Genomic DNA, 57671 nt, shown 5'->3' with positions numbered 1-57671 from the left:
TCACTGGTTTATGTTTCAAATTTGTTGGTATTTCCATCCTTCTCTACTCCTTTTTAGTAATTTAGTGATTTAGTAAATTACTAGATAATTAAAACTAGTATAAAATAATTAAGATAGAAATGCAAAAAAACAGCCCAAGCAAATCATTGCTTAAACTGTTTCTTTTCCTAGTATTTTTGCTTTCTGCCCTATTTATTGTGCAGAGATCGCAATACCGATCGCTTTTTCACCTAAGTGACTACCGATCACTGGACCAAAGTGGCCGATCTCGATTTCTGCCTGTGGGTATTGTTTTTGAAGTTTTGCTTTTTCTTCTTCGGCAACTACTAAATTATTTGCATGGATCACATATAATTTTACTGGTGGTTTAATTTCTTCATTTCGTTTGCCAATGATTTGCTCTGCACGGGCAAAAGCTTTTTTACTTGAACGGATCTTCTCGAATAAGATGATCTTACCTTCTGAAAAAGTCAGGATCGGTTTGATTTTCAATAGTCCCCCGATCAGCGCAGCCCCATTAGTCAAGCGACCACCGCGGACTAAGTTGTTCAAGTCATCAACGATCAAATAGGCGTATGTATTGTCTCTAATTCGATCGATGTGAGCTAAAATGGCTTCAAGTGAATAACCTTTATCATTCAAGTCTAAAGCAGATTCGACCATATGCCCCATTGGCATACTGGTGATTTTCGAATCATAAGGAATAATCGTCATCTCTTTGACGCCGTCTTTCATCGCAAATAATGTATTGACGAATCCAGAAATCCCACTTGATAAGTGTATGCTTAAGATCGTATCATAGCCTTTGGTTTTCAGTTCTTCATATAGTGCCAAAACTTCACCTACAGCAGGTTGGGAAGTTGTTGGAAAATCTTTACTGTTTTTCAATAGTCCGTAATATTCGTCTGCTTCGATGTCAATGCCTTCGTTATAAATTTTTCCATCCAAGATCACAGGAATAGGAATCACATATAAATCAGGATGGTTTTTGATACGTGTTGGCAGGAAAGCTGTACTGTCAGTTACGATTGCTAATTTCATTTATTTAAGTTCCTCGTTTCAAAGAATTTTACCAGTCCTTAATACTATATCATAAGTAAGAAAAGATTTGAACCTTTGTCCAGATTATAGAAAAAGCAACCCATGTTTTTTATTAAAATCTAAGGTTTTTATCACTTTCATTATTTATTAGAACGAATAAAAGCCAGGACTAGAAAAATTTTTCTCAAGTCCTGACTTATTATCCGAAATGAGCTTGCACTCTTAGTTAGCTATAGAACCACTGGTGCTTGCCAAAGCATCCCCTTATCGTCTGAAATTCTTGACCATCTGCATGGCGTTTCTACCAAACTGGGCAAAGGCAAACGTCAAGCCACCGACACCGCCAATCACCACACAATAAATGACTGCATGCGTTTTTGATGTCATGGATAGGGAAAGACTCAAAACGAAGAAAAGAATGCAGCACAGAAGCAACATGGCCATTGTCGAACGAAACGTCTTCAAGAAGAAATGACTGATCTTTGCGAATGGCGAGATGCGGTATTCTTTTGATAAATAAAGATATCCACGAACAAACACAAAAGCAAAAGCCACTGTATTAGATAAACTCATTCCGTATCCGCCAAATAAAGCTAACCCAATCGCTTGGAATACGACTTTTAAAATAATGGCTTCTGTTGTCAGTTTGATCGCAACCAAATGATGATTCAATGATTGGAGCATCGTCGATAAAATCGTAAACAACGAGAAGAACAAGGAAGCTAGAAGCGCCATTTGGAAGTACCCGACACTCTCTGGATCATAGCCAAAAAACAAGGTGTATAATGGTCCTGCTAATAAGGACATCCCTGCTAACGAAGGCAAAAGGATCAATAAAGCAATCGAGAAGCTGTCCCCGACTGTTTTTTCAATCTGTAGTCGGTCTTTTTTTCCTAATGTACTCAGGATCGGCAGACTACTGATTGCGACCGTTCCGACCATTGAAATCAAGATCAGTGTCAATTTGTTCGGATTGACTGATGCACGACTAAACAAAAATTCGAGTTGCTGGTCTGCAATTTCTGGTCTGAACAAATGTAAGAATGGTTTCATCGTCACCTGATCGATCATTTGTACAATCGTGATCACCGAACCAACATAGATGAACGGTAAGGTTTCTCGAATGATCGAAACAGACGCAGAACGATTGTCTTTTTGGAAATAGCGACTTGAGATCCAGAAATCTTTTAAACGGAAATAATCGTTTTGCCGTCCAATAACAAACATATGACCAATAGCTGCTAGTCCACCGAAAAAAGAAGCAACAGTACTGATCAATACCGCTTGCACAATCGTGCCATCTGTCAACACACGCAAATAATACGTACCAGCTAAGATCACGATTACACGGACTACCTGTTCAATAATCAAGGAAGTACCGTAAGGGCGAAGATGATTTTTTCCTTGGAAGTAACCTCGCATCGCACTTAATACTGGGATCGCTACTAAGGAAGGACAGAGACTACGAATCGCCAAAATACCGTTATCGACATTCGAGATCGGACTGATTTTCGCCAAAGCGGGAGCAAACAAATACATCAATAAGGCAGATATGATCCCGATAACGAACATGATATTGATCGTACTGCGAAAAATGACCCGACAAGCTTGTTCATCCCCTTTTTTCGTCGCCACCGCCACTTTTTTTGCTATCGCATTTGGAAACCCGACTGTACCTAACATCAGGAAAAGGCCATATGGTAAATAGCCCACATTATAAAGGGTAGTTGCTAACATGCCATCTTGATTGTTCCCCATCATACTTAACCAAGGAATCAAATAAACGACACCTAAAACTTTACAAAGTAGATTGGCAAAGGTAAGCCAAAATGTCCCTTGCATCAATTTCTTATTCATATGTCAACCTCATCTATCTCTATTAGAATAAACATCTTCCCTATTATAACAAAAAAAACTTGGAGGACAACTCGTTGAGGAAAACAAAAAAATAAGCTTCCCAATTTTTTGGAGAAGCTTAAGAAATTCTATAACATTGATAATAAAAACACAGAAGCAAGTCCTGTAATGACAGACAAAGCCATTGAGCGGGTTTTATAAGCAACACCTGCTACAAATAGCATCGCAACGATTTTGATGTTCCACGCAATATCTAAATGTTCATGCGTGATAAAAACATCTTTGAAGGCCAACGCTGCAAACAAAGCAACTGGTACATATTTCATCCATTCGCTAAACCATTTAGGCACTTTTCGATGTGTAAAGTAAAGCATAGGAAAAACTCGTGGAATGTATGCAACGACAAATAAGCTGATCACCAATAACAACAAGTACCACTCAGTCATGATGTTGCACCTCCTGTTCTGGGAAATGGAACAATGGCTCATTCAAAGGTTGGGTCTCTTTGCTGGATTTCTTTTCTTTTTCCTTCTTGAAGGCTCTTTCTAATACAAAACCCGCCGAAGAAGCAATCAACGTTGCAACGATCAAACCGAAAGTGTTTTTAAAAAGTACCATGAATAAGACACTGAGTATCCCAGAAAAAATCCCTGTGAAGATGAGTAAAGCATTTTTCATTTGCATGATAAACATAAAAATAAACATAGCAGTTAAGGCAAAATGCACCAAATCCGTATCCACTCGGATCACTGATCCAAAAATATTTCCGACCATGTTACTGAACGCCCACGCCCCCATTGAAAACCAATTGACATATAAAGCTTTTCGCTTGTCCCAAGTGGGATCAGTGGAATACTTCAAATAATTGACTGCATAGTTTTCGTCATTCAATGATTGAGAGAACACAGCTAAAAAGAATCGCTTTTCTTTCTTCATAAAGCCTGAAAGACTCGACCCTAGCAAAATATACCGTAGTTCTAAGAAAAAGACCATCAAAAGTGTAGTTGAAAATGGCGCTTGTATGGCTAACATAGAGGCAACTAAGAATTGTGCGCCACCAGAAAATACTAAAATAGATAATAGACCAGCTAAGAGTGGATCAAAGCCAACTTGCTGCAGTAAGACTCCGCAAGCTAACCCAACTGGGATATAACTAAGGCAAAGTGGCAACGAAGCATGTAGCGAATCCTGCCAAGGCGCCCGTTTCTGTTTATTCATTAACGATATCTCCTTCAATTTACAACAAATAAATAGCGGACTAATTGTAACATAAATAAATAAAAATGTAGCCGTTTTATCGTTAAACAACATGATATTTTTCTCATTTTTAAAGCACAACTATTAAAAAAAATAAAAATCATCGAAAAATATAAGAGAAAATTCATTTTCCTCCTACTTTACCGATGATTTTACACAATAAATAAACAAGTTGTTTTTTAACATCAAGCTTTTTTATAAGCAAAAAAATAACGCTAGTTTCTAAATTATTTCTCGACGTTCTCTATCGTATTTTCTTGTGTTTTATTTCTTTGCGAATAATTTGGATCATATTTATCTGTTTCAATGTAAATATAGATTTTTTTATCCTTTAATTGTTCACGGATCGTCCGCTCAATATCATTGATGATCATGTGTACTTGGTATTCTTTGTTTTCATCTAAATCAATTTTTGCCGCAACTAAAATCTCTGTCGGACTTAAATGCACAGTTTTGATATCAATGACGCGATTCACTTCATTTCGCTCAAAAGCAAATTTGATCTTTTTCAAATCTGTCGTAGTCACGCTCTCGCCAATAATCAAACTATAAAATTCTTTTGCTAGAAAGATAGCAGCACCCATCAATAAAAAGCCGATCAATAGTCCACTGATGGCATCAAAAGCAGCGATCCCTGTCAAGATGGTCAACCCGGTGCCGACTAAGGCAAGAACGAGACCAATTACAGCACAGAGATCTTCGGTGAAGATCACGAGTATCTCACTGTGGCGACTTTCACGTAAAAAACGCATAGTTGAAAGGTTTTCACTGTTCAATTCGCGGATTTCTTTCATCGCGATTCGTAATGAACTACCTTCTACAGCTAGACCAAATAATAGAATCAGGATGACAATCCAAGGATTACCAACTTCGTGGGCGGGATGGGTAAGTTTTTCAAAAGCTTCCATCACACCTAGCGCGCCCCCGCCAAAAAACAACATCATGGCAACAATCGTACTGAAAAAATACTTTGCTCGTCCTTCGCCAAATTGGTGTAATTCGCTTTGACCACGATTCGCACGTTTGTCACCGACTAGTAGTAATACTTGATTGCTACAGTCAACGATACTATGGATACTTTCATTCAACATAGCGGCACTGCCACTGATGGCATAACCGACAAATTTACTAAACGCAACTAAGAGATTAGCACCTAACGCTGACAATACAGAAAACATTCCGCTCTTCTTCAAATTCTCCATTGCTTTTTCTTCCCTTCATTCTTAACAACATCAAAGAGTATCTAAATTAAAGATGACGGTTTGATTATTTTTTAAAATCGTTTCTTTTGCGCCTACTTTTGTATTTTTACCATCCACACTGAACATCCAATATTTTTTCTCTTCGGTATTTTGCCTCTGACCATTGATTGAGGTAATAAATCCTTTGTCTTCTTCCACACTAAAGTTTTGTTCCAGCACGTCCAGTAAATTTTCTCCTGTATGGAACGTCACTTTTTTTACTAAGGTATCAAGCCCATCTTCTTGCAAGGTGATAGTTGCTGTTTCATTCGTCACCAAGGATGACGGTTTTGGATCAGCTTTTTTTGTCTCTTGATTTGTACAACCGGTAAAGAAAAGCAACATCGAACAGACAATGAGTAAACTGGTTCCTCTCCTTTTCATTTTCCCCCTCCTAAGTATAAAAAAAGCCAAGGAGAAAACCGATTCCTTGGCTCTTTTTTCATCGATCATCTAAATGGATCATTCTGAAGCATATAACGCACGATTGCTCTTTTTCATCAATTTTTGCGGACCATCAAAGGTACTAAAAATTCATAATTGATAAAGAAATCGATCACTGAACGATGATAGTCACCAGAAGAAATCGCTAGATCTGTCTGTGTTGTGTCTTTCAGAGAAATTTGGAGCGACTGACCTTTATCCAGCAACACCTTATACGTCGTGTCATCCAATTTCTCCAGATCATACTGCGGATTTTTCATTGTGACAATAAAAATATCATCTAATACTTCTTGCGTGGCTGGAAACTTACTTGCTATATCTAATCTTAGTGGCTTCGTGTTGTCTAACAAGGTTTGATCCACCGTAAAACCTAATTTACGTGCATAAGAAAATAATTGATTCAACTTATGATTGAAAATCGTGATCTGACTAGCCGAAAATACACGTTCAACAGACCAATGACGAATCAATGCTAACACTCGGTCATCATCGATCTCAATCGTCATTTGTTCCGGGGAGACTCGCATCAAATTGATGGATTCTACTTGGTATCGTTGGTCGATCGTTGGTAACACAAAGGAAAACAACAATTCTTTTTGTGGGGTCAAACTATAATTGATTGAAAAATATCTTGTTTCCCATACATCATATGCTTGTTTGGATAACTCCAAGCCAATATCATTCAATGGTTTTAATATCTCGTAGGCAAAGTATTCGATCAAACTTGTCTTAGCAATTGCAGAAATCGGTGTATCTTCTAACACATAGCGATGATAGGCGACCAATAACTCAGTGAAATCCGCTTCGATCAAATATTTACGTAATCGTAAATCGGCCAACTCTTCTTCTGCAGCTGCAATCAAGTCAACGATATCTTCGTAATCATTTTGTTTACCGGAAAGATATGCTTGGTTTTCATTGACCGCTTGCTCGATCGTTGAACGTTCATAATCTGTTTGATTCGTCGAGTCTGGGACGACTTTTTCTTTTTCATGGATTTTGGCTTCTTCGCGAATTTCTTCTACTTCATTCGCCAACTCTTTGTCGATGCTGGATGCTTCTTCTACTGGGTCAGTCGTTCCATGATTTTCAGCTGTTACTTCTTGTAGGTCTAAATCTTCTTGTTTTGTCATCACTCGTCTCCTCCCTCTTCTACTATTTCAGGGTTTTCACTGCCAAGGTACGACATCAAGAAACGATGGATCGACTGTCTGAAACCTTCCATGTCACTAAAATACTTTTTGATTTGACGTTGTTCTTTTTCAACGATTGCAGCGCGTAGCTGGTCCGCTTTTTCTTCATGTAATAAGGTTTGCTTTTGTTTTTGGATTTTTTCTGGTTCTTCGATATAAGGTAACCAACCTAATTTTTCATTTTCAAGTGCTTGTTTCTTTTGTTCTAACGCTTGGATTTCTTCGTCTATTTTTTTACGATTCAAGAAACCCTTCGTATCATCTAAGTCAGTGATTTGCCGATCGATCTCTTTTATGGCCTCTTCTAAACGCTCGATCTCTGTTTTTGCAGTGATCACTTTTGCCTCTAACTCATTAATTTTTTTATCAAAATCATGGGTTTGTTGCGTCGCATAGTTCTCCCATTCTTCATCGATTTGCGGTAATACAAAGATTTCAGGTAAGCTAGCATCGATCCCAATCGTTGCTCGTTCATGAAAATAAGTGCCGATCTGGTAATAACTCATCGTCGGAGAGATAGTCTCTGTATGTTTCATAAAGGGAAATTCTTGCAAGAAACGGTCATGGATCTTCCGCATCAATAGCTGATCGATCTCATGATTTTCATTTGAGCTTTTTTTAAGCTCATCGTTCAAGCGTCCATTGTATAACTGATAGATTGCGGGAATATTCTCCTCGCGGACAGCTTGTTCAAAAGCTTGCAGATCTTCTAATAATTGTGAAAGATTCATACTTGCTTTTTCTTTGATATCGTAAAACGAAGATGCTTCCTCTTGTTCGTTTTCATCATAATGTTCGTTCGTCTGTGGGTCTATCATCTTACTGGCCTCCTCTTGCTTTTGAACGCATCAATTTTCCATCAATTATTCTATGTAATCCAATAGTATCATTTTCTAAGAAAAAAGTGTTACTAAGTATGCGCTGACTTAGAACAAAAATTACTTTTACTCGTAATAATTGAAAGTTAGAAAACATAAAAGAGCGGGTCAGCGATTCCCCGCTCTTAGCTTTATTTTTTGGGTAAATCTCTTGTTGTAAAATGGATGCGTTGGTTTTCATCTCGTGTAAGTAATGTTTCTTCATTTAAGTAAGAGAATTTTAATTCATTTAGTTCACTATCTTCTAGCATATGCTCATATCCTGTAAAAATTGAGCGTATATACTGTTTGTACGCGTTTTTCTTTTTTTGTCTTTTTTTCATAGGACACCTTCCTTATCAAACCTATCATACCAATGAATGCCTTCTGAGACAAGCATGTTTCTTTTGTTTTTTCTTTGAAATTTCTTTATATACTTAATTGATAGTTGACGAAACCTTCAAAAAATGAAAAAATGCGAGAGTAGCTAAGGAGGGAAACAAGTGAAAAAAATTGGTTTTGACTCAGAAAAGTATATCGAAGAGCAATCTACGTATATCCTTGAACGCGTTCATCATTATGATAAGTTGTATCTGGAATTTGGTGGGAAATTAGTCGATGATAAGCATGCCAAACGTGTCTTACCAGGATTTGAAGAAGATGCTAAAATCAAATTATTGCAAAAGTTACGTGACCAAGCGGAGATTTTGATTTGTGTGTATGCTGGTGATATCGAGCGGAATAAGATTCGTGGTGATTATGGGATCACGTATGATATGGACATCTTGCGCTTGATTGATGAATTACGAGGATATGGATTATCGATCAATAGTGTAGTGATCACCCGGTATAACGGACAGCCAGCAACTAAAGTATTTATCAATAAATTGGAGCGTCGGAATATCAAAGTCTATAAACACGCTGAAATCGAGGATTATCCGATCAATGTCGAAAAAATCGTTTCAGAGGATGGTTTCGGCAAGAATGAATACATCGAAACAACGAAACCAATCGTTGTCGTGACAGCTCCTGGTCCAGGTAGTGGGAAATTAGCTACCTGCTTGAACCAACTGTATCACGAAAGCCAAAAAGGCAATGCAGCAGGTTACTCTAAATTTGAGACTTTCCCTGTTTGGAATGTTCCATTGAAACATCCATTGAACATTGCCTATGAAGCAGCAACAGTCGATTTGAAAGATGTCAATATGATCGATTCTTTTCATTTTGATGCCTATAATAAGATGGCAGTCAACTATAATCGTGATGTGGAGACTTTCCCAGTCATTAAACGGATCATCGAAAAAATCACTGGCAAGGAATCGGTCTACCAGTCTCCTACTGATATGGGAGTCAACCGCGTAGGCTTCGGTATCACGGATGATGAAGTTGTACAGGAAGCATCGAAACAAGAGATCATCAGACGCTATTTCCAAACGGCTTGTGACTTTAAAAAAGGTTTGACAGATGAAGATGCCGTCAGTCGCATCAAATTGATCATGGAAGAAGTCGGTTTACGTCCCGAAGATCGTAAAGTCGTGACCCCTGCTCATGAGTATGCAAAAGCTAGTCAACCGGCTAGTACTGAACCGATGGCAGTGATTGCGATCGAACTTCCTGATCAAGTGATCCTTACAGGTCGGACAAGTCAACTAATGGATGCTTCGGCTGCTGTTGTATTGAATGCGATCAAATATCTCGCCCACATCTCTGATGATATTCCGTTGTTATCGCCTCTTGTCTTGGAAACGATCCAAGGACTTAAAAGCAAGGCATTGCACTCTTCGATCGATACACTCAATCTTAATGAAGTATTGATTGCTTTATCAATCAGTGCAGTGACTAATCCAATCGCACAAGTTGCTTATGAAAAATTAGCAGAACTTGAAGGTGCGCAAGCACATTCAACTGTGATGATCAATAAGAATGATGAACAAAACCTGAAACAATTAGGTATCGACATCACTAGTGCGCCTGTTTACCCTTCAGAAAATTTGTATTACCAATAAATAATTTTTCGATGATGGCTAAAAGAGAAAAACAGAAGCAGTCTCGATAAATAAGGTGGTATCCATAAAAATTGCTCAAATTTTTGTGGATACCCTTTGTTTCTTGCAAGCTACTTCTGCTACTGATTTTTACTGTTTTATAAAGAAAAGCTTAATGCAAAGTTGTTCCTTATCTAATAGGTTCTGGTTATAGTTATCTACCAAATATATATACACGTATCTGTCATTACTGTTAGATAAATCAATGATTTTTGCCTTTTTTTTAGCTACTGTTTTTCATTAAAAGACACCTAGCATTCTGCTCTCTTGCATGTATACGCTTTAGTCTAAAAATCTCATGAAATTTCTCTCAAAAGATTCGTATTCTTTAAAAATAACATGTAGAATTAAACGGAATTTGGTAAGGAGTGATTTTTTTGAGTCAGTTTATTGGAATAATAGGTTTACTTTTAATTTTTGGGTTGGCGATTTTGATCAGTAGCGATCGAAAAGCCATCAAACGCAAACCATTGATCATCATGCTCGTTTTGCAATTTGCGTTTGGGTTTGTTTTACTACGTACGACTTTTGGTACAGCGGTTGTTGCGATGCTAGCCAAATTATTTGATCACTTATTGGCATTTGCCGGTGAAGGTGTCAATTTCGTCTTTGGGGGTGTAGCAAACGTTGGAAGTGCTCCATTCTTCTTAAATGTGTTGATGCCAATCGTCTTTATTTCTGCAATTATTGGAATTTTGCGTTACATCAAGATTCTTCCTTTATTTATGAAAGCAGTCGGTTTAGGATTGAGTAAAATCAACGGAATGGGAAAATTAGAATCTTATAATGGTGTTGCTTCAGCGATTTTAGGTCAATCAGAAGTTTTTATCTCCATCAAAAAGGAACTGCCTTTCTTAACCGAAAAGCGTCTGTTCTCGATGAGTGTTTCCGCAATGTCCACGGTTTCGATGTCCATCGTTGGTTCCTATATGGCATTGATTGATTCAAAATACGTGATCACTGCTTTAGTGTTGAATCTTTTTGGTGGATATATTCTTGCTTCGATCGTTAATCCTTATGAGTTAGACGAAAAAGAAGATGAATTAGTGATTGAAGAAGACAAAGAACAAACATTTTTCCAAATGTTAGGCGAATATATTTTAGATGGTTTCCATGTCGCAATCACAGTGGCTGCAATGTTGATCGGTTTTGTTGCTTTGATTGCTATGATCAATGCCTTGTTCAGCGGGATTTTTGGGATTACATTCCAACAGATTTTAGGATATATTTTTGCGCCATTTGCATTTATTAGTGGGATTCCATGGAAAGAAGCGGTTGATGCCGGTAGTATCATGGCAACAAAACTAGTGACAAATGAGTTTGTAGCAATGACTGAATTATCGACTGGGACTTTTGAATTTACAGAACGGACTACAGCTATCTTATCAGTCTTCTTAGTATCATTTGCAAACTTCTCTTCGATTGGGATCATTTCAGGGGCAATGAAAGGGTTGAATGAAGAAAAAGGTAATCTTGTGGCAAAACATGGATTGAAAATTTTGTTCACCGCTTCATTAGTCAGCTTTTTAAGCGCAATTGTTACTGGAATACTGGTATAAAGCTATTTTTCATCTAGAGTTTTAAGTAGATTGAACTTAGCTGGTTTGAACAGATCACCTGTTTAAATTGGTTAAGTTTTTTTATTTTAAATGACAGATTTCCACTTTTCGGTATATATTAGTTATGTACATGTATTTGATCATATAACTATAGAAAGGAATATTTCCTATGAATAAATGTTACGTATTTATTGGTCCTTCTGGTTCAGGAAAGACGACACTAGCTCATGCAATTTTTTCTCTACAGCAAAAGATCATTACGTATACGACTCGCCCCCCACGAAAAAATGAAAAAAATCACTTTGATTACCATTTTGTTTCTCAAGAGACCTTCGAAGAAATGATCGCCCATCAGGAATTTGCTGAATGGGATCGGTACGCCGATCACTATTATGGCTCAAGCAAACAAGAGATCTCAACGAAGCTTGCACAGGGTGACTGCTACACTGTCCTTACAGCACCAGGTTTTTGGCACTTGTATGAACAATTTGGTCGTTGTATCGTTCCTGTCTTCATCACAGTAGCAAAAGAAAAGTTGAATGAACGATTTGTACTTCGCGGAGACTCACCAGATAAAATCAGTCAACGGCTCGCTCTCTTTGAAAAAGATCAAAAAGAACTAGAAAAATTAACAGTTATTCCTACCTTAATCTCATTCGAAAATAATCAGACGTTAGAAATCGAAACAAAAAATTTAAAGCAAGCCATCCATGCAGCGGATCATCGCTGAACAGTTGGCTTGCTTTGGATTTTGAGCGATTTACAATAATTTTTGATAGGCTTTTCTTTCTCCGTGTGGGAATGGAAATTCAATCATGCCACAATAATGAAAACCTGCCGAGTATATCGTTTTTTCCATTGGTTGATTGGTGGGAAACGTATCGATCCGAACGTCCTTGATTCCTTGACATGTGGCAACGGTCAATAAATGTTCTAATAATTGTTTTCCAAGTCTTTTTCCTCTTACGTTTTGATCAAGAGCAACTCGATGGATGGAAAGATAAGGCTCTCTCCCCTCCCAATTTCCTGCAATTGCTGTATAGACCGGATCAATGCCCGCAACAAGCGCCGCAGTGCCAACGATGTTTTCTTCGTCAATCAAGGCGAAGCTTTCCTGCCTGTCAATGTCTTCGATGATTCGTTCTTTTGATGGTTTTTGATCTCCTTGCCATTGAGGCAATCCTTGCTCAGCAAGATATGCTGCGGCTTGATCAATGATTTGTAGCACTCTCGGCAAATCATCTAATGTAGTTTTTCTAAGGTACATATCTCTGCTCCTTTTATTGATCTGTGATTAATTTGTATAGCTTGTCTATTCTTGAACCACTACGTAACCAGTCTGTCGGATGATCTAAAAGCTGACTAACTAATTCAAGATGATGTAATAATGTCCATTTCTTCAAAACTCCCAGACCTGGGAATTTTTGTTGGCGATACAAGCTGACAAGCTCAAGTAATCCTTCCGTGATATAAATTTGTTGATGGTTCCTCATCAACCAACCATACATTTTATTGGCTGCTTCCATAAATTTCAATGCTTGATCTTTTGCGGAATCATTGGTATTTGAAACGAAGTGTTTGATTCGCATATTCCCATAAGCATCGACGTATGTAATATGCAAGGCCAACGCTCGACTGGGAAATCCTTTATCAAAGTAACGACTGCCTTCAATCGTAAAATCGGAAAACCCATGATAGCCATCCATTTGATAGAAAAGATGATCATCGCTAAAGAAATCATCATTTTTTTCTGCATAATTCTCCACATGTCGTCTAGTTTGAAAATGATCACGGATAATGATTTTATTCTCAGGCAGTTGCATACGCAAGCGACTAGAATCAGGAATGAAAAAAGTCGCATTAGTTTTGATCAAAGCTTGCCAAATCGCATTTTCTCTAGGTTGATGTTGTCCATCAAAAATAATGAATGGCGGTGGTGATTCAATCATTCTTTCATAATTGCTCGGCGTAATGATCTCTGCCTCTACTAACGAGCTACCTTCACTGGTCACCCATGTGTGGATCGGTTGATCGAACAGTTTGAACTGACCCACTTGAGGATTCTTTATGATAATCAGCGGATGATTCTTTTTTTGAAACAACTCGACAACATTTTTTAGCGTTGCCGAATCACGTACTGGCTCGATGATTGGCTGAATTTTAGTGGATAAAAGTCCGCGAATCAAACTTTCCTTTAATGCAAGTAGATCGAATTGTTTTCCACGTAAATAAGGATAATACATATATTATTCACTCCAATGGTTCTGTTGGCAGACGTCGAATATGACGTTGCTGGCGCAACCAGTCCTGTTCTTGTCGCAAGGCACGATTTTCTTCTTGTAGATCATGGATTGCTTGACTTTCGATTTCTTCGATAAAGCGTTCATAGTAGCGTTCTTTTGAGAAGGGATCTTGTGTTTCTGAGCGTTTTTTTAATTCTTTGTACAGCTGATCTGAAGGGAAATATTTCACTCCCCTTTCCATTTGTTTGGCTTTTCTGACTTCTCTAAACAAAGAAGCCATAAAACGATTAGTCAATGCCTCTTCTGCTACACCTAACTCACGGCGCATTGCTTTTTTTGCAATAATAAAAGTTCCAGGAACAGGCATTTCCTCTGCTATTGCATACGAACGATAAACTAATACACCAATTTCTGGTGGGATCTCACTTTTAACTTCTTCATATAAATATTTTGGTAAAACAAAATAATTATAGTGGCCAACAAAGGACAATTTAGCAGTTGAGCGAAAATCAGCTTTTGTGACTTTCAATTCATAACAGCGCCATTCTCTTGTTCCGTCAATTTTCATCAAACAACTTAAAGTATCCACGATTCCATGATCCTCAGGCATTGTTACTTCCTCGACCACGATCCCTCCCTGTTCGATACAATAATGATACAACGATGATTCCAGCTCAATCGTTAAAGGTGTTTTCATACACTTCACCTCCGAACATATTTTCGCTTTTTATTCTACCTGAAAAGCCAACATAATCCAACTACCATTTAATTTTTTTGTATGCTACTTGTCTAACAATAAAAAGCAACATAGAAAAGACGAAAAATGCAGCTAAAACATCACATTTTTCGTCTTTTCAATTGCACTCGTTTTTTATTGATTGATCGACTTAATAGTAAATTCTTCTACCTGTTTGCAATTCCGTATTAAAAAATCACACGATTCATTTGTTCTATTGATCTCTTACGCTTTCTCGATTCCTGGCGGAAGATAAAATAAACCATGTTTTTCAAATAATTCACCAATCTGAAAGAGTAAGTCTTCTCTTCCTCTGGCAGCCATAAACTGAATTCCTAGTGGCAATCCTTGTTCACTGACATGTGTAGGTAGACTGATTGCAGGTTGCCCAGTTAAGTTCGCTAGTTGTGTATAAGGAGTGATCGTCAAGCTCTCTTCAAACATCGCTGACACGACTGCCAACCCTTCATCTGCCGATAAATGAGAGACATCAGCCATCTGCTGACGGATCAAGTCACTTTGTAAGTCAGCTGTGATTTTAGGCGCAGTATCCGCAGTGGTTGGCGAAAGGAACAAATCAAAGGACTCAAATAAGCTTTCCATCGTGACAGCTGCATGATCCCATACATGCAAGGAATGCACATAGTCTGCTGCAGTAAGTTTTTTACCGTATTGCCATAATGTCCATGAGATTGGTTCTAGTTCGTTGCTTTCTATCCTCCGCTGCAACCCATTTTCGATCGACTCGATCATTGCTGCCGTTTCAGCACCATTCATTTGATAATACGAGTTGATCAATGTACGTCCATCTAAAGGATAAGGAATCTCAACGATTTCATGTCCTGATTGTTCTAGAAAATGCAGTGCTTTTTGAACAGCAATTTGAGCATCTACACTTACCTTCGACCCGATTGGTGAATCAACACAGACAGCGATTTTCAACCGTTCCTTCACTGGATGCTGTTGCCAAAAGGCTGGTGTCACTTGATAAGGTGCCCCACTATTGATTCCTTGTAATGCTTGGAACAACACTTTTGTATCTCTCATGGAAATCGTTAGTCCGAAATCAATTGCCGCTCCTTGCCAGCCTCGCCAAGCATTTGGACCAACAGGCATTGTTCCTCTTGATGGCTTCAAACCGATCAAGCCAGAAAATGAGGCTGGAATACGGATCGAACCTCCCCCGTCACTGGCACCTGCCATAGGAACGATCCCAGCCGCAACAGCCGCCGCAGCTCCGCCACTTGACCCTCCTGGAGAGTATGCCAAGTTCCATGGATTTCGTGCTGGGCCATATAATTGTGGATCGGTAATATTCTTAAAGCCAAACTCAGGTGCATTCGTTTGACCAAATGGAACTAGGCCAGCTTTTTCTACCGCCTGAACATAATTTGAATTTTTGGATGCTCGGTGTTCTTCGAAAATCCTTGAACCAGAAGTTGCCAACCAGCCTTTTTTTTCTTGTCCTAGCATTTTTAAAGGAAATGGTATTCCTGCTAGTAGCGAATCACTCTCCAGTTGTGGTCGTTTTACATATGATTGGAAATCAAGTGCTTCAAGTGTGACAAATGCGTTGATTTCTGGATTGAACTTTTCGATTTTCCGCTTTGTTTCTGTAAAAAGTTCTTCCAAGCTGAATTGCTTTGTTCTTAAACCATTCGCAAGATATGTTGCATCTTTCATGCTCTCCCTCCTCAGTTACGGTTATTTTCTCATATGACAGAAAAAGCAACAATGTTTACGCTTAGTCTCTCATTCTAATAGAAAAACACTTGAAGCATTCAGCTGCTTCAAGTGTTCTACTCTAATGTTAAGAACGAAAGAGGCATTAAGACATCGAGCGTAATTTCCCTCTAAATTCGTCGATTGAATGGTAACCTTTTTCCGCCATGATCGTCTCTAATTCCTTACTGATACGATCAAAAATAGCTACTTCCTCTTTGTGAAGTTCCGTGCCGATCTGTAACATACTTGCGCCGCATAATAAATGTTCAAAAGCATCTTGTCCATTGCGGATACCGCCAGTACCAATGATTTTGATCTCTGGTTTCAAGCGGGTATAAAACGCCCGGACATTCGCTAACGCAGTAGGTTTGATATATTCGCCTCCAAGTCCACCAAAACCATCTTTTGGTTTGATGACGACTGTTTCACTCTCAGTATCGATATAAAGACCATTTCCTACACTGTTGATCGAGTTCACATAGGCGATCGGGTACTGATTCAAGATTTCTGCCATTTGATCAAAGTGGGCGAAATCAAAATAAGGAGGAAGTTTGATCCCCAAAGGTTTTGAGAACACTTGAAAGACTTCTTTCAATAAAGCTGCTGTTGCCTCGAAATCGTAAGCTAGCTGCGGTTTTCCTGGAACGTTCGGGCATGAAAGATTCAGCTCAGTGATCCCTTGGTAATCACTTTGTTCGATCAACTTCAACATTTCCAGATTTTCCTCTGCACTCATCCCGGCAATCGAGAAAAACAATGGTTGTTCTTGTCCATGCTCTTTCTCGTAGGCCAATGCATAATCCAGATAATAGGAAAAACCTAAGTTTGGTAAGCCCATCGAATTGATACTCCCCAATGGCACATCATAATAACGAGGTTCAGGGTTTCCTGCTCGCTCATTGATGGTACAGCTTTTTGTAATGAACGCCCCCGCATTCGAATGTGCAAGTTCATCTAATTCCGCTGTAGTCATGCAATGGACACCAGAAGCGTTCATCAAGGGATTTTCAAAAGAATGATTTAAGAAAGTAGTCGTTAAGCTCAAGTTATTCTCTCCTTTTAATAAAGCGTTTTTTCTAGTGTATCATTTAAGCGAACAAAATCAACAAAAATTTATCGAATGTTCGATCAATCATCGATTTCTGAAGACAATACTTCTCCTGTTTGACTATTGATTTTTACATTTGTCGTTTGGTTGCCATTTTTCACTTTGACATCCCAGTAAGTAGTTCCTAATTCTTTATCAAGGTCCCAATCTGTGGCAGTTCCAGCGCCGACTTTTTCAACAGCGATTTTTCCAGCCTCTTCGATCGAGATCAGATTGCTGACATCTAAGCCGTCTTCTGATTTTTTCTGGCCGTTTTGTTCGTCACGATCTAATTGTTCTGGATTTTCTGCCTCAAGTTTTTCATCCATCGCATTGATTTTCACTGAATATTCGTTTTGATCATCGACACCTTCAATTTTGTAGAAGTAGCTTCCCCAATCACTATCGAGTTCTAAGCTAGTGATTGCTGCATCTGGGTATTTGCTTAGGAATAATTCAATCGCGCGATCCGCAGAAACTTGAATATCAGGGGTTGCTGTTTGTGAAGAGGATGAATCAGTAGAACCAGCGGATGTGCTAGAGTCTTCTGACTTGTTCGTAGAAGTTACAGTTGTTTCTGATGACTGATTGGTCGTACTTGATGGGGTAGTTGTTTGGTTTGGCTGGCACCCCGCCAAAAGTAGTAAAGAAAATAAGCCTGTAAAAATAACCTTTGATTTCATAACAATTCTCCTTTTTATTAGGTATCTGTTCTCAGTATAACGAAAAGAGTGAAACCTGTCAGCAGATACCATGAAAAATCAGTCTACAGTCTGATTTTACAACTAAAAAAGAACCTGTTTTTACGTAAAAAAGTAAAAACAAGTTCTTTTTCATTTAAATAAAAAAACAAAACTCAATAAATTATTTTCGATGCATTGGGATCGAATTGTTTCCGGGATGGACTAACAAGTACTGGATCACATCGATATTGCTCGATTCAAAAGATGCGGCACAGGCTTGTAAATAAAGATCCCACATACGATAGAACCGATCACCCATCTCCTGAGTCACCCGCTCTTGAACCGCATGGAAACGTTGCGTCCAATGTTGTAATGTCCATTGGTAATCACGACGTAAACTTTCTAAGTCGATCACTTGTAGATCGTTTTCCGTGATATCCTTAATCAGTTCCATCACACCGGGTACATAACCGCCAGGGAAAATATATTTATTGATCCACGCATTTGTTGCACCACCTTGTTGTCGGCTGATTCCATGAATTAAAGCAGTTCCTTTAGGTTTCAATAAATCTTTGACTACTTTGAAATATTCAGGTAGATTCTCTGACCCTACGTGTTCGAACATCCCAACACTGGTGATATGATCGAAAGTCTCCCCTTTCAACTCGCGGTAATCCATTAGAAATACACGACATTGGTCTTCTAGATGCTCTTCTTTGATTTTATTGGTGATGAAGTTATACTGTTCTTCACTGAGGGTAATACCAGTCGCTTTGACATGATATTCTTTTACAGCAGTAAATAGTAACGTTCCCCAGCCACAACCGATATCCAAGAGGGATTCCCCTTCTTTGATAAATAGCTTATCTAAAATATGATGGACTTTATTGATCTGTGCTTGTTCTAGACTATCTTCTGGAGTTTTGAAATAAGCACAAGAGTACGTCAATGTTGAATCAAGCCATAAGCGATAAAAATCATTGCCTAGGTCATAATGAGCATGGATATCCGCTTTATTTTGTTGCTTTGTGTGTTTCTCTTTTTTTGGTAACCACTTCAGATAATCTTTGCTACGCAAGAAACTATCGGTATGACTGTAAGCATCATTGATCAATGATTGGATATTCCCTTCGATTTCAATGCGATGATCCATATAAGCTTCCCCTAAAGAAAGAGAAGCATTTTTTGTCAACTCTTTGATTGGGATCTCTTCATTGAACGTGATTTTGATTTGCGGAGGGTTATCAGTATCCCCATACTGCTTCGTCGTTCCATCCCAATAAGTGACTTCTACAGGAAGTGAAAAAGAGTGCGAAAATAGTTGATGATAAATTGTTTTTTCTAACATAATAATCCTCCTAAACAAAAATTACACTATTACGTTATACCTATTTCGTCAAAGAATCAACAGATTACAGGGAATAAATCAAAGCTTTTTGAAAATCTCAGAAACACCAAAATAAAGAATGTAAGGAGGAAGACATTTCTGCTTCCCCTCTTACATTCTTTATTTTTCGATTCGATCAGACTTGGATCGCTTTTGAATCTTTGAAGCCAGTTTTAGCGAAAATCCATAGTAACAATAAAACGGCTATAGTCGACTGGATTCCCATCATCAAGACAAAATCAAAATGGATAAAACCGACAAAACCAGCAATTATCGAACTCACACCTAGAACATTCAACATCAAATTTGCGCTCTCTTTAAAGTTTTTTATAGAAGAAAATTTGCTTTTTCTTGTTAGCCATAAAAAGAAGGCAGCGCCGAACAAAATCAATCCAGTCATGATAAACAATAAAATACCTAACGTCAAACTGTAAGATAAAATAATCATCGGTCGATTACTCGCATAAAATTCATTCTCTAAAAACTGTTCAAACTCTTTAGGACTTGTTATTCTCATAAAATCAAATGAGGAGGGATACGCCATATTGTATTCTCGTGTTTGTCCATCCTCTTCTTGACGGATCGTCCAGCTGGTCTCTTCAAAATTGATTGCGGCTCCTCTTTCTGCCATTTCTTCTGTCGTTAGTGCTGTTCCGATGATGACATCGTTTGTTACACTGATGATCTCAGAGTCAGCAGTTAATCGACCATTCGTAAGTTGTAGTTCACGTAAGCGTGCCACCCCTTCCTGATCGATCAACGTATTCACCGATAAGAATTGTTCCATCGGGATTGCCGAGACTTGATTCGTATAAAATAAAGTAATCGGCATGACCATAAAAGAAATCAGAAACAGAAAAATCATGATAAATTTTGGCCAAGAGAGTTGTTTTCTACCTAAAAACAACTGTTTTGGACTTCTTAAGCTTGAAAAGTAATTGAGTGGGAATTTATCCATAGCAAACGACTCCTAACCTTTGGTCCCGCCTGATGTCAGTCCGGTCACAAAGTTTTTTTGTAAAAAGAAGAACAATAAACATATTGGTACAGCAATCAAGATCGCTCCCGCCGCAAACAGAGAAACGCGTTGGTTGGTTACATCAGAAATAAAGGTTTGTAATCCGACTGCGACTGTTTGATTTTCAGGTGTACGAAGTAGGAAACGTGCCAACATGAAGTCACCAAATGGCCCCATAAATGCCCAAAGCGCTTGGACTGCGATCATTGGTTTGACTAATGGCAAGACGATTTGTAAGAAAATTCTAAAGTGTCCTGCACCATCCAATTTAGCAGATTCATCTAAATCGATTGGGACTGTATCGAAGTATCCTTTCATCAACCAAGTGTTCATTGGGATTCCGCCACCGATATAAATCATTGTCAGGAACCAATAACGATCCAATGCACCTAATAGAAAGGCCATAACATAAAAAGCGGTCAATGCTGCCATTGTTGGTACCATTTGGATCACTAGAAAGAACATCAAACTTGATTTTCTTCCGATGAAACGATAACGACTATAGGTATAACCGGCAAGTGTCACAACAGTTACTTGAATGACCATCGTTAAAACAGAAATGATCAACGTATTTTTATACCACGTACCATACAAGGTTTCATTGAATAAGCGAGAAAAATTATTTAAGGTCCAATCACCGGAGAAATCCAAACTAAAAGCAGCGATATTCCCGGGTTTGAAAGCAGTACTAGCTGTGATCAATAACGGATAGATGATAATGATCGACAATAGGATCAAAAACACATAAGTAAAGAAATGCGAAAGTCTCCGTTGGAACTTAGCACTTGTACTAAATTTTTTCATGACTAGTCCTCCATTTTGAACGCATTAGTTTTCTTGAATACCAACAGAGAAACGGCAATGACGATCATCGAAATGATCAGCGTGATCGCAGAAGCCATCGAATACTGTGGCGAGGTCCCAGTGGTCAATTTATAGATCCACGAAATCAAGATATCCGTTGATCCTGCACCACCACCGACACTTCCCGGTCCCCCATTATTGAAGAGGTAGATCATGGAGAAGTTATTGAAGTTCCCTGTATACTGTGTGATGAACGTTGGTGCTGCTACAAGAAAGATTGCTGGTAATGTGATACTTGAAAAACGCTGCCAAGCATTCGCACCATCGATTTTCGCTGCTTCGTAAAGATCTTCAGAAATCGATTGTAAGATACCTGTGACCATCACATAGATATAAGGAAAACCTAACCAACCTTGTATCAAGATGATAGCGACTTTTGTCCAGTTCGGATCAGTTTTCCAAGGAACGGAGGCAATATCTACAAAGGGGATATTATTCAAGAATGGAATAACTTGCGTGTTGATTGCTCCCACACTATCGTTAAAGATATTTGAAAAACTCATGATCGTGATAAATGCTGGGACTGCCCATGGTAAAAGGAAAATAATTCCAAAAACACGTTTGAATTTGATGAATTTTTGGTGCGCGATCACTGCTGTAAATACGCCTAACGTGATTTGTAAAGTAGTTGCACAAAGCGTCCAGATGACGGTCCAAGAGAACACGGCAACAAATGTATTTCGATATGAACTTAAAAAGAAAATACTGAAAAAGTTTTCTGCTCCCACCCAGTCGATCAAACTTGCTGGTGGGATGTGTTGGAAATCATAGTTTGTAAATGCTGTAAATAACGTCACTAGCACCGGAAAGATGATCGTGAAAATCATCAATAGATACGCTGGAAGCGTCAAGAGATAAGGAAAGCCTTCATCACCCACATTATGTATGACTTCCTTCATTGTTCGATTGATCTTTTTCCCTTCTTTTCTCATGACTGCGACACGTTTTGCATCTACTAGATTGATGAAATAAAAAAATAAAAACAAGGCTGTCACAATCAATTGCAAAGTTCCTTGGATCAACATAAATAATGAGTGATCTTCCATTGGTACACTCCCTAAAGTAACTAAACCTATTAAGGATTGAAAACCACCTAAAACCATTTGGATGATAAATCCGATAAATAGTGCTAAAAATACGACCCCTTTAAATACTTGACCATTTGCAAATTGGCCCAGTCCTGGAATGATCGAACGTAACATCGTGCCTTTGACATTGACCGCTGTATCTTCGTGTTGCATGGTGTTGTTCCCCCCTCTTGATACTAAAAACAGGTGCTGTATGTTGAAGCGCCTTTTCTATAAAATCATCTCATGTTCATCAAAGGTAAAACATGGAGCTGAGAAGCAATTTCCTTCACAGCTCCAACCTTTTTTATGATCTAATTAATATTTTTGCTCAATTGCTTCGCTGATCGTCTTCACTGCGTCGTCAGCCGATTCTTTTGGTGTTTTTCTGCCTGAACCAGCATCGAACATCAAGTTTTCTGCGCCTGTCCAAACTTCTGCCATCTCTGGAATATTTGGCATTGCTTGTGCTGTTTCATATTGTTCAATAACTGCAGTCGTCAATTCATCATTTGTGCCTTTTGCTGTTTCACGAGCCGCTTGATTGGCTGGTACTTCGTTGACCATTTCAAAGAATTTTTCTTGATTTTCTGTATTGGTTACATAATCTAACCATTTTTGAGCCACTTCTTTATTCTTAGAGTAGTTACTTACGACCCAACCTTTTCCTCCACCAAATGGTTGATAAGATTCACCATTATTCAATGTTGGGATTTTTGATACGCCATAATTGATGTCGTTTTCTTGATAAGTTTGTGCTTGCCATGGGCCATCGATAATCGCTGCTGCCTTGTTTGACATGAACTGTTGGTTGACAAAGTCGCCAGCACTCTTGATATCTTGCATTCCTTTAGGCCAAACATTTTGGAACCAATCTGTAGCATAAGTGATTCCTTCTACTGCTCCTGCATTGTTTAACCCAATTTCAGATGGGTCTGTTCCATCTTCACCAAATACATAGCCACCGTAACCAGAAATCAAGCCATATGAATAATAAAAATCAGTCCATTTTGCTAAAAATCCTGTATTCGTTCCTTCTTCAGATTCAAAATTGAAACGTTCATCTTTTGCTAACGCTTCCAAATCTTTGAAAGTTGTCGGTGCAGTGTCAACTAGATCTTTGTTATAGTATAAAACTAGTGTCTCGATAACTGCCGGTGCCCCATAGATTTTATCCTCATACGTTACTTGAGCTTTATCCGTATCATTGTAATCTGCTTCGTTCCCCAATTTCACTTCTGCCAAATGCCCTTGTTGTCCTAATGCTCCGATCCGGTCATAGGCTGCCATCATGACATCTGGTGCTTTTCCTGCGGGACCGTCCAACGCAAGCGATTCCAATTGTTCGAACATGTCTTTTTCGACTAACTTGATTTTAACGTCATTGTCTTCTTCAAATTTTGTTTTGATCTCATTGACATAATCTTTGTAGCCAGAATCGACAGAAATCGTTAATGTTTTTCCATCTTCTTCATTTGCTGCAGTTGATGAACCACCATTACCACAGGCAGCAAGTCCCCCGATAAACCCTAAAGATAATGCGCCTAACCCGAATTTTTTTAGCAACTGTTTACTCATTTTTTTTCCTCCGATTCTATTCTATTCCTCTTACAATTTGATTATATGTTTACAAAAGCTCGATTTGCAAACGCTTTCTCTATGTTACCGATAACAACTTAACAAAGGATCAAAAATCCATTCGTTTGGACTTCAGCTTTGCCGTCTTTTAAGATGTCACAATTTTGGCTGAACAACACATCATTTTCTAAATCGACCAAATACGATTCTGTTCCTTGATTGAAATAAGCATGAATGGTTTGCTGATCGAGATGACGAGTCAAGTGAATTTGTTCGTTTTTGTCGTCGATCAATCGCCAAGTCAGATCCCCTTCAATCAACACTTGTTGCACTTGTTTACGCACACAGATCAATTCTTTGACGAACCCCTTCAATTCAAGATCTTGCTGGTCCTTTTCCCAGACCATACATTTTCGACAATCAGGATCATCATGACCTGTCATGCCGATTTCTGTTCCGTAGTAGATACAAGGCGCCCCTTTTTGTAAGAACATGAAAGCTAACACTGATTTCATCAGTTCCTTGTCCTCTTTACACAAAGTCAAGATTCTTGCTGTATCATGAGAATCCAATAAATTGAATGTCCCTTCATTGACTTGATCACGATAAAGCATTTGCTGATGATTCATGCCACTGACCATTTGAGTAGGTGTGATTTTTTTATGGACGAAATAGTCTTTGATCGAATCCATAAAGGCGTAGTTCATCACCGCATGGAATTCATCGCCCTGTAACCAAGCTTGAGAAGAATGCCAAATTTCGCCTAAAATATAAATATCAGGTTTGATCGTAGTGACGGCTTCTCTGAATTTCTTCCAAAAATGATGATCCACTTCATTCGCCACATCTAATCGCCATCCATCGATATCAAATTCCTTGACCCAATACGTGGCAATGTCTAATAAATAATCTTGTACTTCTTGATTTGCTGTATTGAGCTTAGGCATAAATGGCGTAAAAGCAAAGGTGTCATATGCCAGATTTTCGGCTGTTTCAGGAACATCTGTCATTTGATAGGCATCCACTGGAAATGAATGGATGTGGAACCAGTTTTTGTAGCGGGATTTCTCGCCATTTTCGATGACATCTTGCCATTGTGGTGCATGACTCCCCATATGATTGAACACGGCATCCAGCATGATTCGGATTCCTTTATCATGCGCTTTTGTGATCAACTCTTTCAATAACTCTTTATCACCAAATTGTGGATCGACCGCATAGTAATCGATCGTGTCATATTTATGATTCGAGGTTGCTTCAAAAATAGGACAGAAATAAATTCCTGTGATCCCTAAGTCGGCTAGGTAATCAAGATGATCGATCACCCCTTGAAGATCTCCTCCAAAGAAATCTTCTCGATCAGGTTCTTTACTTCCCCAAGGCAACGTACCTTTAGGATCATTCGTTGGATCACCATTCGCAAAGCGTTCAGGAAATATTTGATACCAAATCGTCTGTTTTGCCCATTCAGGTACTTTGAAGCGATCGATTTGTTGAAAATATGGCATACGGAAATAATAGTTTGCATTCGCCAATGTTTCTTCCTGATAAGGGAATATTCCTTGGTCTCCGTAAAAACAATCCATCCCATCAATTCCCACGATGTGAAAACCGTATTGCAATCGTCTGGTATCACTCGTCAACTCGATTTCCCAGTAATCATGAAGAAGTGTACTTAACCCTTTTTTCATTGGTTGTTCTTTTAAATACCAATTTTCTGAGAAAATCGTATATGGATCTCCGCTGATCACAGAAACTTGTTTGACATCATCTTTACTTGTTCGTAAGCGAATCCGCATCGTTGTGTCACTGTATAAATAAGCAAATTCACTTTCGGGTCGATGATAAATTGCTGCAGTATTCATTTCAGTCCTCCCTTGTTTTTCAGTTAACAAAAACAACTATAAAAGATAACCAACCGAAAGACAACGCTTACATTGTTGTTATCGGTAACAAGATTTTTTAGCAAAAAAAAGATGAATGGCACACTGTTTACAAAACATGCGTGATTCATCTTCTTGACGCTATTTATTTACATAGGTTTTCTGATCATATGCATACTTTAACAACTGCTCTTCTTGCCATGTGACACCAATCCCTGATTGACCAGGAATCCTTAAATGTCCATTTGTGATTCGTGCTTTGGGTTCGACGATATCATCATAGAAATAGCGATCAAAAGCAGACAAGTCTCCTGGAAAAGTAAAGCAATCTTGACTTGCAAAATGCAGATTCATCGCTCGACCGACTCCGGATTCAAACATCCCACCTAACCAAACGAGCAAGTCATTTTCCTGACAAAAATTGACGATCCTTAAAGCCTCAGTGATCCCTCCGACTCTGGGAATCTTTAAATTGATTGCTCGACAACTTCCCAGTGCATGAGCTGTTTTCACATCTTCCAGTGTTCGAATATTCTCATCGAGACAAACTGCTGTTTTGATTTCCTTTTGAAGTATGGCATGGTCAACATAGTCACGAGGGTGAAAAGGTTGTTCGATCAGCGCAAGCTTCAAGGCATCCATTTTCTTCAATAACGACAAATCGCTGATCGTATAAGCAGAATTCGCATCAGCCATCAATTGGATCTCTGGATATTGCTCACGCAACACTTGCAGTGGCACTAAGTCATTGCCAGGAGTGATTTTCAACTTGATTCGTTGGTACCCTTGATCAACATAAGTTTTTGCAGTCGCAAGTAAATCTATCGGGTTGTCATGGACACCAATACTGACACCTACGGGAATCGCTGATCGTTCGGCGGAAAACAACTTTTGTAATGGACGCCCTATTCGACGAGCATAAAGATCCCAAACTGCTGTTTCGACAGCTGATTTTGCCATAAAATTCCCTTGCGTATGTTTGAAAGCTGACCAAATTTCTTCTGGGTGTGAGAAGTCAAGTTCGAATAAGCAAGGAATCAGCTCTTTTTGTAATACCGATCGACTCATATCAATCGTTTCTTCAATGTAATCTGCACGTTCAAAAGCGACCAACTCGCCGATCCCCTGATTCCCTAACTCATCTTCCACGATCAACAAATCAAAAGCTTTTGTTTCTAATCGACCATAACTCGTTCTGAAAGGTGTTACTAAGGGTAGTCGCAAACAGTACTGTTGGATGTTGACTATTTTGATGGCGTCCACTCCCTTTCCATTTCACTGATCCAAGTAGTGACAGTTGTCTCAAATAGCTCAGGTTGCTCGATGTGACAACAGTGCCCACAATCCGCAAGGACGTGGCAACAAAAAATCTCTTTAACGTTTGTCATTTGTTTACCGATCTTTTGGAACTTCTCATCCTTTTGACCAACAAGATACAATAGTGGGCATTCGATACTCGCTAAATCTGGCCAATAATTTTTTTGCGCGCCAGTTCCCATATAGTAAAGACATAATGCTAAACCTAGTTTATTTTGAGCAAGTCGTTCGTTTCTTACTCTGCTTTTTTGTTCCAAAGATAGCGCCTGTTGTGAAGCGAATAATGGCAACTTCTCCCAATCATCAACAAAATCACTCAAAGGCTTTCTCAATAAACGTAAAGCAAGTTTTCGATCAGCTTTTTTTCGATGGTTTCGTTGCAGTTCATCTGCAATTCCTGCAGTTCCGCCTTCTAAAATGAGGCCTTTGATCCCTTGTGGCCGTTTGAGCGCCCAAGCAAGTGCTACTCGAGCCCCCATCGAGTAGCCTAATACATAAAAAGAAGGAATTTTTAATAATGAGACTAAACTCGCCAAATCAGTTACCAATGACGTAAGTTGGTAACGGTAAGGATGAAGGTAAACCGCTGTTTTTCCATGACCGATCAAATCAATGGCTAAGTAATTAAACTGAGGATTCTCAAACATAAACGTTTGTGTACTACCGGTGAAGCCATGCAAACAAATAACCGTTGGCTGTTTTGGATCAGTTTGGTGTAACCAACGGTAATAGTAAGCCACCCCACGTACAGTCTTAACTGGCATCAGTCTATTTCCTCCTGATAACGACGCTTCATCTGCTCCCATAATTGGACAGGTTCTTGTTGTTGCCCTCTGATTTCAATCATTGTCCAATCCCCTTGATTCCGGCTTTTTTCAATCGCTTGCTCAAACTCTTTACTTGAAGTTGGTTGTATATAATGACCATTATATAAATCTGCTACCTTCTCTAATTCTAAATCAAGTGGTGTACCAAATAATGGTTCAAAATCAGTCTCTGAAAGTTGATTTTGAGGAAGAAAAGAAAAGATTCCCCCACCATTGTTGTTTAATACGACTAGAGTAACAGGTAAGTGATAACGTCGAATTAGCTCCAACGCGTTCATGTCATGAAACAGCGCAAGATCGCCGATCAAGACAAACATCCGCTTGTTCCTTACCAAAGCTATTCCTGCTGCTGTAGAAATCAACCCGTCGATTCCGTTGACCCCTCGATTCCCATAGATTGGAAATGATTCTCCAGTAGGCGAAGCAAAACGATCAACAAAGCGGATCGCGTTACTATTTGCTAAAAATAAAGCTTCCTCTGATTTTATCGCTTGCAATAACTGGCAACTTGCATTACTTTCGCTCCATTCATCGATAGACAATTCTTTAGTGATGACTTCTCTCGCTTTTTGATAAGCTTTTTTCCATTGCGCCAACCATTCGTCAGAGGTTGGCGAACTAGGTATTGCATCCAAAGTTTCCGGAACTAGTTTACAGAAATCAAGTACACCGATTTGGATAAAACTTGTTCCTAAATGTAACGGATCACGCCATTCTTCCTCATCAATCAAGACATAGTCAGAAATAGCTTCATGATGTTTTTTTAAATAAAGCATCACATTTTTAGCTACAGGAAGATTACCAAATTGCCAAATGACTTCAGGACTTTCAGGAACCTGTCCAGAAAAAATCAAATCTGCATGCGGAAGATAGACATCGCTCTTTTGTTGACAAGCACCTAGATTTGCTAAGGGATCGCCAATGATTGGCCATTGTAAAGATGTTGCTAAAGTAAGCAACGCTTTTGCTTCATCAGGTGTCAATTCTTTACCGACGATCATCATCCCTTTTTTTGATAGCCAAGGAACAAGCTCTGGCATTTGCTTCGACACAATTTGAGTAACCAGTTTTTTTGAATGAAAAGATCCATCAAGAGAAAAAGTTAAATCAGGCAATAATGGTTCTCTAAAAGGCAAATTGATCTGAATAGGGCCAGCCGGCACACGCGTTGCTTCATGGGCACTATTGGCACCATGCCAGTAGCTATAGCGTATCATTTCCGAACTGGCTTCAGGAAGTGCTAATTCGATAAACTTCTTGATATGCGAACCAAATAACTTTTGCTGGTCCATCGTTTGTGGCGAACCAACGCCACGTGCTTCTGGTGGACGATCTGCTGTTAGCAATAGTAAAGGTATATTTGTTGCTTTTGCTTCACAAACCGCTGGAAAGAAGTTCGCTGTGGCAGTACCAGAAGTACAAAGAACTCCTACTGGTTGCTTCAATGCTTTCGCCATACCTAATGCAAAGAATGCCGCCGATCGCTCATCAACGTTGACTGTTGTATTAATCTCTGGATCTCTATGAAGTAACAAGGCAAGTGGGGTCGATCGTGAACCAGGACTGATCACGACATTTTTAAGCCCGCCTTCTTTCATCCCTTTGATGAATGCCAATAAATAGGCAGTCATCTCTTGTTGTCTCGTCATCCTTTCACTCCTCTAAGCATTGGTTGGAATTTTAGCAATGTTTCTTGGCGTTCTGCCTCAGGATCAGAATCCGCAACAATACCACAACCTGCATATAATATTCCTTCGGTTTCAGACAAGATGCCTGATCGGATACCTACAGCAAACTCACCGACATCCTCGATCGGGTCCACCCATCCGATCGGTGCCCCGTATAACCCTCTGCCGAAAGGTTCATGATCTTTGATCCATTGCAATGCCAGTCCTTGAGGTTCACCACCTAAAGCCGGTGAAGGATGGATCAGTTCAAGCGCATCGATCAATGAAACTCCCTGCTTACGTTCTCCAGAGAAAGTCATTGCTAAATGTTGAATATCACGGTTTTTCAATAAACGACGGGAAGAAACAACGACATCACCTGCGACAATATCTGCTAATTGATCCTCTAATCGCTGGGCAACAATTCCGTGTTCTTGTGTATTTTTAGAGTCTTTTAAAAGTTCTTTGCCGATTTCATCGTCTTCCTGCATAGTAGATCCTCTAGGTGCCGAACCAGCTATCCCAGCAGTCATAAATTGACTTTTCGTTCCTTGAATCAATCGTTCTGGAGTAGCACCAATGAAAGCAAGTTGATCGGATGCTAAAAGAAATAAATAAGTCTGTGGTTGTTGTTCAGCTAAACGATGAAGAATTTGAGTGATTGACTGGAAAGATCCGTATATTGCCAATTGTCTTGCTAAGACGACCTTTTTAAGCGAAGTAGCTTTTTGTATGATTTCCTTCCGCGCATCGTCTACATTTTGAAGAAAAGTTGGAACTTCCAGTTCTTCGGTCGACACAAGAACATTTGCTGATTGTTCTTGTTCTTCGCCTTCTAACAATTCACTCACGAGACTATCTAGATATGAAAAATCTTTTAAAAGACTTTCAGTTGTTGCAGCTTCTTTTCTGATTGTCAAAATAACTTGAGTCTTTGAACCTATACGCTTGAAAAGAATACTGGGTAAAATGAAAAAGCCAGATTCAAGCTTACTCCAATTCTTTTCTTTTAGGTTGTTGGGATCAAATGGAAAACCTCCAAAAAGCAAAGGTCCCCCCTTCTGACTCGATACGTTTAAAAAACTTTTAGAAAACTCAAAAGAAAATCCTTTGATAGCACTTGACATATCATCATATTGCTCATCAAATAAATTTTCTCCTATGCCTAATAGCTCACAATCCTCATCAGGAGGACACCAATAAAAGCGATCTCCTTTAGATGGGACAAGAGGCAAGAGTTTTTTTACCGTTTGTTTACTAAGCTCGTAGCTATAAGTAAAATAAAGATGATTTTCCAAAAGCTGATCATCGATTGAGCTATCTAATTTGATATTCAATGTAATTCACTCTTTCTTCTGTCATTAAAAGACGTTTGATTGGTTTTCCAGTCGCCGTTTTAGGCATTTCAGAGATACAGTAGATTTTAGTTGGATGCTTGTAACGTGCTAATGGCGCCAATAGCTCCGTGATTTCTCTATTAGTAAGTGGTTCATCTAATCGCACATAAGCAACAGGAGTTTGCCCCCATATTTCATCCCAAGCCCCTACGACAGCGACCTCCGTAATTTTATTGCAAGTTAAGAGTACTTGCTCGATTTCAACTGGGAAAATATTCTCTCCCCCCGAAATGATGCGTTCACTCATGCGACTGACAATATAAAGATAATCCTCTTCATCAATGTACCCCCAATCGCCAGTGTGAAACCAGCCATCCTCTGTCCAAGAATCCGGATTGACGCGATTCAAGTAGTGGTCGATGATCGATGGTCCTTTGACTAAAATCTCTCCCATTTGATCTGACTTCTTATCTTTTTGGATACGGATCGATACCTCAGACAAAGCTTTACCAGAAGAACCGGTTTTTACTTCGAATGACTCCGGAGAAAGGGCGACGATCTGTGAACAGGTTTCTGTCATGCCGTAAGAAAACATCACAGGCACCTGTTTTTCCATACATGCTTGCATGACTCGTCCTTCCCCCGGCCCTCCCCCTAATAATACTTTTTTGAATGAGGGGCCATAACCACCTTCTGGGATCAACGGTTCAAGATCTTTCAACATTTTGCTGACCAAAGAAATATAGTTGCCCCTTCCATTTGCTAAAAGTTGATGGACTTGTTGAGGAGAGAATCCCTGCAATAGAATTACTTGGATGCCTAAAGCAAGTGAGCGTAATAAAATAGACAAGCCACTAATGTGATAGAGTGGCACACAGCAGATCCAGCAATCTGAACGGTCTACTTCTAAACTTAACGCAGTCGCTTGGCTACTCGCATAGTGATTGGCGAATGTTTGCGGTACGCCTTTTGGTTTACCTGTCGTTCCGGACGTATACATGATTGACGCGATTGCCTCTTCTCGATACCCTTCATCAAACCAATCCTTCGGCTGTATGACGTGTAATTCCGAAGGATTGGGAAATGAATACCAAGTGATGCGCTCGTTGAGTGCTAATTTGTTGGCAGAAATAAGAATCGAGGTCCCTGCATCTGCCATCTGTTCACTGATCTCGTTCGTCGTCAGGCGTGTATTGACAAACTGGATTTCTTTTCCTAACTCCCATAATGCTAAGATCGAGAAATAGGCATCTAAATCATTTTCACAGTACAAGGCAATTCTTTCACTCACTTTGGGTAATATTCGATGATAATACTCTGCAAAACTCTGAACGTGTAATGTCAGTTCGTGAAAAGATAAATGATGATCGTTCCACTGACAAGCTGGTGCATCTGGATGAAGCATTGCTTGTTTTTGCAACCAGCTATTAGGTTGAGATTTAAGGGAACTTAGGAAATTGGTCAAAATCGGGTTCTCTTTTTTCTTTAAATGCGTCGCGTCCTTCTTGTGCTTCATCCATGGTGTAATATAAAAGCGTCGCATCCCCTGCCAATTGTTGGATACCTGCTAAACCATCTGTATCTGCGTTCATTGCCGCTTTGATCATTCGTAGAGCTAGCGGGCTTTTCTTCAGCATCTCTTCTGCCCACTCAATCGTCACGTCTTCTACTTGTTCGAGCGGTACGACTGTATTGATCCAATTCATTGCCAACGCTTCTTCAGCACTATATTGCTTCGTCATAAACCAAACTTCTTTTGCTTTTTTATGCCCTACGACACGAGCCAGGTAACCCGAACCATAGCCACCATCGAAGCTCCCAACGTTAGGCCCTGTTTGTCCGAATTTCGCATTTTCAGCTGCGATTGTGATATCACACACAAGTTGTAAGACATTTCCACCACCGATCGACCAACCTTTTACCATTGCTATCACTGGCTTAGGAATGACTCGGATCAATCGTTGCAAATCTAGTACATTCAGACGCGGAATTTGGTCTTCACCAACATACCCACCATTTCCTCGAACTTTCTGATCGCCACCTGAACAGAATGATTTGTCACCAGCTCCTGTCAAAATGATAACACCGATATCTTGACGATCACGACTGATTGTAAAAGCTTCGATCATCTCAAAGACTGTTTTTGGTGTAAAAGCATTATGGACCTCTGGACGATTGATTGTTATTTTAGCAATCTTCCCATACTGTTCAAATAAGATCTCGTCGTATTCTTTTATCGTTTTCCATTCTCTCATTTCTATCTCCTCCTAAAATTCATTAAATTTATTATACACAAGTTTTAAGCATTTAATGATAATTTCTTTACAAATTACTGTACAAAGAATATTGAATGAGTTAAGCGCAAGAAAAGCTTTATAATCTAACTTTCAAATAAATGATTTTTGATTTTTCCAGTGAATTTATTGTTTCTATATATTCATTGGAATTGATTGCTTCAAATGTATTCTCTTATTAGTCCGTGGGTATGTTCATAATCTACCATATACCCAATACTCAATTTTTTTGCTTTTACCAGCCATACTCATAATAAAACAATTGCAGCACAAGCAAATGAATATTTTCAAACTCTTCTATTTCGCTTACTATTTTAGTAGCTTTTTCCTAGACAGAAATACTTTCACAGCCAGTACAGCTCTTTTATATAAATAATGAAGAGGTTAATTCTGTTCTCGCCGTTTATTCGGTTTCAGGTGATATGAGAGGGCTAATATTCCTCTCTCCAAAGACTTTAATAGACAATTGGCTAACCGGTTATTTTGATAGCATTTTTTTAATAGACGAGAGGAAACAACCATTGCTTCAAAAATAATTTTAGGCGTTTCTGGAAGTACGGTGATTTCTTCTAGTAACTGGCGGAACTCTTCTTGATGGTGAGAGACTTTCCCTTCTGTTAGACATTGTTGATTATGGTAAAGTACTTTGTAACTTTCACCTTTAGATACGTCAAAAGCAAAAATAAAGGACATGCGACTGCCTCCTTATTATTTGATCGAACATCCTTCACTTATTCATTCCGATTCGACTTTCCTTTACACGGACTAGAAATCCCAACCTACTTAAAACAGATTCTAGAATGGCAGTGAAGTAGCTCATTTTTTTGATTCGGGACTCAAGGTCCATTAGTCTATGTTTAAGCTTCCCTTAACTCTCACTATGTTTGACTAAGAGAAATAGTGGTTATCGCTGTAGTTTCAAAAGCAAATCTTTAGAAAACAAGAAAAAAACGAAAATTTGAAAATAAATTTTCGTTTTTTTCTTTTTTATGCTAGTTTTCGGCTTTTCTCAAAACTGTGCGTAATTATTATATCGATTAGATTTCAATGCCAGTAACCCAGTATGAAGTAACGATTCCATTAGCAGTTGAACCAATAGCCAACCAAGTATAACCTTCACTGATCGACTGTCTTACAAAGGCATGACCGTTCTTCTGTACGAGTATTTTGTCATACTCGAACGTTTCCCCCAGATCCACGCGGCGTAAAATTGGCAGACTAGTTGGATTTGTTACATTGTCAGTTGAAGGACCTCGTAAGTTGATCCCTCCTGAGATAGCGACAGTCACCTCACCTGTTCGTTCAATCCATTCATTGTCAGATGACGCTTCTGCTACTAATGATCCTGAAACCCAGCCGTTACCATCCACTTCATACCAGTGTCTGATACCATTCACTAACTCCCCGTTGATTGTCACTCGTGCAGAATGGAAGACTTGACTTCTAGTTAATTGACGTAAGATTGCTGATCGTGTGTTTGGCTCTTGGCGGACATTTAAAACATCTGCTGCTACAACCATTTCTTTATTCCAATCATGCATGATATAGTCTGGTTCTGGAACGTTTCCATCACCACCACTAAGGATATCTCTGACAGCATCCATATTTGTTCCTGGACAAATATTTGACGCATGTCCACTAAACTCATTATGACCTAAGACGTTTTCAACGGATAAACCAAATCGTTCCATTGCGGCTTTCGCACGCTGATTGAAAGCTTCTTCTTGAGCTTCCGTAAATGAACCATTTCCTACTAAACAGATATGATAGGTTGGTGTATTGTGTCCACCAACACCATTAGTCACATCCTCATCAAAGTAGCACCATTGTACAGTTCCATCACGTAAGATAATCTCATGATAGCCGCCAGTTCCCCAGCCTAGTTCTCCATTCCAATATTGTTGAAAGATAAAAACATCTCCTGTTTCAGTTGCTGAATGGTGACGTGCAATGTTTTTGACCACTGAAACGTCTCGTTTCGCATTTGTCGGCCCTAAAATCCGTGAATCTCCTCGTAAATCCTCAATTTTGATTGTCATAATAATCTTCCTTCCTCTGATTTTATTATTTTACAAAATCATTTTTTCATTAAATTTTGATATTTTATTTATTGTTGTATTGTTTTTGTTTAATTATAATATGAACAATGAAACAAACTTTATTATCGTTTAGGAATGGTCAAAGTATATTCTGGAAAAGTAATATCAACTGTTTGTCCACTGATCATATTTCCATTTGGTTCATTTGTTCGTCTTAACATCGGAAATACCTTTTTTCCTGCATGTTTTTGAATGTCAAGTGTGCCGTCCAAACCAAATCGTAGACCAGTTGGTAAGCCGTAAGTAGCATTCACATCGTCTCGTATAATGCCTGCTGACCGACAACGACCAATTTCTACAGAGGGATTATCGGCATCTATCCAAAAAACATAGCCTAGATCCAAAAAGGCTGCTCCATTTTGGAGTATTAACCATCCTGCTATCCGAAATATACCTAAAGATAGCTCATTAAATATTTCTAATTTTCCTCGATAGTTTCCGACTACCTTGGGTGGACTAGCTAAAATGATTTCATCATGTGTTAAGTCCTCAGCATCACCTAAGCGATCACGAAGCATCCTCATGTTAATACCCGGACAGATAGTCGAAGAGTGTCCAATGAACTCATTGTGCCCCAAAACATCCTTCACTGATAGGTCAAAACGTTGCATCGCCGCTTTTGCTCGCGTGTCAAATGCATTTTCCTGTTCTTTAGTGAACGAGCCATTTCCAACAAGACAAATATGGTAGGTTGGTGTGTTATGTCCCCCCACACCATTTGTGATATCTTCATCAAAGTAACACCATTGTACCGTGCCATCTCTTAGGATAATCTCATGATAGCCACCAGTTCCCCACCCCAATGTGTTCTTCCAATAGTTTTGAAACGCTCATACATCTCCTGTGGTTGTTGCCGAATGATGACGCGCAATTTTAGTTATTTCTGATGCCTTTCTTTTGGCATTGGTCGGTCCTAAAATACGTCCATCTCCTCGTAGATCCTCCAGTCTTATCTTCCTCACCTCCTTTACTGGTAAAAGAAACTTGGACGATCAATTGCTTTTATTAGACTCCTGTAACTTCATTACATGATCTCCTAAATCAAATAATCCACCTGCGGCCAAACCAGCAATCGCTCCTGCCCATAAATAAAGAATGAGATCCTGTGGAACGAATGAGAAGGAATACAGCCCACTAAGCAAAATTCCAGTAACCACGTTGCTGATAGGCAAAAGTTTACTGCGTCCTATTTGTCCTTTCACCAGTTCTGTCACACCGACGACCAGTGGTGTGATAATACTTGAAATCGTTAAGATTTCGGTCAACCTACTTCACCTCCTTTCCAATTTGTTTGAAAATAGATTTGATTTGTTCTTCAATAATTGAGAGACGATTGCCATACTCGATTTGGCTTTTTTCTACTCGAACAATAGTATTCTCTAATTTCCCCAATGTATGATCGAGCTTTGTAAACATTGCATAGAATTTTGCTACGCCTACAATCAACGTTCCACCAAGTGTTATGACAGCCATCCATTCACCAATTGATACTTCTGTCATTCTCTACCTCCGTTATATTTGACGTTTTTGTTTCTGTGAGAGTATTTGTATCTTTCATCATTTGATTCTTCTTTCGTTTCTTATAGTGACTTAAGTTGATCCTCTATTTTCTATATCCCACTATATGTGCTATGTTCATCTCGAAAATGTAGATACACTTATCCCCGTGTTATTACATAGAAAAACAAATACTCATTATTTTCTGCCATTTCCTAAGCTTACATTCATACTAGCATCAAAGAAGAGATGGGAACCGCCAATCATCTGCCAAAAAAACGCCAAATTATTTATACGCAATCAGTTTTCCAGTCTTATATGCTTCAGCAAATTCAATCAATGCTTCTGCTTTTTTTCTCTGAATCGTTCTTTCGGAATAACCAATTTCAAGACTAATCTTATAATTCGAAAAACTTTCAGGAACAAAATAAGAATAATAAAGGATCATTCGATTCGTTAGACTCAAAACCATCAAAGCATTTAAGATTGCATTCCTTTCTGCTTCAATCGCTATCATTTGCATAGATGCCCTTTCTGAAGATTGATCAGAAAGAGTTGCTTTTAAGCTATTGATTCTATGAGGAAATTGAATGTCGACTGTGACACGTCCTACCATCCGATCAAGTTTACGAAAATTTTTTAAAACTTCTCTCACATTACATCTTGTTTGTTTCATATCTATTCTTTTGGGGTACATCACAAAAAATCACTCCTTTAAAAAATCATCTTTTAGATTTACTGATATAAAGTATTTGGCTTCTACTAGTCAAACCACAAACTAAATTGCACAGAGTTTTCATTTTATTTCTTTTCGTGTGTATTTAGTATGATTGACCTGTTTAATCTGCTTTTTGAGATTACGTAATCCAGACCCCATTTTTACTCCTCTTTTCCAACGTGTTTTTCCCTTCAATTACCTCATTAATGCTTCTATTCCTTCAAAATTTGGTTGGATAAACCGAAGATTTTTATGTCCGAGTTTTTTCTTCTTTTTTTAAGACCGACAGTCCAATGGCATTCTTACTCACTCCTCATTAAAAATTAAATATGTTTGCTTATGTTAGTACCTATTACAAGGACGCTAAAACATTGAAAGACCATCGTTTGGTTTAAATGATTTTATTCGTCACATTAATTAATAGGTCATATGCTGTTCATCAATTTTAAGAAGTTATCTTAATGTTTATCACATGAATCACTAAAGATTATTTTGGTTTGATCCACGTGAAATATAACTTAAAGTTGATTTGTTGCCAAAAAATATATAGTCATCGGAAATATCATAAATTTCCGAAAATTTCTTTGCTAAAGAAATCGGTACATCAGTGGCATCATCCTCGTACTCAGCAAGCTGTTCCTTAGTAAGATTTAGACCATAACTATTTTGCAGAATGTCAACTACTTCAGTCTGATTCAAATCTGAATTTACTCTTGCTGCTTTCAAAGATATTTGCAACATATAAAACACCTCCTATTTGTATATTTTAATATAACTTAAAGTTATAGTAAATAATTTTATATAACTATGTATAACTTAATGTTGATTTAGACCAGTTTCTGGTATATTATTGGAGTAAGAACTCGGAGGATTATTATGGATAAAAATATTATTGGACAGAAGATTAGTGAACTAAGGCATAAACAACAAATGACGCAAGAAGAATTGGCAATAAAAGTCGGAGTTAGCAAGCAAACTATTTCTAATTGGGAAACTGGATTAAAAACACCTCGTATGGGTGCTATTCAAAAAATTGCTGAGTTATTTCATGTGACAAAAGGTTATATTATTGAAGGTGAGGAAGAAAATTCTCGTCGTCTACTCTCTATTTTTGAAAAACTAGATAGCGAAAGACAAAAATCAGTCATCTGTTTTGCAGGAAAAAAATTAGAAGAACAACAGTTAGAAACAAAACTTGATAATGAAGAACTTCTCAAAGAAATTGATGAATTCGTAGAGGAATATGGATTCGAGGCCTTTGAAAATTTACATAAAGTAATTACCAGTAAAAGGCAAAAAGAACAAAATAAAAATATCAGCTAAATCCCTCTCCCCCTTTTTAAACGAACGGTTACAATTTTAGAATAATAATAATATAATTGTTATATAACCGTATATATAGGGGGTGTTTTTTTTCTGATTGCCTAAAAAAAATGATTTTTCAAAAGAAATAGTTGATTTTGAAAAAAGACTTCATCATAAAAAGGCAGGAGTAGAAAAAGAAAAAGCTTTGGTTAAAGGGATAATTGGTGGCTATACGCCTAATGAAATAAAAGAAATCCGTGAATTAATGAAAAAACTAAAAAAAGCAGACCATTATTTGTTTTTATGAACTTTGGCATTTTTTCTGGTAAAAGATTTAGAACGAGTGTTTCATTCAAACTAAATGATTAAATTTTAACTGACAGTCCTTCCATTCATTAGTATAAATATTTTTAATTTAATATCTTAATAGTTCGCAAATAGAGTTTGAATGATAAAAATAGAGTTTAATTATGACAGTAGCAATAAAGAATAAGAGATGAGGAGTAACAGGATGAATTTATTAGATCATCTTGGGATTGAAACGTGTATTGTTTCACCTAAAGAAGTCCAATTGACTTTAGCAATTGAAGAAAAGCATCATCAACCTTATGGCTATTTGCATGGAGGAATCAATGCTGTGTTGATTGAAACGGCTTGTAGCATTGGGGCTAACGAATATTTACCAGCCCCCCACTTTGCTGTAGGTATCGATCTGCAAGTCCAACATTTGAATAAAGCCTCTACAGGTAACTTGAGAGTGGTTGCACACCCTGAAAAAGTTGGGAAAAATATTCATTTTTGGCAGGCAACGATTTATTTAGATAATGATTTGAAAATCGCTACAGGGCAATGCACATTGATGGTCAATTAGCTTTTATAAATAGTTTCTATAAATATCGAGTCAGCATGAAGTAAAAAATACACGCTTTGTTCCATTTCATAATTGTTTTTATTGATTGGTGTCCACCATTTCGACCATTATATCTTTTAACGATACCTTATAAAATTAGGTTTATCTAACTTTCTTTTTCAACTTTGTTAACTTTTATACAAAATTAATGTATAATGAGAATAGTTGGAAATAAATGTATAGTAGGAAGTGGATAAATGAAATACGGTAGAAATATAATTTGGACATACATTAAGATAGTGTTTGCTTTAACTATTTTAGCTATCAGTATAAATATGTTTTTAGGCCCGCATCACATTGCAGCTGGTGGCGTAAGTGGACTTGGTATTTTACTTGAATCAGCTTTAGGTTTGAACCGAGCAACAGTTATACTGGTTTTGAATGTCATCATGTTGATCTTGGCCTTGATTTTTTTAGGCAAGAAACCTTTCTTCAAAGTATTATTTGGTAGTTTAGTCTTCCCAGCGATCATTGAGATCGTCCCAGAGTATATGGTCACGCCTGATCGTCTCTTATCAGTCATTTTCGGCAGTGCGATCTTTGCTTTGGGTGTAGCTATCTTATACAAAAATAATTCTTCTAGCGGCGGTACCACGATCCCTCCCCTTATCTTCAAAAAATACTTCAATTTAAGTACTTCCATTGGACTTTTGATGACCGATGCTGTCGTTGTTTCCTTAACCTTATTTGTTTTTGGATTTGATGAATTTCTCTATGCGATCCTATCGATCGTAATTACATCCATTGTGATGAATTACATTGAAACAGGAACAAATCGTCAAAAATCGATCATGGTTCTAAGCGAGAATCATCTTTTAGAAATCCATACACGTTTACGTCAGGAGATTGGACGTGGATTCACGATCCTAGAAGCTAGAGGCGGTTATAGTAATCTATCAAAAGAAGTGTTATTGATGGTTGTAACTGACCAAGAATTTTCAAAAGTCAAACCGATAATTGAAGAAATCGATCCGAATGCTTTTGTCATCGTCAATAGTGTAGCAGAAGTCATGGGTAGTGGATTTACGTACCATCCGATCGAATGATGTCACAATTAAAATGAACGGACCTATCCCTATAAAAAAGTCTACTCTTGGTTTTTATTTATAAATCAGGAGTAGACTTTTTCAAAGCAAGTTAGTTGCTCTACCTAATTAAATTGTGTACAATTTAATTGTATCAAATATAAAAAGAGGAGTGATTTTTAATGAAAAAAATGTATTCAACAAAAATGATAAACACTGGCGGACGTTCTGGGGAAGTACACAGTCCAGATCACTCATTCGAGCTTAACATTGCAGCTCCAGGTAAACGTGTAGAAGATGCAACAAATCCGGAACAATTGTTTGCCGCTGGCTTTAGCGCATGTTTCAATAGCGCACTAGACTTGATCAAAACACAAAAAAATATTGACGGTGCATCAACAATCAGCGCTCAAGTGTCTCTATATGCAGAAAGTGAAATGAGTTTTGTGTTAGGCGTTGAGATCGAAGGTTCAGTTGAAGGTTTATCAATCGAAGAAACACAAGAATTACTAGAAGCTGCACATAAAGTTTGTCCTTATTCAAAAGCAACAGCTGGCAATATTGAAGTTACTTTGACAGCCGTAGAGAACTAGATTTTTTTAGAAAAAACAAGTATGCTATAAAGGAACACATTAGGAGGTGGTCTATTTGGAGGAGTTATTACTTAAAAATCAATTATGCTTTCCTTTATATGCCACCTCTAAAGAAATTACTCGCTACTATACGCCCTTGTTGAAGCCACTGGATCTTACTTATACGCAGTATCTTGTATTACTTGTTTTATGGGAGAGAAAACAAATCACCATGAAGGAATTAGGAAAGATCTTGTGTTTGGATTCAGGCACTTTGACTCCTGTAATAAAGAAATTAACTAATAAGCAGTATATCACTCGTAAAAGAGATGATTCGGATGAACGAGTATCTATCCTATCTCTAACTGAACAAGGACATTTGTTGGAAGAACAAGCAAAAGACATTCCAGAAAAGATCCTTGATTTTTTACCTTTAGATGAAGAAGAATTATCTATGCTACTTTATTTGACTAAAAAAATGCTTAAAAATTTTAATAAAGAACAACACGCTCGGTAATCACATTACCGAGTTTTTTTTTCTTAATTTTACAATTTATAAAAAACGAAAATCATTTTATTAGTATTTTTTTATCGTCTGTCTTTCTATAGAATGAAACAAAGGAGGTTATTATAATGTGTACATCTATTACTTACACACCAAACGATCATTATTTTGGACGGAATTTGGATTTAGAGATTTCTTATAATGAACAGGTGACGAGCACTCCAAGAAATTTCCCTTTTGTTTATCGGAAAGCCCCAAAACAAAAGTCTCACGATGCGATCATCGATATAGCAGCAGTTGTAGACAATCCCCCCTCTATTATGATGCAACAAATGAAAAAGGTTTGAGTATGGCTGGTCTGAATTTCCCTGCAAATGCCCATTTGTTTGACGAAGATGCCGAAAAGACCAATATCAAACCATTTGAATTTATTCCTTGGATATTGAGTCAATGTAAAAACGTGGAAGAAGCTCGTACGTTATTAACAGATATCAATTTAGTCAATATCAATTTCAGTGAAGAACTACCGTTATCTCCTCTTCATTGGTTATTAGCAGATCAAGAAACATCGGTTGTTATTGCTCAGTTGCCGAAGGTTTAAAAATTTATGATAATCCAATCAGTGTACTAATAATTAATTCAACCTTTGACTATCAATTATTTAATTTGAATAACTATCGGTCAGTCTCATCGACTACCCTTAAAAACTATTTCTCCGATGAACTTGATTTATCGGTCTATTCTCGCGGTATGGGCGGATTAGGTTTACCTAGAGAGTTATCATCTGCTTCTCGTTTTATCAAAGTTGCATTTACAAAATTAAATTCTGTCAAAGCAACAACTGAACAGGAAAGTGTTAGTCAATTCTTCCATATCCTAAAATCGGTCGAACAACAAAAAGCTTATGTGATGTTGGGAATGGTAAATTTGAGTATACGATCTATTCTTCTTGTTGCAATGTGGATAAAGGAATCTATTACTACACGACTTACACAAATAGCCAAATTAATGCAGTAGAAATGACGAAAGAAGATTTGGATAGTACAAAATGACTCACCTAGCCATTGATTGAAGAAGAACAAATCCACTATGTTAACTGATTATTAATCATTTTCTACGCAAAAATGCCTTGAAACGGAATGTTTCAAGGCATTTTTTTACCTATTAGAATCATTAGTTGATTTTCCTAAAAGTAACGATGCTCATTCCTGAGATCAACAGACCAAATACCCATGGAAAGAAGCGATTATGCTCTCCTGTTTTAGGGAATTGCTTCATTGCTTCCTCTGTTGATGTTGCAGAATTTTTATCATTAGCTACTTGATTTGAAGAGTGAGCTATTTTTGTCATTGGTAGAATTTCTTTCTCACTTTCAAACGATTTTTTATTTACTAGTCCATCTGTCGTACCAATAGATAGACTTGATTGTCTTCGAATTTGAGACAATGGTTTTACTTGCTCAGGTATTGGGAGCGTTGGATTGTTGCCTTCAGGATGGATTTGTGGTTTGATCACTTCTTCACCACCATGTCCATCTTCCCCGTTATCTCCTTCATAGTTTCCATTGTTCCCCTCTGGTTTATCCGGTTTTGCATCTGGATTCTCATCTGGATTATCCGGTGTCACATCTGGGTTCTCGTCTGGATTATCCGGTGTCACATCTGGGTTCTCATCCGGATTATCCGGTGTCACATCTGGGTTCTCATCCGGATTATCCGGTGTCACATCTGGGTTCTCATCCGGATTATCCGGTGTCACATCTGGGTTCTCATCCGGATTATCCGGTGTCTCGTCTGGATTTTCATCCGGATTATCCGGTGTCACATCTGGGTTCTCGTCTGGATTATCCGGTGTCACATCGGGATTTTCATCCGGATTATCCGGTGTCACATCTGGGTTCTCATTTGGATTATCCGGTGTCACATCTGGGTTCTCATTTGGATTATCCGGTGTCACATCGGGATTTCCATCTGGATTATCCGGTTTAGGATCTGGATCAGTCACGCCCCCTGTTCCTCCAGTTGTTTGTTCAACTGTTTGACGTTGACTATATGGTGTCAAATGATGTCTATCCTCAGGTTGACCATCTGCTACTTTTACGGTAAACAAAGCAGGTCTATTGATTGGTTGTGTTAATGTAATATTAAACGTGAAAGTTGCTAGTTTGTTGTTGAATACCAGTGAAGCTGGATCGTGTTCGATCTTCAAAGCTGGATCAACGTTTTCAAATCGGACAACAGACTGTAAAATTGGTTGGATATCCCCTGAATAAGTCACCAGTGCTTTCACCGTGATTGTCTCTCCTAGTTTAAGTCTTATGATACCAGAGTTTTCTAAAGCATGTTCTTCTAAAAATTTGATTTGATTCACATTTGCCCAGACGGAATGAGAAGCTAGTTGAGCGACATCATTGCTAGGTTGTTCATCTGTCTGTGCAGCTTCCACTGGTAAAGAAACACTACTCAGTAGTACTGAAGCAAAGAGAAGACTTAAATATTTCATGAGAATTCCTCCTATTTAATATCATTATCATGTTAAACATAAGATAATATAGATTGATACGGAAGATTTACTGTTTTTTTGTTGAAAACAAAGAAATTTTCAATTGGAGGAATTTCAATGCAAACACAAGAAGCAATAAAAAAGTTTTTATTAAAGAAGAAAAATGTAACAAAGCTTGAGATTTTCCTTTTTTTAGCGGAGCATCAGTTCTTTATTACTACTCACTACCTAGCAGATTATTTTAAAATGTCTGATTCAAATTTTCTTTTATACCTCCATGAAATCGAACAGGATTTTCATTCTTTAAGCTTAAATAGTGTTGAAGTAGTGAAAAACAAGAAATTTATCAAAATTTCTTTGAATGATGATGATCTTGCGACGTGCTATTACGAATTATTTGGTAAATATTGTTTTGAATCAACTAATTTTCAAATCATCGCTGCTTTACTTCGACAAAAAGTCAACTCAATGGTCACGATCAGCCAAATGACAAATTACAGCCCTTCCTATCTCTATTCTAAAATGAAAGCAATCAACCAATTTTTAGCTTTATATGGAATCTCCTTCAAGTTTTCAAGTAAAGGGAAAAAAATAATCACTGGTAGTGAAGTTCAAATCCAATATTGTTTTCTAGATGTTTATTGGACGATTTTTGCTAATACGTCCCTTCCCTATCACAAGGAAGAGCCAAAAAAAATCGATTACACTCTTCATGTCTTCTTCAAGAAAGAGTTATTGGATGGGATGAATGGTGGCGTCTTGGATAAGTTGTATCTTCTTTTAAAACTTTGCCAGGATAATTTTCCCATGACTTCTTTAGAAAATGTTCAAAAAGAATTAAGTCAGTTTAAGTATATTGATCTTCTAATTGAACCTGATGTGGATATTTTAAATCCTGATTTACCGATTTGTCGGGAACAACGAATCCTACTCAATTTATTAGCACGCCTAACGATTTCTCAATTGGATAGTGAAGAACAAAGTTTGACGCACTATCAAAGACTGTTAGCGATCGATTTTCCTTATTTGATTTATTCCAAGAACTTAGTCGAAACATTCAGTCAGCATTTCGCTTTAGAGCTACCTGAAAAACAAAAAAAGTTATATGCACTGTCCTTTACGATCAATAAACTTCACAATACCTTTTTGGATAGCGAACAGCCGAATACACCTTTACCAACTTTTTTGCTTTATAAGGATCAGAAAAACTATGAACACTTAAGAAACGTGGTCGCTGAATTTTATGAGAACTTCCGGCAAGAAAATTGGCATTACTTACCAGATTTTCTAGAAAAAGAAAATATTTCATGGGTAGTCGAAGAATTACTACATTTCTACGACCGATTCAAAAAGCAACCGCCGATCATTATCGGTGTGAATCATACGAAAGACTTTTATATCAGCAAAGATTTAATTGTTAAAATTGAACAAATCTTTTCAAAAGAAGCGATCGTCATCCAACGTTACTATATGGAGCGTTGCGATATCGTCATTAGTGATTGTCCACTAAACCAGCTACCCGAGAGTATCAAAAAGATTTATTTGTTAAACGGCATCGTTCGTCCAGATGATTGGAAAAAGATGATTGCTCAGTTAGCTACCTATATTTTTGAGATCAAACAAGAACGTGACTACGCTGATTTTGATTGATCATCATAGATACAATTTACTCAGTATCCTGTAACGTCCTTACTATCTATCCCCTGTTTCCTGAACTTTCATGAGACTTGACACTATAGCTATTCTTTTCGAACAGTTCATTATATAATAATGGAAAAAGGAGCTTCTTTATGACTGAACATCGAATTTTTACTATGCCCTTTTCTTCTGTCTATCTTCTTTATCTAAAAAAAGCAGAACGAAAAAATCGTACAAAAGAGGAAGTTGACCAAATCATTTATTGGATGACCGGCTATGAACAAGCTGAATTAGAGGAACAGATCAAACTGGAAAAGGACTTCAAAACTTTCTTTGCTGAGGCACCGAGATTAAATCCTGATCGTAAATTGATCACTGGAGTCATCTGTGGGGTTAGAGTAGAAAATATTGAAGAGTCATTGATGCAAGAAATTCGTTATTTGGATAAGTTGATCGATGAGTTAGCTAAAGGAAAGAATATAGAAAAAATTCTAAGAAAATAATGGAATCACTAGTTATTAGTTGGTTTAAGCATCAATAACCGTTAAAATAAAAAAAAGGAGGTTATAATAATGTATGAACTTATTCGAAGTAATTTTCAAAGACATGCTATTTTACGAGCAGCGATTTATATCATTGCTGGTATCGCCATAGTCATCAACCCAACTGCCGTGTTTAATTTTGTCGGCTATCTGATCACTGCTTATTTTGTTTTATTAGGTCTGATCAATTTATTTGAAGCCTATAAAAACAAGCAAAAAACGGGTGTTTGGGGATTTGGACTTTTCAGTGCAATTGCTTTTCTGGTTTTCGGACTGATCGTGTTCTTATTTGCATCAGCAATCGTTTCGATCTTGCCAATTCTTTTAGGCTTGATGATTTTAGCAAATGGCGCATTTCAATTGTTCATCAGTTTGAATACAAAATCAAAAGGATGGTCATTATACAGCGTGATTTTACTGATTGGCGGATTGATTTTACTATTTAATCCATTCCAAAGCTTGATGGTACTTTTCCAAATCTTTGGCGGTATCTTGATCTTTATGGGGATTTCTGAAATCATCAACTACTTTAAAGTAAGAAATATGTATGTCAATTGATTAGTTATTTAAATTCGAGGTTGGGCTTAATTGCCTAGCCTTTTTTGTCCTGCGCTTTCATATATCCATACAATGGACGACACTACATAAATAACGTTATTTATGTTATCCTGTGTAGGAGGTCATTTGACACGAATAAAATAAATTCTTTTTTGAGAAAGGAAGGATGAAAAGAATGGAATTTATAGGTATTCTCTGTTTGATCTTGTTAGCGACAACCATTGGCTCTCACCTTTCACGGAGGTTTGGTGTACCTGCGGTGATTGGTCAACTACTCGTTGGCGTCTTGCTTGGTGGTGCTGGTCTGGGATGGGTGCATCCAAATATTCTCGTCCACGATTTTTCAGAAATAGGTGTCATTTTATTGATGTTTTTAGCTGGACTGGAAAGCGATCTTTCTCTTTTGAAAAAATACTTTCGACCAGGAATGTTCGTTGCTTTATTAGGGATCATACTCCCCGTATTATTTGGTTGGTTGACGGGTGAAATTTTCCAAGTCACAAGGAATGAAGCTATTTTCTTTGGAATCATCCTCGCAGCAACTTCTGTTAGTATCTCTGTTGAGGTATTGAAAGAACTTCATGTAGTCAACACAAAAGAAGGTTCGACTATCTTAGGTGCTTCAGTAGTTGATGACATTCTTGTCGTGTTGGTGTTAAGTTTCAGCTTATCATTTTTGACAGGAGAATCTGGTAGCAGCCTCCCTTTACCGCTTCTTTTATTGGAGCAAGTGATCTACTTTATTTTTATATTTTTATTAGTCAAATGGATTGCCCCATTTTTGATGTCACTAGCTGGAAAAATCTATGCCAACTCTGCGATTATCATTGTTTCCTTGGTTTTATGTCTAGGTATGTCCTACATCGCTGATTTGATCGGACTAAGTTCAGTTATTGGTGCATTTTTTGCAGGAATCGCGGTGAGTCAAACATCGGTCAAAGAAGAAGTGTATCATAATGTCGAGGCATTAGGTTATGCCGTATTTATTCCAGTCTTTTTTGTCAGTGTTGGACTAGAAGTCGATTTCTCTAACTTTGGAGAACAATTGATTTTTATCTTGATCCTAACGACTGTTGCAGTCATGACTAAACTTGGTGGTGGTTACCTAGGTGCGAAAGTAGCCGGCTTTTCAACGAATAGTGCCTTTATGGTAGGAGCTGGTATGATCTCACGTGGTGAAATGGCGCTGATCATCTTGCAAATTGGACAACAAAGCCAATTAATCGAAGCAAAATATTATTCCCCACTTGTGATCGTAATCTTATTAAGTACCTTGATCTCTCCATTGATTCTTAAATACTTTACTAGAAAAGTGTATCATGGGTGATTCGTTCTCAGATAAATAGAGCCTTTCTATTAGATTTCTCGAATCTAATAGAAGGGCTCTATTTTTGATCCAATCATATGCTCTTTGCTATCGTTCCATAACTCTTCTGGTGAGTAATAATCATTTTCATTCAGAACAAGGGTGCCATCTGGTTGAATTTCAATGGTCGATCCTACCCAGGTTGTTTGTGAAGCCAATAAACTATTCTTTCTCTTGCCATTTTTCATCGAAAAAGCTTCTGCATGTTCTTTTGCTAAATGTGATTTTAAATATCTTGTTTCCCCATTATCAAATTGGATCTTCAATATGCTTGCTGCCATCTCCGCTTTTACTGCTCTTGGGACATCAGTCATCTTATCTCCTCCTAATGTTATTTACACTCGTTTCTATAGACTAGTGTATCACTAGAAAGTAAAATAACCGATGGTTTTGTATCCGATTTTACACTCTGTGTTTATTGGTAAGTTTGATTCAAATACTGCAATAAAGCAGGCGCTCGATTAGTAGCAGAATCGCCTTCTTCTCTGTTTTCTAACATGCTGATCACCAAGTAGCCATTTGTTTCAGGATTTATCGCATAAAGGAAACTGTTTTCTTGTCCTTTTTCATCCTGCTTTTCTTTGATTTCAGCTGTTCCTGTTTTCGCGGCAAGCGGAATTCCTAGAGTAGCTAAAGAATGTGCAGTTCCGTTAGGATCTTGCACAACATCGACTAAATCTGGCAAAATCGTTTGGACACTTGATTCACTGATCACATTTTTCTTATTTTTAGTTTCCTGATCCATGACTAATCGTGGATAAACTAAACTGCCATTATTTGCAAAATCACTATACATTGCAGCTTGTTGGATTGGATTGATCAACAATTGTCCTTGTCCATAGCCTGTATCTGCCAACAAAATCTCCGAATTGAATGAGTCTTCATTTGAGATCTGCGCAGGATTCATTGGGATCGGTAAATCAAGATCTTCACCAAAAATAAATTGATTAAGTCCGTTTCTAAAGGCTTCTTCCCCCATTTTCAATGTTTCTTGTGCCATATAGATATTATCAGAATAAACTAAAGCATTTTTCAAGTTGACTTGTGGTACGTCACTGACACGTGTCACTTGGTAAGAACCCCAAGAGCTATCTTTTTGCCACTTCAATCCATTGATCGTTAAGACTTCATCTGGATTCAATGTCCCATTATCTAAGCCGATGGCTGCGGTGATCATCTTGAATGTTGAGCCTGGCGCATAACCTGTGGCAAAACGACTGATAAATGGACGATTTGGGTCTTCTTCATATGCTCTGTAATCATCTTGGGAAATACCGTTCGTCATTTTATTTGGGTCATAACTAGGTGAACTGACAAGGGCCAACAAATCTCCAGTTTTAGGAGCTGTCGCCACAGTAGAACCTGGTTTCCCATTTAAGCTGTCGAATGCCGTTTTTTGCGCATTGGCGTCGATTGTCAACTGGATATCCTGTCCATTTTTTACTTCATGTTGGAGTAATACAGCTTTTTCATTTCCTTCTTCATCTGTGACACTTAATTTCCCACCGTTCGTGCCTCTTAATTCTTTGTCGTAAGCCATTTCTAAACCTGAACGCCCGATTTTTCCTGTACTATTCAACTCAGGATTTTTCTCAATGTCTTCTGCGGTGATATCTCCTACGTAGCCAATCAATTGGGCAGCGGCTTCCCCTAACGGATAATAACGACCGTCAACTTCTTGGATCGTTGCTCCATTGGGAAGTTCTGGTGTTTCCCCATCAATGATTTTTAAAGGAACAAAGTAATCCGGTTGGACCCAACCTTGAGAAATCGCCTGTTCTATACTGGCTTCCGTCAAATCTAATGCTTCAGCGATTGCTTTGATATTCGCTGATTTTTCCTCACCCTCACCTAATTTCGCAGGTACGACGCCTAATTGTTTTAATTTCCCAGTTGTCGCTAACGGCTGTTTATTACGGTCCAAGATTTCGCCACGCGACGCTACATCTGTGCTCAAGCTAACTTTATCTTGCCCTTCCATTTGCGGAAAAATCAAATTAGGCTGCCAATTGATTTTGGTTTGGTCCCCCTCTTTGGACAGAGTTCCTTCATATGCTAAATCTTTCAATTCACCTAACGTCGTATTCATTTTAGCTTTATACGTAAACTCATACGTATCATTCTCTTTTTTTGTAACGGATAAGTCTGAGAGTTTGATCCCTCTGATCTCTGCTGCACCATAAATATTTTGATATTTTTCTAAAATATCTTGTTCAGTAAGATCACTACCCTTCTCTACTTGAAGTGATTTTACTGCTTCTTCATAATTTTCCTGATTCAGGGAGTCAATAAATCCTTCAATCGTTTGTTCTCCAGCTTTTACTGCTTGTTGTTCCTGAACGTGTTGATAATAAAAGAAGCCACCACCAGCTGCCGCAAGTAAGAAGACGATTCCCGCTCCGATATAGATGCCGGTCGATTTTTTCTTTTGTCTGCCACTCCTCTTCATGTTTTGAATACCTCTCTTTATTAAAAATACGAATCAAAGATATTTTAACACATAGAAGAGGAAATAGAACAGCAGCCCAAATGATTCTTAACCAGTACTGTTCTTATATTAACTTTTTTTAATCAAAATAAACCAGTTCGTTTTAGGAACTGGTTTATCAATATGGTTATTTATCCAAAAAATCGTGTATCGCTTGCTGATTTTTAGTCAAGTCGATTTCCAAGACACTACCAGCTGGTGTATTATCATTGAAGTCCCAACTTTTATCAACGGGCACGGACAATGTATTGATTTTCTTCTCGTCATCTAGGAAATCTAACCCACAATCTAACAGGACACTTTCCGGTAGATTGGTTTGGATACTGCCTAAAAGTTTGCCGATCGCCTTGGGTAATTTGATGATCGATGTGACATCTTTCAATTGACTGGCCACCGCCTCAACGACTTGTTGTTGTCTACGGATCCGTCCAAAATCACCTTCTTCGTCTTCACGAAAACGAGCATATTGCAACAAGGTATTTCCGTCCATTGCTTGCTTTCCTTTTTTGATAGCTACCCCATCTAAATCCAAATCTTTTTCTGCATCGATCGTTACGCCATCTGGAAACAATTCATCGATATAATCAATAAAATCTTGAAAAGTAATACTTGCATAGTAAGGGGTCTCTAATTTGAAATTATCTTGTAAGGTTTGTTTTAATAAGTCGATACCTCCATATGAATAGGCGGCATTGATCTTATTCATTCCATAACCAGGAATAGAGACGTAAGAATCTCTCATGATAGAAATCAATTTGGCTTGTTTGGTCTTTTGATCATATTGGGCGACCATCAAAGAATCCGAACGACCATTTTCTTCTTTTGATCGTGCATCAGAACCAATCAATGCTACATTGATGATCGATGGGACATCTTGTGCATTGACTTTCTCAACTGTTGCAGATTGTTTCACTGAGGAGAACCCTTGGATAAATTCAAAAGAAAAAAAGCCAATGACCATTGCAAGTACTAACAAGATACTTAATATGATTTTCTGAAATGGTTTCATTCAGTTGCCTCTTCCTTTCAAACTCTTCTACTTGAAACGAGGACCTTTGTCTATTATGATGAATCAAGTAAAGAGTTTATTCTCTTACATGTCTTTGGGTCGATTGAGCTGCAACTCGTCGACCTTTTTTGTTTGTCTCTCTGTTTTATTTCGTTCGGTATTCTTTGGAGTGAGACGAATACCTTTATTGATAAAATCAAATAGCTTGTTCCAGCGCATCCCCTTTCTTGTCCAGACACAAGTTAGGCAAAGCGAGCAAAAAAGGAAAAGAAAGCATAAGAAAAGGTCAGAAACCTTTTCGAACAAGATTTCTGACCTAGCATCATCTCATCGTCCGAGTTTTAGCACTATACAACGTAAAGAACGTATTCTTAGCTATTGGAAAAAGCCTTAATCCGACAATTCCTGTTTGACCCATTGGCGTCTTTCGACGTTTCTGGGCAATAGCCTATGTTTGTATAGGAGCCTCACCTAACAAGGTTAGTACTTATTTGATTTTCACAAAATTTATCATATTCCTCTTCCCATTGATAATCAATAAAAAAAAGATTAAAATAACTAAATTAAACTTTATTTAATAAATGTAGAGCTAACGTTTGATTCTTAAATCATTTTTACACTAGAAAAAACTGCGTTATCAGCCGGATATTTATTCCGGACGTAACAAGCGAATGATCTCACCTAATTTACCGTAGTCGTTTCCTGCTAAGCGGCTGATTGGTTGTAACTGTTTCGGATCGATATAGCCTGTTTGTTCATCATAAACAGCTTCACTTATTTGATAAGTAGAAATTTGCAGTAAAAATAAATCAGCGGTTGTTTCTTGGCCTTTTTTGATCGGCACATGTTGGTATAGTGTCGTTTCAAAGGCAATACTTGCTTCATTGATCCTTGGGACGCTGATCGTATCGGATTCGGAAGTAGTGAAAGAGGTCAACGACAATTCACTTTCTTCGTTTGGTAAGCTAGCAGCTGTCTGATTCGCATCTACAAGTATTCTTTCGTCTAGAACATGGAGCACGGCCTCTTTTGTATCGATAAGATGTTTAGCTGTATCTTTCCACTCTCCATTTTTTCTTTGGATAGCTAAAGAAAGTATCGGCGGATTGGAACTGACGATATTGAAGTAACTAAATGGTGCTACATTGGTCACTCCTTTTGAAGATCTTGTCGCAACCACTGCCACCGGGCGAGGGATAACTGAACCAATCAATAGTTTATAATTTTCTCTTTCTGTTAACTCTGAAGGTACTCGTTTGAACATTTGCTTTCCTACTTTCTGGTTGAATGATCATTCCTGATGATAGTCATGGTATCGGACAACCTGAAGCATTGTCAACTAAACATTCTTACGATTATTTTTCTTCATACAAAAACACGCAGTTCAGTCAAATGCACGGAGTGTGAATTTGATTATTTCAAGCGGAATAATGTTGGTGCTTGGTCAGGTGCCCAAGCAACATCACCAAAGTTGAAATGTGGAACAATAGTGATGTAGACTCTTCCATTGTGTCTTACTTCTTCATTCATAGAATAACGTTCTGGTGAAGCCATTGAACCTACTCTCCATTCACGGATTCCTTTGATTGTTTCACCTTGTTTCGTTGTCACTGATAAAGTGTTACTTGCATCTGAAACTTCGTCTGTTGTACTGATTGCACGTACCACGTATGAGTAGGTTGTGCCAGAAGCCAAGTTTTCATCTGTGTAGCTAGTAGATGGCGTTGAAGCCACTAACTGACCATTACGATAGATATCATATTGTTTGATACCTTGTGTATGGGTTGAAGCTCCCCACATCAATGACACGCTTGAAGTCGTTTCACCCATTGAATGTAAGTTTTTAGGAGCAGTTGGTTTTTCTTCAGCAGTTGTCGCTCTAGTTGTTACTGAACTTGCTGTTTTGTCAGATGTCAATCCAGTTTGACTAACTGCTTCGATCGCATAGTTGTAGGTTGTTTCTTCATTTAGTCCTGCGTCTTTAAATTCCGGATCATTTGTATTGCCAACTAATTCACCGTCACAGTAAACGTTGTATGATACAGTATTGGCTTGACCATTCCATGCTAATTCTACAGAAGAAGCAGTCACGTTTTCAGCACGTATATTTTGAGGGGCTTGAGGTTTCACAGGAATAGCTGAATCACTTTTTACATCAACATCAATCACGTTGTAGAATGCATTAGCTGTATCCGCTACATCCCAAACAGCTAAAATCACATGGTAACCTAAACGATCACTTGGTACGTTGATCGCGTGTGGTGTCGTTGTTGCTAGTGTTACATTATGGTTGATCGTACCGCTCAATTCAAAATCAGAACGTTCTAATTTATCGTTTGGATTCCAATCTGCTTTTGTCATGTAATAATGCCATTTTGTTGTTGAATGTCCAACAGTATAGCGCCATGTAAAAAAGTTTGCTCCTTGATCGATTATTTTGTCCAAAGTGGTGAAGTTTGTTAATCAAGATTGAAATCACCAAGTGAACCACCTGCTGATGCAATTTGTCCATCGGCTGGTCCAGCTTGTGGGTATCCTTTTAATTCTTCTAAAGATTAAGGTTCGTTGATAACCGCCCCATATTTTTGGAAAGCAGCAGTCTAGTTTGTGTCTCTGTCTAAATGTCCTTGGTTCCCACGACTGATAGGAGACTGTACCTATCCATGTGCAGATGGTTCATTCCCACCAATTGCTAAACTCGCTCCAAATAAAATACTTGAGCCTAATTTATTATTTGTAAAAAAATCTAACTATAATAGCAATTAACTCCTTACGCTTTTGCTAGTGTAAGTTCATTCATTTGCGCTATCGTTTGCTTCATCATATGATGATACAAAGGGGGAGTATTTATGAAAGCTTGGCTGATTATGCCCTTTGCCGTTTTATTGTTTTCATTAACGGGTTGTGAAGAGCCACAGCAGATGACTGTTCCTGATCAAACGAAAAGGACTACTTCTACTGACGTCCAAGCAACCACTGAAGAAACCAAGCATTTAATCGAGGAAACGGAGGAATCGCTTATGAGTTACCCATCTGGCAGTTTATTAGCCGCAGTCGAAGACAACGATCGAATGAAAGTAGAGGATATTTTAAAAACAGAGTATTCAATTGATGAACAAAATGACAAAGGTGAGACACCTTTACTGATGGCAACCCATCATGATTTTTTCGAGATTGCCAAACTTCTAATCGATCATGGTGCGTCAATCGACATCCAAGATGCGATCCAAGACAGCCCTTACCTTTACGCTGGAGCACAAGGAAAAACAGAGATTCTATCTTATATGTTGGAACAGCGTGAACCAAATCAAGCAATCGTCAATCGTTTTGGCGGTAACGCCTTGATTCCAGCAGCTGAAAAGGGGCATTTAGATAATGTGAAACTCCTGTTAACCGACGCACGTGTGGACATCGACCATCAAAATAATTATGGTTATACCGCGTTGATTGAAGCAGTTGCTTTACGTGATGGCTCTGAAATCTATCAACAAATCGTTCAAGAACTGTTGAATCATGGCGCAGACAAAACGTTACGTGACAATCAAGGGAAAACTGCGGAAGATTACGCAAGAGAATTGGGATATACTGAGCTGTTGGCACAACTGTCTCAATCATAATATAAATATAAACGCTGAAAAATCTCCCTCAAATGCGGTGTATACGCATTTGTGGGAGATTTTCATCCTATTTTTATTTGCCGATCACGTTGAAATTATGATTCACTTTTGCATCTATCACTTTTTTTCGTTTGAAATAGTCGGCAATCAATTCGGTCATATCGATTAGATATTCTTTCACGATCTTCTCCGCTGAAAACATCTTATAATTTCCACCACCAACTGCTCGATATTGATTGATCACCACTTCTATTGGTTTATTTAAAGGAATCGGTACTCCTTCTTTCTCAAAGCGCGTTACACGGTGCCCGATGGGTTGATTTAAATCAATTGTGTAATTGATACCTTCATACATATCATAGTTATAATATTGAGGTTTGGGGTGAATATACTTCGGATCAAACGTAATTCCTTCATCGGTTGCCATTAAGTAACTAGCAGTTTGTTCGAGTGCTGCTTTCAGTTCTTGTCCCGTCACTCGTACAACAGCCAGAGTATTCGGATAAATATAATTCGTAAGAATATGACGCATACTAACAGATTGTGGCAAACCAGTCACTTCATTATTGAATAAGGCTGTTCCTGAAATCTCTGCTCCAGTCGCATCCATCTGTATTCGATTGATCAATTCAATATATGGATGCTCATTGACTCTAGCTGCCATCGGATCAATAATCCCTAGATCGGCCCCGCACTTCTCCTACTGGTTGGTCTAGCCACACATCTAAGGCTTTTGAGACTCGTCCAACTTGTTCAAGAACACTACGATTGGGAGAAGCCTCGTTCATTGGATAAAGTTTACACGAGTGGTCTAAGATGATAAACTTGTTATCTTACTTTTTGAATGACGCATGTTTCACCCGCACATCGACGACTTCAATCGGTAAAAAATTAATAATTGGATTACCAATGAATTTCGCAACGAATAAATTTTCCGGCTCTAAATAGAGATTTTGAGGATCATCATCTTGTTGTATCTTACCATCTTCCAATAAGATGATTTTGTCACTGATCGATAGAGCTTCTTCTTGATCGTGGGTGACAAAAATCGTCGTGATCCCCACTTCTTTCACTAACCTGCGAATTTCTTCACGGATCCTCAAGCGTAGTCGAGCATCGAGATTACTTAAAGGTTCATCCAATAATAAGACTTCTGGTTCTTGTACTAAGGCTCTCGTGATGGCTACTCGTTGTTGTTGCCCACCAGATAAAGTTCCAGGTTTCTTGTTCTGCAACTCTTTGATATTAGTTAAATCCATATATTTTTCAGCAATCGCTTTTGCTTCCCCTTTTTTCTTTTTATTATCCCCAACTAATAAAGAAAACATGATGTTCTCTAAGACAGTCATGTGTGGATACAACGCGTAATTTTGAAAAACAAAGCCAATATTACGATCTTTAGGTTCTGTTTTTATGACCGACTGTCCATTAAAACGAATATCGCCATCTGTCGGTTGTAATAGTCCTGCGATGAGGTTCAACATTGTTGATTTACCACAGCCACTAGGACCTAAAAGACAAACAAGTTCTCCTCTTTCAATCGCAAAATCTACTTTCTTCAATGCTTCAAAGCCATTATCAAAAGTTTTCTGTAATCCGATCACCTTAATCATAAGTGACCCTCCGCTCTTCCTTATATTTTTTATGACAGTTGTTTTCTTTCATATCTGCATCTTAACGTTCGAATATTTTGATTACATATATTATTTGTAAATATCTTGAAAATATTCTTAACTCCTAGTTTTTTTGTTTGTTTCATTATAAAAAATTGAAATCAACGTTATAAAATGATGCTTATGAAAACTCTTCATAAAATATTTCAATAAAAGGATAACAAAGAAAAAAAACTTATCTATAGCAACTTTTAACGTTAAGACAAGAAATAACAATTATCTAGCAGTTAAACCTCGAAGATCGCTATGGATTAAGCATTTTTTTATTTTTTTAATATCAAAATAACAGAGTTTGCATATTATTATTATGGACAATTTCATGTTCAAGTTACTTAACCGATTTATAAAAGACAAAAAATGGATATTCGACAATATGGACAAACAAACAGACCACAAAGAGTAGGGATAAAAACTACTCTTTGTGGTCTGTTAGAATGTTT

At 38.0% G+C, this 57671-nt stretch carries 54 protein-coding genes, 4 pseudogenes and 1 riboswitch (1 of these 59 only partly in view); of the genes and pseudogenes, 15 read left to right on the top strand and 43 right to left on the bottom strand.

Translation table 11 applies throughout. The annotated features are described in order from the left end of the window. The 10 genes from P3R27_RS04845 to P3R27_RS04800 all read right to left on the bottom strand — a co-directional run. Window positions 1-37: the start of a DUF6530 family protein gene (locus P3R27_RS04845; RefSeq protein WP_010735448.1), read on the bottom strand. The gene continues 443 nt to the left of window position 1, outside the view; 37 of the gene's 480 nt are visible here — the first part of the coding sequence; its start codon is at window positions 35-37; the stop codon falls past the left edge of the window. A 155-nt stretch (window positions 38-192) separates the two neighbouring features. Next, window positions 193-1041: a DegV family protein gene (locus P3R27_RS04840; protein ID WP_034688308.1), complete on the bottom strand. Its 849-nt coding sequence runs from the start codon at window positions 1039-1041 to the stop codon at window positions 193-195. 264 nt (window positions 1042-1305) lie between these two features. Beyond that, window positions 1306-2898 (bottom strand): polysaccharide biosynthesis protein, encoded by a 1593-nt coding sequence (locus tag P3R27_RS04835; RefSeq protein WP_010735446.1) that lies wholly within the window; start codon window positions 2896-2898, stop codon window positions 1306-1308. A 128-nt stretch (window positions 2899-3026) separates the two neighbouring features. After that, complete coding sequence (locus P3R27_RS04830; RefSeq protein WP_019723212.1) at window positions 3027-3344, bottom strand: AzlD domain-containing protein; 318 nt, start codon at window positions 3342-3344, stop codon at window positions 3027-3029. After that, the gene (locus P3R27_RS04825; RefSeq protein WP_034688309.1) at window positions 3337-4116 is read right to left on the bottom strand and encodes an AzlC family ABC transporter permease; all 780 of its coding nucleotides are present in this window, start codon (window positions 4114-4116) and stop codon (window positions 3337-3339) included. The genes P3R27_RS04830 and P3R27_RS04825 overlap by 8 nt, the downstream gene beginning before the upstream one ends. A 266-nt stretch (window positions 4117-4382) precedes the next feature. Next, complete coding sequence (locus P3R27_RS04820) at window positions 4383-5357, bottom strand: cation diffusion facilitator family transporter (protein ID WP_034688311.1); 975 nt, start codon at window positions 5355-5357, stop codon at window positions 4383-4385. A gap of 30 nt (window positions 5358-5387) precedes the next feature. Continuing rightward, on the bottom strand, window positions 5388-5780 hold the full coding sequence (locus P3R27_RS04815; RefSeq protein WP_034688312.1) for a DUF4430 domain-containing protein: 393 nt from the start codon (window positions 5778-5780) through the stop codon (window positions 5388-5390). Window positions 5781-5896: 116 nt separating this feature from the next. Further along, window positions 5897-6973 (bottom strand): hypothetical protein, encoded by a 1077-nt coding sequence (locus tag P3R27_RS04810; RefSeq protein ID WP_034688316.1) that lies wholly within the window; start codon window positions 6971-6973, stop codon window positions 5897-5899. After that, window positions 6973-7851, bottom strand: coding sequence for a hypothetical protein (locus P3R27_RS04805; RefSeq protein WP_034688319.1), 879 nt, complete (start codon window positions 7849-7851; stop codon window positions 6973-6975). The genes P3R27_RS04810 and P3R27_RS04805 overlap by 1 nt, the downstream gene beginning before the upstream one ends. 191 nt (window positions 7852-8042) lie before the next feature. Continuing rightward, the gene (locus tag P3R27_RS04800; RefSeq protein WP_010735437.1) at window positions 8043-8234 is read right to left on the bottom strand and encodes a hypothetical protein; all 192 of its coding nucleotides are present in this window, start codon (window positions 8232-8234) and stop codon (window positions 8043-8045) included. Between the two features lie 159 nt (window positions 8235-8393). Between P3R27_RS04800 and P3R27_RS04795 the strand changes: the two genes are divergently transcribed. The 3 genes from P3R27_RS04795 to P3R27_RS04785 all read left to right on the top strand — a co-directional run bounded on the left by P3R27_RS04795 (window position 8394) and on the right by P3R27_RS04785 (window position 12224). Next, window positions 8394-9896: a DUF1846 domain-containing protein gene (locus P3R27_RS04795; RefSeq protein ID WP_301356735.1), complete on the top strand. Its 1503-nt coding sequence runs from the start codon at window positions 8394-8396 to the stop codon at window positions 9894-9896. A gap of 416 nt (window positions 9897-10312) precedes the next feature. Next, window positions 10313-11494, top strand: coding sequence for a NupC/NupG family nucleoside CNT transporter (locus P3R27_RS04790; protein WP_034688322.1), 1182 nt, complete (start codon window positions 10313-10315; stop codon window positions 11492-11494). Window positions 11495-11663: 169 nt separating this feature from the next. Further along, the gene (locus P3R27_RS04785; RefSeq protein WP_301356736.1) at window positions 11664-12224 is read left to right on the top strand and encodes a guanylate kinase; all 561 of its coding nucleotides are present in this window, start codon (window positions 11664-11666) and stop codon (window positions 12222-12224) included. Between the two features lie 30 nt (window positions 12225-12254). Here P3R27_RS04785 and P3R27_RS04780 read toward each other — a convergent pair whose 3' ends face one another. From P3R27_RS04780 to P3R27_RS04660, 25 genes and pseudogenes are all read right to left on the bottom strand, one after another. After that, window positions 12255-12761 (bottom strand): GNAT family N-acetyltransferase, encoded by a 507-nt coding sequence (locus P3R27_RS04780; protein WP_034688328.1) that lies wholly within the window; start codon window positions 12759-12761, stop codon window positions 12255-12257. Window positions 12762-12774: 13 nt separating this feature from the next. Then, the gene (locus P3R27_RS04775; RefSeq protein WP_034688331.1) at window positions 12775-13737 is read right to left on the bottom strand and encodes a sce7725 family protein; all 963 of its coding nucleotides are present in this window, start codon (window positions 13735-13737) and stop codon (window positions 12775-12777) included. A 7-nt stretch (window positions 13738-13744) separates the two neighbouring features. Continuing rightward, window positions 13745-14434 carry a hypothetical protein gene (locus tag P3R27_RS04770; protein ID WP_034688333.1) on the bottom strand — a complete coding sequence of 230 codons (690 nt, stop codon included), beginning with the start codon at window positions 14432-14434 and terminating at the stop codon, window positions 13745-13747. 264 nt (window positions 14435-14698) lie between these two features. Then, complete coding sequence (locus tag P3R27_RS04765; protein WP_034688337.1) at window positions 14699-16156, bottom strand: amidase; 1458 nt, start codon at window positions 16154-16156, stop codon at window positions 14699-14701. Window positions 16157-16301: 145 nt separating this feature from the next. Beyond that, window positions 16302-17243, bottom strand: coding sequence for a dihydroorotate oxidase (locus P3R27_RS04760; protein ID WP_301356737.1), 942 nt, complete (start codon window positions 17241-17243; stop codon window positions 16302-16304). Window positions 17244-17326: 83 nt separating this feature from the next. Then, entirely contained in the window at window positions 17327-17968 is a 642-nt protein-coding gene (locus P3R27_RS04755; RefSeq protein ID WP_034688342.1) for a PepSY domain-containing protein, read from the bottom strand. A gap of 181 nt (window positions 17969-18149) precedes the next feature. Continuing rightward, the gene (locus P3R27_RS04750) at window positions 18150-19316 is read right to left on the bottom strand and encodes a class I SAM-dependent methyltransferase (protein WP_034688345.1); all 1167 of its coding nucleotides are present in this window, start codon (window positions 19314-19316) and stop codon (window positions 18150-18152) included. A gap of 175 nt (window positions 19317-19491) precedes the next feature. Beyond that, the gene (locus P3R27_RS04745; RefSeq protein WP_034688346.1) at window positions 19492-20313 is read right to left on the bottom strand and encodes a maltodextrose utilization protein MalA; all 822 of its coding nucleotides are present in this window, start codon (window positions 20311-20313) and stop codon (window positions 19492-19494) included. A gap of 12 nt (window positions 20314-20325) precedes the next feature. Further along, on the bottom strand, window positions 20326-21177 hold the full coding sequence (locus tag P3R27_RS04740; protein ID WP_010735425.1) for a sugar ABC transporter permease: 852 nt from the start codon (window positions 21175-21177) through the stop codon (window positions 20326-20328). A gap of 2 nt (window positions 21178-21179) precedes the next feature. After that, complete coding sequence (locus tag P3R27_RS04735) at window positions 21180-22478, bottom strand: carbohydrate ABC transporter permease (protein WP_034688349.1); 1299 nt, start codon at window positions 22476-22478, stop codon at window positions 21180-21182. 144 nt (window positions 22479-22622) lie between these two features. After that, window positions 22623-23882: an extracellular solute-binding protein gene (locus P3R27_RS04730; RefSeq protein ID WP_034688351.1), complete on the bottom strand. Its 1260-nt coding sequence runs from the start codon at window positions 23880-23882 to the stop codon at window positions 22623-22625. A 98-nt stretch (window positions 23883-23980) separates the two neighbouring features. Further along, window positions 23981-25747, bottom strand: a complete 1767-nt coding sequence (locus tag P3R27_RS04725; protein ID WP_034688353.1) for a glycoside hydrolase family 13 protein — start codon at window positions 25745-25747, stop codon at window positions 23981-23983. Window positions 25748-25906: 159 nt separating this feature from the next. After that, a complete protein-coding gene (menC, locus tag P3R27_RS04720) occupies window positions 25907-27019 on the bottom strand; it encodes an o-succinylbenzoate synthase (RefSeq protein ID WP_034688368.1) in 1113 nt (370 codons plus the stop codon). Further along, entirely contained in the window at window positions 27010-27846 is an 837-nt protein-coding gene (gene menH, locus P3R27_RS04715) for a 2-succinyl-6-hydroxy-2,4-cyclohexadiene-1-carboxylate synthase (protein ID WP_034688356.1), read from the bottom strand. The genes menC and menH overlap by 10 nt, the downstream gene beginning before the upstream one ends. Next, window positions 27846-29558, bottom strand: a complete 1713-nt coding sequence (gene menD / locus P3R27_RS04710; RefSeq protein WP_034688357.1) for a 2-succinyl-5-enolpyruvyl-6-hydroxy-3-cyclohexene-1-carboxylic-acid synthase — start codon at window positions 29556-29558, stop codon at window positions 27846-27848. Before menD ends, menH begins: the two co-directional genes overlap by 1 nt. Further along, on the bottom strand, window positions 29555-30913 hold the full coding sequence (locus P3R27_RS04705; RefSeq protein ID WP_235186310.1) for an isochorismate synthase: 1359 nt from the start codon (window positions 30911-30913) through the stop codon (window positions 29555-29557). The genes menD and P3R27_RS04705 overlap by 4 nt, the downstream gene beginning before the upstream one ends. Beyond that, the gene (menE, locus tag P3R27_RS04700) at window positions 30894-32378 is read right to left on the bottom strand and encodes an o-succinylbenzoate--CoA ligase (RefSeq protein WP_301356739.1); all 1485 of its coding nucleotides are present in this window, start codon (window positions 32376-32378) and stop codon (window positions 30894-30896) included. The genes P3R27_RS04705 and menE overlap by 20 nt, the downstream gene beginning before the upstream one ends. Further along, on the bottom strand, window positions 32353-33168 hold the full coding sequence (menB, locus tag P3R27_RS04695; RefSeq protein WP_034688361.1) for a 1,4-dihydroxy-2-naphthoyl-CoA synthase: 816 nt from the start codon (window positions 33166-33168) through the stop codon (window positions 32353-32355). Before menB ends, menE begins: the two co-directional genes overlap by 26 nt. A gap of 423 nt (window positions 33169-33591) precedes the next feature. Further along, window positions 33592-33900: a hypothetical protein gene (locus P3R27_RS04690; RefSeq protein ID WP_051536171.1), complete on the bottom strand. Its 309-nt coding sequence runs from the start codon at window positions 33898-33900 to the stop codon at window positions 33592-33594. Between the two features lie 344 nt (window positions 33901-34244). Further along, window positions 34245-35246 carry an N-acetylmuramoyl-L-alanine amidase gene (locus tag P3R27_RS04685; RefSeq protein ID WP_034688686.1) on the bottom strand — a complete coding sequence of 334 codons (1002 nt, stop codon included), beginning with the start codon at window positions 35244-35246 and terminating at the stop codon, window positions 34245-34247. Window positions 35247-35368: 122 nt separating this feature from the next. After that, a pseudogene (locus P3R27_RS04680) lies at window positions 35369-36259 on the bottom strand (peptidoglycan recognition protein family protein). Window positions 36260-36298: 39 nt separating this feature from the next. Beyond that, entirely contained in the window at window positions 36299-36571 is a 273-nt protein-coding gene (locus P3R27_RS04675; protein WP_010735413.1) for a holin, read from the bottom strand. Between the two features lies 1 nt (window position 36572). Further along, complete coding sequence (locus tag P3R27_RS04670) at window positions 36573-36806, bottom strand: hypothetical protein (protein ID WP_023519700.1); 234 nt, start codon at window positions 36804-36806, stop codon at window positions 36573-36575. Window positions 36807-37089: 283 nt separating this feature from the next. Next, window positions 37090-37500: an ArpU family phage packaging/lysis transcriptional regulator gene (locus P3R27_RS04665; protein ID WP_034688687.1), complete on the bottom strand. Its 411-nt coding sequence runs from the start codon at window positions 37498-37500 to the stop codon at window positions 37090-37092. Between the two features lie 501 nt (window positions 37501-38001). Next, window positions 38002-38262 (bottom strand): helix-turn-helix domain-containing protein, encoded by a 261-nt coding sequence (locus P3R27_RS04660; protein WP_301357489.1) that lies wholly within the window; start codon window positions 38260-38262, stop codon window positions 38002-38004. 135 nt (window positions 38263-38397) lie between these two features. Between P3R27_RS04660 and P3R27_RS04655 the strand changes: the two genes are divergently transcribed. The 7 genes and pseudogenes from P3R27_RS04655 to bsh all read left to right on the top strand — a co-directional run bounded on the left by P3R27_RS04655 (window position 38398) and on the right by bsh (window position 42890). Next, window positions 38398-38844, top strand: coding sequence for a helix-turn-helix domain-containing protein (locus P3R27_RS04655; protein ID WP_051536183.1), 447 nt, complete (start codon window positions 38398-38400; stop codon window positions 38842-38844). Between the two features lie 97 nt (window positions 38845-38941). Next, a complete protein-coding gene (locus P3R27_RS04650) occupies window positions 38942-39133 on the top strand; it encodes a hypothetical protein (protein WP_034688689.1) in 192 nt (63 codons plus the stop codon). A 204-nt stretch (window positions 39134-39337) separates the two neighbouring features. Further along, window positions 39338-39697, top strand: a complete 360-nt coding sequence (locus P3R27_RS04645) for a PaaI family thioesterase (RefSeq protein WP_034688691.1) — start codon at window positions 39338-39340, stop codon at window positions 39695-39697. A gap of 236 nt (window positions 39698-39933) precedes the next feature. After that, window positions 39934-40782 (top strand): YitT family protein, encoded by an 849-nt coding sequence (locus P3R27_RS04640; protein ID WP_034688693.1) that lies wholly within the window; start codon window positions 39934-39936, stop codon window positions 40780-40782. A gap of 161 nt (window positions 40783-40943) precedes the next feature. Continuing rightward, complete coding sequence (locus P3R27_RS04635; RefSeq protein WP_010735406.1) at window positions 40944-41354, top strand: organic hydroperoxide resistance protein; 411 nt, start codon at window positions 40944-40946, stop codon at window positions 41352-41354. 55 nt (window positions 41355-41409) lie between these two features. After that, the gene (locus P3R27_RS04630; RefSeq protein WP_034688695.1) at window positions 41410-41850 is read left to right on the top strand and encodes a MarR family winged helix-turn-helix transcriptional regulator; all 441 of its coding nucleotides are present in this window, start codon (window positions 41410-41412) and stop codon (window positions 41848-41850) included. Between the two features lie 116 nt (window positions 41851-41966). Then, a pseudogene (gene bsh / locus P3R27_RS04625) lies at window positions 41967-42890 on the top strand (choloylglycine hydrolase). A gap of 121 nt (window positions 42891-43011) precedes the next feature. On the opposite strand, the gene P3R27_RS04620 reads toward bsh, so the two are convergent. Further along, window positions 43012-44340: a hypothetical protein gene (locus tag P3R27_RS04620; RefSeq protein ID WP_051536184.1), complete on the bottom strand. Its 1329-nt coding sequence runs from the start codon at window positions 44338-44340 to the stop codon at window positions 43012-43014. Between the two features lie 117 nt (window positions 44341-44457). On the opposite strand from P3R27_RS04620, the gene P3R27_RS04615 reads away from it, so the two are divergent. From P3R27_RS04615 to P3R27_RS04600, 4 genes are all read left to right on the top strand, one after another. Further along, window positions 44458-45990 (top strand): helix-turn-helix domain-containing protein, encoded by a 1533-nt coding sequence (locus tag P3R27_RS04615; protein ID WP_034688697.1) that lies wholly within the window; start codon window positions 44458-44460, stop codon window positions 45988-45990. Between the two features lie 140 nt (window positions 45991-46130). After that, the gene (locus P3R27_RS04610; RefSeq protein WP_034688699.1) at window positions 46131-46481 is read left to right on the top strand and encodes a DUF2200 domain-containing protein; all 351 of its coding nucleotides are present in this window, start codon (window positions 46131-46133) and stop codon (window positions 46479-46481) included. A 69-nt stretch (window positions 46482-46550) separates the two neighbouring features. Beyond that, window positions 46551-47078, top strand: coding sequence for a DUF308 domain-containing protein (locus P3R27_RS04605; protein WP_034688701.1), 528 nt, complete (start codon window positions 46551-46553; stop codon window positions 47076-47078). 175 nt (window positions 47079-47253) lie between these two features. Further along, complete coding sequence (locus P3R27_RS04600; RefSeq protein ID WP_034688702.1) at window positions 47254-48405, top strand: cation:proton antiporter; 1152 nt, start codon at window positions 47254-47256, stop codon at window positions 48403-48405. 44 nt (window positions 48406-48449) lie between these two features. On the opposite strand, the gene P3R27_RS04595 is transcribed toward P3R27_RS04600, so the two are convergent. From P3R27_RS04595 to P3R27_RS04575, 5 genes and pseudogenes are all read right to left on the bottom strand, one after another. After that, window positions 48450-48758, bottom strand: coding sequence for a hypothetical protein (locus P3R27_RS04595; RefSeq protein WP_034688703.1), 309 nt, complete (start codon window positions 48756-48758; stop codon window positions 48450-48452). Window positions 48759-48859: 101 nt separating this feature from the next. Beyond that, on the bottom strand, window positions 48860-50893 hold the full coding sequence (gene pbp4, locus P3R27_RS04590; protein WP_301399059.1) for a penicillin-binding protein PBP4(5): 2034 nt from the start codon (window positions 50891-50893) through the stop codon (window positions 48860-48862). 166 nt (window positions 50894-51059) lie between these two features. Continuing rightward, window positions 51060-51941 (bottom strand): LCP family protein, encoded by an 882-nt coding sequence (locus P3R27_RS04585; RefSeq protein WP_301357245.1) that lies wholly within the window; start codon window positions 51939-51941, stop codon window positions 51060-51062. A 319-nt stretch (window positions 51942-52260) separates the two neighbouring features. Then, window positions 52261-52427: riboswitch (M-box (ykoK) riboswitch) on the bottom strand. 163 nt (window positions 52428-52590) lie between these two features. Then, a complete protein-coding gene (locus P3R27_RS04580; RefSeq protein ID WP_034688706.1) occupies window positions 52591-53205 on the bottom strand; it encodes a flavin reductase family protein in 615 nt (204 codons plus the stop codon). Between the two features lie 149 nt (window positions 53206-53354). Then, window positions 53355-54655 (bottom strand): annotated as a pseudogene (locus P3R27_RS04575) (lytic polysaccharide monooxygenase). Window positions 54656-54790: 135 nt separating this feature from the next. Between P3R27_RS04575 and P3R27_RS04570 the strand changes: the two are divergent. Beyond that, window positions 54791-55558: an ankyrin repeat domain-containing protein gene (locus P3R27_RS04570; protein WP_034688707.1), complete on the top strand. Its 768-nt coding sequence runs from the start codon at window positions 54791-54793 to the stop codon at window positions 55556-55558. Window positions 55559-55631: 73 nt separating this feature from the next. Here the strand turns inward: P3R27_RS04570 and P3R27_RS04565 are convergent, their stop codons facing one another. Together P3R27_RS04565 and P3R27_RS04560 are read right to left on the bottom strand one after the other, a co-directional pair. Continuing rightward, a complete protein-coding gene (locus P3R27_RS04565) occupies window positions 55632-56222 on the bottom strand; it encodes a 5'-nucleotidase C-terminal domain-containing protein (protein ID WP_404830961.1) in 591 nt (196 codons plus the stop codon). A 178-nt stretch (window positions 56223-56400) separates the two neighbouring features. After that, window positions 56401-57171: pseudogene (locus P3R27_RS04560) on the bottom strand (ABC transporter ATP-binding protein); the annotation flags it as partial. Window positions 57172-57671 lie beyond the last annotated feature (500 nt).

This window comes from Enterococcus spodopteracolus (assembly GCF_030441955.1).
Lineage (GTDB): Bacteria > Bacillota > Bacilli > Lactobacillales > Enterococcaceae > Enterococcus_B > Enterococcus_B spodopteracolus.
Note: the sequence above shows the minus strand (reverse complement) of the source record. Positions and strands in the feature narration are given on the sequence as shown.

Excerpts from the sequence above, each read along its gene's own strand:
- P3R27_RS04810 (WP_034688316.1), bottom strand. The coding sequence starts at position 6,973 with ATGACAAAACAAGAAGATTTAGACCTACAAGAAGTAACAGCTGAAAAT.
- P3R27_RS04570 (WP_034688707.1), top strand. The coding sequence starts at position 54,791 with ATGAAAGCTTGGCTGATTATGCCCTTTGCCGTTTTATTGTTTTCATTA.
- P3R27_RS04830 (WP_019723212.1), bottom strand. The coding sequence starts at position 3,344 with ATGACTGAGTGGTACTTGTTGTTATTGGTGATCAGCTTATTTGTCGTT.
- P3R27_RS04750 (WP_034688345.1), bottom strand. The coding sequence starts at position 19,316 with ATGTTAGAAAAAACAATTTATCATCAACTATTTTCGCACTCTTTTTCA.
- P3R27_RS04815 (WP_034688312.1), bottom strand. The coding sequence starts at position 5,780 with ATGAAAAGGAGAGGAACCAGTTTACTCATTGTCTGTTCGATGTTGCTT.
- P3R27_RS04770 (WP_034688333.1), bottom strand. The coding sequence starts at position 14,434 with ATGAAAACACCTTTAACGATTGAGCTGGAATCATCGTTGTATCATTAT.
- P3R27_RS04585 (WP_301357245.1), bottom strand. The coding sequence starts at position 51,941 with ATGAAACCATTTCAGAAAATCATATTAAGTATCTTGTTAGTACTTGCA.
- P3R27_RS04780 (WP_034688328.1), bottom strand. The coding sequence starts at position 12,761 with ATGTACCTTAGAAAAACTACATTAGATGATTTGCCGAGAGTGCTACAA.
- P3R27_RS04615 (WP_034688697.1), top strand. The coding sequence starts at position 44,458 with ATGCAAACACAAGAAGCAATAAAAAAGTTTTTATTAAAGAAGAAAAAT.
- P3R27_RS04825 (WP_034688309.1), bottom strand. The coding sequence starts at position 4,116 with ATGAATAAACAGAAACGGGCGCCTTGGCAGGATTCGCTACATGCTTCG.
- P3R27_RS04835 (WP_010735446.1), bottom strand. The coding sequence starts at position 2,898 with ATGAATAAGAAATTGATGCAAGGGACATTTTGGCTTACCTTTGCCAAT.
- P3R27_RS04740 (WP_010735425.1), bottom strand. The coding sequence starts at position 21,177 with ATGAAAAAATTTAGTACAAGTGCTAAGTTCCAACGGAGACTTTCGCAT.
- P3R27_RS04800 (WP_010735437.1), bottom strand. The coding sequence starts at position 8,234 with ATGAAAAAAAGACAAAAAAAGAAAAACGCGTACAAACAGTATATACGC.
- P3R27_RS04775 (WP_034688331.1), bottom strand. The coding sequence starts at position 13,737 with ATGTATTATCCTTATTTACGTGGAAAACAATTCGATCTACTTGCATTA.
- P3R27_RS04620 (WP_051536184.1), bottom strand. The coding sequence starts at position 44,340 with ATGAAATATTTAAGTCTTCTCTTTGCTTCAGTACTACTGAGTAGTGTT.
- P3R27_RS04565 (WP_404830961.1), bottom strand. The coding sequence starts at position 56,222 with ATGGCAGCTAGAGTCAATGAGCATCCATATATTGAATTGATCAATCGA.
- menB (WP_034688361.1), bottom strand. The coding sequence starts at position 33,168 with ATGAGAGAATGGAAAACGATAAAAGAATACGACGAGATCTTATTTGAA.
- P3R27_RS04610 (WP_034688699.1), top strand. The coding sequence starts at position 46,131 with ATGACTGAACATCGAATTTTTACTATGCCCTTTTCTTCTGTCTATCTT.
- P3R27_RS04690 (WP_051536171.1), bottom strand. The coding sequence starts at position 33,900 with ATGTCCTTTATTTTTGCTTTTGACGTATCTAAAGGTGAAAGTTACAAA.
- P3R27_RS04640 (WP_034688693.1), top strand. The coding sequence starts at position 39,934 with ATGAAATACGGTAGAAATATAATTTGGACATACATTAAGATAGTGTTT.
- P3R27_RS04745 (WP_034688346.1), bottom strand. The coding sequence starts at position 20,313 with ATGGATAAATTCCCACTCAATTACTTTTCAAGCTTAAGAAGTCCAAAA.
- P3R27_RS04670 (WP_023519700.1), bottom strand. The coding sequence starts at position 36,806 with ATGACAGAAGTATCAATTGGTGAATGGATGGCTGTCATAACACTTGGT.
- P3R27_RS04755 (WP_034688342.1), bottom strand. The coding sequence starts at position 17,968 with ATGAAATCAAAGGTTATTTTTACAGGCTTATTTTCTTTACTACTTTTG.
- P3R27_RS04580 (WP_034688706.1), bottom strand. The coding sequence starts at position 53,205 with ATGTTCAAACGAGTACCTTCAGAGTTAACAGAAAGAGAAAATTATAAA.
- P3R27_RS04595 (WP_034688703.1), bottom strand. The coding sequence starts at position 48,758 with ATGACTGATGTCCCAAGAGCAGTAAAAGCGGAGATGGCAGCAAGCATA.
- P3R27_RS04665 (WP_034688687.1), bottom strand. The coding sequence starts at position 37,500 with ATGTACCCCAAAAGAATAGATATGAAACAAACAAGATGTAATGTGAGA.
- P3R27_RS04805 (WP_034688319.1), bottom strand. The coding sequence starts at position 7,851 with ATGATAGACCCACAGACGAACGAACATTATGATGAAAACGAACAAGAG.
- P3R27_RS04730 (WP_034688351.1), bottom strand. The coding sequence starts at position 23,882 with ATGAGTAAACAGTTGCTAAAAAAATTCGGGTTAGGCGCATTATCTTTA.
- P3R27_RS04655 (WP_051536183.1), top strand. The coding sequence starts at position 38,398 with ATGGATAAAAATATTATTGGACAGAAGATTAGTGAACTAAGGCATAAA.
- pbp4 (WP_301399059.1), bottom strand. The coding sequence starts at position 50,893 with ATGAAGAGGAGTGGCAGACAAAAGAAAAAATCGACCGGCATCTATATC.
- P3R27_RS04725 (WP_034688353.1), bottom strand. The coding sequence starts at position 25,747 with ATGAATACTGCAGCAATTTATCATCGACCCGAAAGTGAATTTGCTTAT.
- P3R27_RS04785 (WP_301356736.1), top strand. The coding sequence starts at position 11,664 with ATGAATAAATGTTACGTATTTATTGGTCCTTCTGGTTCAGGAAAGACG.
- P3R27_RS04765 (WP_034688337.1), bottom strand. The coding sequence starts at position 16,156 with ATGAAAGATGCAACATATCTTGCGAATGGTTTAAGAACAAAGCAATTC.
- P3R27_RS04645 (WP_034688691.1), top strand. The coding sequence starts at position 39,338 with ATGAATTTATTAGATCATCTTGGGATTGAAACGTGTATTGTTTCACCT.
- P3R27_RS04735 (WP_034688349.1), bottom strand. The coding sequence starts at position 22,478 with ATGCAACACGAAGATACAGCGGTCAATGTCAAAGGCACGATGTTACGT.
- menD (WP_034688357.1), bottom strand. The coding sequence starts at position 29,558 with ATGACGAGACAACAAGAGATGACTGCCTATTTATTGGCATTCATCAAA.
- P3R27_RS04840 (WP_034688308.1), bottom strand. The coding sequence starts at position 1,041 with ATGAAATTAGCAATCGTAACTGACAGTACAGCTTTCCTGCCAACACGT.
- P3R27_RS04820 (WP_034688311.1), bottom strand. The coding sequence starts at position 5,357 with ATGGAGAATTTGAAGAAGAGCGGAATGTTTTCTGTATTGTCAGCGTTA.
- menH (WP_034688356.1), bottom strand. The coding sequence starts at position 27,846 with ATGCCAGTTAAGACTGTACGTGGGGTGGCTTACTATTACCGTTGGTTA.
- P3R27_RS04660 (WP_301357489.1), bottom strand. The coding sequence starts at position 38,262 with ATGTTGCAAATATCTTTGAAAGCAGCAAGAGTAAATTCAGATTTGAAT.
- P3R27_RS04600 (WP_034688702.1), top strand. The coding sequence starts at position 47,254 with ATGGAATTTATAGGTATTCTCTGTTTGATCTTGTTAGCGACAACCATT.
- P3R27_RS04685 (WP_034688686.1), bottom strand. The coding sequence starts at position 35,246 with ATGACAATCAAAATTGAGGATTTACGAGGAGATTCACGGATTTTAGGG.
- P3R27_RS04605 (WP_034688701.1), top strand. The coding sequence starts at position 46,551 with ATGTATGAACTTATTCGAAGTAATTTTCAAAGACATGCTATTTTACGA.
- P3R27_RS04635 (WP_010735406.1), top strand. The coding sequence starts at position 40,944 with ATGAAAAAAATGTATTCAACAAAAATGATAAACACTGGCGGACGTTCT.